Source organism: Chloracidobacterium sp., from assembly GCA_016711345.1.
Lineage (GTDB): Bacteria > Acidobacteriota > Blastocatellia > Pyrinomonadales > Pyrinomonadaceae > OLB17.
The window spans coordinates 1,326,443-1,384,113 of the sequence record JADJTD010000001.1 but is presented as its reverse complement, the minus strand read 5'-3'; the positions used below and the strand labels follow the sequence as shown (position 1 = coordinate 1,384,113).

The window sequence follows — 57,671 nt, the reverse complement described above, 5'->3', positions numbered from 1 at the left end:
CTCTGGACACGCAAAATCCAACGCTTGGCGAATACCAGCAAGTCTTTTTGTTTGCCTCGGTTCCAGTCGTGCTTGGCCTGTTAGTCATAGTTTTTTTCGTAAAGGAAAAGGCGATACCCGCCGCTATTGATTCAAGTCCACCCAGTCTGTCACTTGCCGGTTTTGGCGGGAATTTTAAACGATTTCTGTTCGTGATCGCTTTGTTTACGCTGTCGAATTCGACCGACGCATTTCTGTTGCTTCGCGCTGCGGATGCAGGTGTCTCACCGGTAATGCTGCCGCTCTTGTGGATGACGCTGCATGTGAGCAAAGTTATCAGTTCGCTGATCGGCGGAGATCTCTCCGACAAGTTGGGCCGCAAGACCATAATAGGCGCTGGTTGGCTGATCTATGCGGTCGTTTATGCCGGTTTTGCTTTTGTCGATTCGGCATGGCAGGTGTGGGTTTTGTTCATTATCTATGGTGCGCATTTCGGATTAACCGAAGGCGTTGAAAAGGCGTTTGTCGCCGACATGGTGCCCGAAAGTAAACGCGGAACGGCTTACGGCCTTTATAATTTTGCATTCGGAATCACGGTTTTTCCGGCATCGCTTTTGTTTGGATTGATTTGGACTCAATTTGGAGCGTCGGTAGCATTTCTTGCAAGTGCGTGTGTATCGGTAGCAGCGATATTAATGCTACTTTCTGTGCGTAGGCCCGCACATCAGTAAGGGCGGAACACTCAGCTTGAATGTAACGCCCTTTCTAAAATGCGGGCTTGTGCATCAATCATTCAACTGTATCGAGCTGAGCACATTTCTAAATGCCGAATTATAACGATAGGTTTCGTTATCGGGCACTACCGTAATGAAATAGAACAGTTCGCCATTTCTGAGTTGGGCAGTATAGATATCAACCATTTCGGTTCGCCCTGTTATTGGTGAACGGCCGGAAAGCGGTGTCAGATTTCCCGCACGGCCATCAATAGACACCCGTGAATATCCGCCGCGGCGCTGCAGATACGAATTGTCCTGCAGAACGCTATTTACATAATCCTGCGAATCACGTGCGAGTTCTCTGTATTTGCCAGGGTATGTGCCGATCATTACGCCGCGTGTGATGCCTTGTTGGCCGTATGCTCCTTCGGGCGCGAATGTCACAGAGTTTTGCCCCGCTAGATCGACCCAATTCGAAGGCAGATTGATCTGAAGCCAATTCAGATTGTTGTAGGACCGAACTCGAGTTGAGGGCACCGGCACAGTGTTCGAATATCGTCCGTTTGCCATCGGCCCCGAAGTGGTCTGACCTTGAGACTCCTTTTCGATCTGGGCCATCGACTTTGCCGGCGGCATCGAACGGAAACGTTCTTTCGTACGCGAGAAATCGCGTGTGATCTTGATAGGTTCCCGCGATACATTCAGGTATTGTGCCTCGCGGTTGATCTTTTCATAACGATTGCCCGGATCGGGATGGCTGCTGAGCCATTCTGGGCCGCCGCCTTTTGACTGCTGCTGGATCGTTCTGAACACATTTGCCAGATCGAGCGGGTCGTAACCTGCATCGGCCATAATACGTGATCCTAAGATGTCGGACTGCGTTTCGTATTCTCGGCTGTATTTGGTCATCCAAGCCTGCGCTCCGAGCATTCCAAGTTGTGCTCCTGTTTGGCCGCCGAGTATCGCTCCGCCGAGGATTAACCCGATCGTTCCAAGTGTATTTTTTGCGCTGCCCTGTTTTGTTGCCTGCGCAGTTGCGTGGCGAAGCGCGACGTGGCTAATTTCGTGTGCCATAACGCCGGCGAGTTCGCCCTCGTTCTTTGCCGCTTCTATCATTCCTCGGTTGATATACATCGGTCCGCCGGGAAGAGCAAAGGCGTTAAGGTCGCTGGCATTTACCCATTGAAACCTGTAGTTGAATTCCGAATGGCGAAACTGCTGCGGTATCGCATCAGCCAGACGCTGGCCGACACGCTGTATGTAGGCTTCGGCATCGCGGTCGTTGATCAGCGGAAATTTTTGTTCCACTTCTCGCGAAGCTTGATCGCCGAGCTTAACGTCATCCTGAACCTTGTATTTGTTCTTCGGGGCCGTTATTTGCGTCTGGGCCATCGCGGCCATCGGCAAAACCCACATCGTCGCTGCCAAGGCAGCAACTGTAATTCGTCTGGCAAAAAGTTTATTCATAGATTCTCCGGTCGTGCTTCACGATTTTAATGCGCATTGCCTCCGTTCACAAAACGGCGGCCGTCGGGATTTAGGATGAAATGTTCGGATGAGCGGGTTTGCTGTAAAGAACACAGCCCAATCGTCGATGTTAACAAGATGTTACGAACCACCGCTAATTTTATTTCCGAGATCGACGTAAAAGGTAAAATTCAGCCATAAACTATCACTGCCCATTATTTGAAGCACGGTCACAATAGACAAGAGAGGTTCTGTTCGCATATATTCTAGATTCGCTTCAATTTAGGTTATCGGAGATCAAAGAAAATGGCTTTTAGCTTTTTACCGAAGGAAGATCACTATTTCGCCCTATTTTCGCAAATGACCGCGAAGATACAAGAGGCGGCGGCTCTTCTCGTTGAACTTTTGCAGGGGTCAGATGAGAATTTTGACGCTTTGTCAAAAAAGATCAAGAGTGTCGAGCACGAATGCGACGAGATCACTCACAGCGTCACCACCAAACTCAACAAATCGTTCATCACGCCGTTCGACCGCGAAGATATCTACACACTTTCGGTCGCCCTTGACGATGTTTGCGATTACATTGATGCGGCTGCCCGTGCGGTTGTGATGTACAACATTCATGAGTCTGACCCTTTTGCCGTGGAGCTTGCGGTCGTCCTGCAAAAACAGACGGCTGAGATACACGGGGCTGTCGCACATCTAAAAACCGCAAAAGGCATGGAGCAAAACCTGCTTGACATCCAGCGTCTTGAAAATGACGCCGATGAAGTATATTTCCGTGCCATGGCGGCCCTTTTCAAAAAGTCGGATGCCGTAGAGATCATTAAGTGGAAGGAGCTTTACGAGATCCTCGAAAACGGCACTGACCGCTGCGAAAGCGTCGGCAATATTATCGAAAGTATTGTCTTAAAGCATAACTAAAGCCAATATGGACGCTCAAACAGCTGCTTTTAGTTTGGTGGTGCTCATCATCTTTCTCGCGCTCGTTTTCGATTACGTTAACGGCTTTCACGACGCAGCGAATTCGATCGCGACTGTTGTGGCGACGCGCGTTCTGTCGCCGGGTGCAGCGGTCGCTTGGGCTGCATTTTTTAATTTCATCGCGTTTGTTGTTTTTGGAACCGCTGTAGCTAAAACCATCGGCGGCGACATGGTCAACATCGCGGTAATTCCGGGTAACGATCAGTTGTTTGTGTTACTTGCCGGTGTTGTCGGGGCGATCATTTGGAATCTGATCACGTGGTATCTCGGACTGCCGACATCGAGTTCGCACGCCCTTGTTGGCGCTTATGCCGGAGCTGCTATATCGTCATACGTTTGGCATTTTGGCTTTACCAACGTCGAAACGGTCCTAAAAGCAGCAGGCTGGATCAAGACGCTGTCGTTTATCGTCCTATCGCCGCTGATCGGAATGTCGCTGGGATTTGTTCTGATGGTCATTGTTTACTGGGTCTTTCACAAAGTTTCCGTAAATAAGGTGGATAGAGTTTTTCGCGTCGGCCAGCTTTTTTCGGCCGCTGCATTTTCGCTTGGACATGGCGGCAATGATGCGCAAAAGACTATGGGCATCATTACGATCGTTTTGGTCGCCGGCGGCTTTGCGCAGATGATGCCTGACGGAAAGCTGCCCGAACCGCCGCTTTGGGTTATTCTCTCTGCCCATGCCGCGATCGGCCTAGGCACGCTTTCAGGCGGTTGGCGCATCGTTAAAACGATGGGAACCAAGATCGTTAAATTACAGCCTGTTGGAGGATTTTGCGCCGAGACAGCCGGTGCCGCGACGCTGTTCCTCGCCACTGCGACTGGTATACCGGTCTCAACAACTCACACCATCACCGGAGCGATCGTCGGTGTTGGCTCGGCAAAACGTTTTTCTGCAGTCAAATGGGGCGTTGCCGGACGAATCGTGTGGGCATGGGTTTTGACCATCCCTGCCGCAGCGTTGATCGCCGCATTGTCTTACGGCATAATTTTAGTGATCGAAAAACTGCTTGGCGTCAAATAGGACATTACAATATCCAATTGAACAAGTAGCCGCAAAAGACAATACATACGGTGACAATGCCGAAGAATATGGCGATCAGTTTGATCGTCATCACTTTTTTGAGCAGCATCGCCTCGGGGATCGATAGCCCGACGACGGCCATCATAAAGGCAAGCGAGGTTCCGATCGGGATGCCTTTGGCGACGAACGAATACCTGAAACGGGAACGGTCGTGTCGCGTTTGCATACATTGGGACACCGATAGCAACGGCAAGCGGAACCACATACCACGTGTCTTTGCCGATCTAACCTGCAAAAGAACCTTCGGAAACGAAACCGTTCATCGCCGCTCCGATCGCGATACAGGTGAGAACGTACGGCGTCCCTCTTTTTACTATACCGAGCACTTCGCGGGCGATCTCCCGCAGACGTTAAACAAAGTTCTTAAGGTGCGAAAGCGCACATACCCCGCCTGATCAATCTGTTCTAATTATTAATTAGTGTAAGTATCCAGGGAGAAATTCCAGTAGCGAACGTGGGAGTGTTGATCGATCGTTCATTCCGCCTTTTATGAATTCCTGACCAGCGAAAAGGTATGAAAGCACTTGTATATCACGGTCCCGGCAAGATCGCTTGGGAAGAAAAAAATAAACCAACGATCCAGGAACCCGGAGACGCCGTCGTTCGGATCACGACATCGACCATCTGCGGGACTGACCTCCATATTCTGAAGGGCGACCTGCCGCTCGTAACCGAAGGCCGTATTCTCGGCCACGAGGCAATAGGCGTCGTGGAAGAAATAGGTGCCGGAGTTTCGGAGTTTAAGGTCGGCGATAAGGTCATCGTTTCCTGTGTTACTGCGTGCCTAAAATGCGATTTCTGTAAGAAAAGTATGTATTCGCATTGCCGTAACGGCGGCTGGATACTTGGATACCTGATCGATGGTACGCAGGCAGAGTATGTCCGCATTCCACACGCCGATGGCAGCCTTTATAAGTTCCCGGTTGATGGGAATGATGAAGACATGCTGATGCTAAGCGATATTTTGCCCACCGGTTTTGAGTGCGGCGTGCTAAACGGCGAGGTAAAACCGGGTGACACGATCGCGATCATCGGTGCCGGGCCGATCGGTCTGGCCGTATTGCTGACGGCTCAATTTTATTCGCCGGCAGCAATAATCATGATCGACCTGGACGACAAACGCTTAGCCGTTGCCAAGAGCTTTGGAGCAACGACTTTGATCAACAGCTCCAATGGCGACGCGGCCGGACAGGTATTGGAACTGACGAATGGTGTAGGTGTCGACGCCGCTATCGAAGCCGTCGGCGTCCCGGCAACATTCGACATATGCCAGGCGATTGTTGCGGCGGGCGGCCGAATTGCAAACGTCGGTGTCCACGGCAAACCGGTCGAGCTACATTTGGAAAAGCTCTGGGACCGCAATATGTCGCTCACGACCCGGCTAGTCGACACGGCCGCAACACCGATGCTTTTAAAAGTTGTCAGTTCGGGCAAATTACAGCCAAGTAAACTCGTGACGCATCGTTTCGCAATGCACGAGATCATGAAGGCGTACGAAACATTTGGAAACGCAGCGAAAGAGGGTGCCCTTAAGGTTGTCCTCACAAATCGGGCAGATTGATCGTTTAAAGGGAGAGCTTTATGAATAAGAAAGTTGGAGTATGGATCGACCACGAAGAGGCGGTTATTGTTTTTGTCACACGCGGCGATCATGAAAAAAAGGAGATCGAATCGAACGTCAAGCGCCCTCCGCGGCACTCGGGAGATTCAAATCGGGCGGACGACAGGCTACAGAGCCAGACAACGGAACATCTCAATAAATACTACGACGAGGTCGTCGCTTTGATCCATGAGGCCGAATTGACGTTTATCTTTGGCCCCGGCGAGGCAAAGGGCGAGCTTGAGAAACGGCTGGAGCATGCTCATTACAAAGGCCGAGTTGTCGGCGTCGAACCCGCAGAAAAAATGACCGAGCCGCAGATCGTCGCTAAGGTGCGAGATCACTATTTTGACCAATTAGAGGCGAAATACACGGCCAACGGGTAGGGCTGAGCCTTGCCTTAAAACGACCGAAATGACATCATTTTTCTTTAGAGGAAAGATATGTCAGCAGTCCTTACAGAACCCCGCGTTATCGAAGATTATCTCGTCATGCCCGATGAGGAGATACATGAACGCATCGAGTTAGCCCGCAGGGAACTTGGGCCGCGTGTTGTGATTCTCGGGCATCATTACCAGCGAGATGACGTGATTCGCCACGCCCATCTGACAGGTGACAGTTACCAGCTTTCGGTGATGGCTTCGCAGACGGAGGCGGAATTTATTGTCTTTTGCGGCGTGCATTTTATGGCGGAGTCCGCCGATATCCTTGGCAAGCCTTCACAGCGTGTGGTGTTGCCCGATCTCGGCGCCGGTTGCTCGATGGCAGATATGGCGACGATCGATCAGGTCGAGGATGCGTGGGAGCAACTTCGCGAGATCGGTGTTTTGGACAATAAAGTGGCGCCGATCACGTATATGAACTCGAGCGCCGCGATCAAAGCCTTTTGCGGACGTCACGAAGGCGTCGTCTGCACATCGTCGAATGCGGTGCCGCTGTTTGATATCTATCTGAAAGAATTCGACAAGATGTTCTTCTTCCCCGACCAGCATTTGGGAAGAAACACCGGTGCAAAATTCGGCATACCGCTCGATAAGATGGCTTTGTGGAATCCGCATGAAGAGCTTGGCGGAAATACTGAGGAAGAACTGCACGCAGCAAAATTGATTCTATGGCGTGGGCATTGCTCTGTTCACGGGCGATTTAAGCCTTGGCATGTTGATAAAATACGCGAGGAAATTCCCGGCGTTCAGGTGCTAGTTCATCCAGAATGCACACGCGAGGTCGTTGAAATGAGCGATCTGAACGGCTCAACCTCATACATCATCAAAACCGTCGAAAACGCTCCCAGCGGCTCAAAATGGGCCATCGGAACTGAAGTCAACCTGGTCAAACGCCTACAGGACCGTTTTCCAGACAAGGAAATTCGCCTGCTCGCTCCCGATCTCTGCATGTGCGCCACGATGTATCGCATCGGTCCGCAAAACCTCGCGTGGGCATTGGAAAATCTCATGGACGGCAATGTCGTCAATGAGATCATCGTCGATGATGAGACCAAACACTTTGCGGGTATCGCTCTCCAACGAATGATCTCAATGACTGAAGCAAAAAATTAGCCACGAATTACACGAATAGCACGAATGAAGACTCTTATTCGTGCTATTCGTGTAATTCGTGGCGAAAATCTTCTCTTGCTTTATTTCTGCACGTCGAACAAAATAAAAGTATGACCGAATCGGAAAGTTCTGCCATCTCGAGGAAGAGGTGTCGAGAAATAATGACCAAAACTGTTCGCACGGCGACGAGTGAAATGTCTGTGCGCGAGGTCGCGGCGATAATGCGTGATGGCGATATGGGTGCGGTTCCGGTTGTCGATGAAGGCAAACTGATCGGCATCGTCACCGACCGTGACATAGTTGTTCGCGTGGTCGCTGAGGGAAAAGGAACGGAAGCTTTGATAAGCGACGCGATGACGACCGAGCTTTTTACCGTTGGGCCGGACGATTTTGTTTTTGAGGCAATCCGTCTGATGGGCGACAAACAGGTGCGCCGCGTTCCGGTTATAAATGACAATGGCGAACTCGCCGGAATCATTGCAATGGCTGATGTTGCTCTCGAAACCGAAGACGAACGCGAGATCGCGGAAACCCTCGAAGAAATTTCGAGTGGAGCGAGTTTTTGGGGAAAGAATTGAAATTGTTTTTTCGTTTAGTTTTGATTCTATGTATAGCAGCGGCATTGTGTGCCGTGGCTGTTGGTCAAAAACTGCCATCGGCAGATGCGATAGCCGCAAGCGGTAGTTTTAGCGGACAGCTTTACACGAATACCGCGTTGGGATTCACGATGCTGGCGCCGGGAGGTTGGAATTTTTACACCGCGGATCAAAACAGTGCATTGGTTGCGAGAAATCGTGAGAATGCCATGATGAGCGGCGACGAAACGTTGAAAACTGCGGCAGCAAATACGCAGGTGCTGTTTCAGGCAATGCCGCCGCCTGTTGCTGGGCGTGATTTGAACGCATTGTTCTCTTGCGGAGTAGAGCGGCTCACTAAACCGGCGACCGGCGAAAAATATATTGAGGCAAATAAAAATCTCGTCTTACGAAGGTCAGGGGTTAAGGTCACAAAAGATATTCATTCGATAAAATTGGGCGGCGTCAATTTTTCCGCTTTTGATGTCGAAGGCTCAACAAACAAAGGAACGTACAGACAACGATACATAGCAACCGTGCGAAAAAGTGCTGCATTATTTTTTGTTATAACGCTTTACGACGATAAACAGGACGTGATCGTCGAGCATAGCCTAAAATCGATCAGTTTTAGATAAAAATGGCCAAATCATTAAACCGGAGTTTTGAATTTGTTGGTTCATCAAAGAATGTCCGTTCGGGGCAGCTTTGGTATCCGGCTGCGGACGTCTATCAAACGCCGGATGGTTGGGTCGTAAAGGTCGAATTGGCGGGCGTGTCGGCTGAGGAGATCGAGATCGACATTCAAGGCAACACTCTATCCATAGCAGGCTGCCGCAAGGACCGTTCGTGCGCGGCGGGCGTTTCGTATCAGCAGATGGAGATCACCTACAGCAATTTTGAAAAGACGCTGCGGTTTCCTTCGCCGATCGAAGGTGCGTCGATCGAACATATGTTTGAGAACGGACTTTTGATAATTACTTTGCGGAAAGCATGATCTTAGAACAAGGGGGCAAGAATTTTTATGGCCGATAAGGAAATCATAGATCCATTTGAAACCGCACGAATGAAACTGCCGCAGCAGTTTGAGATCGGAGTTTTGCCAGTGCAGAATACTACGCTGTTTCCTGAAACGGTGATTCCGCTGGCTGTCGGACGCGAGCGCTCGACGCGCGCCGTAGAATCGGCCCTCGCAACCGAGGAAAAACTCCTTGCGTGTTTAACCACCAAAAATGAAAACGTTACAGGTGATGATGCAACGCCCGCCGATCTCTACAAGATCGGCACCATCGTTAACATCAAGCGAATGATGCGTAACGAAGGTGTGATGCAGTTGATCGTGCAGGGAATGGACCGCTTTGAGATCTTGGAATGGACGGGCGAGCAGCCTTACATGAAGGCAAAAGTGATGATCCTGCCTCCACTGCATCGCGTCGATGAAGAAGAGATCGAGGCACTGAAACGGAATATCAACGGCATGATCCAGGAAGCCCTAACGCTGATGCCTCAGGTGCCGATGGAGGTGCGGCTTGCGGTCACCACGCAGGAGAATCCAATTCAGCTTGCGTATTTTCTTGCATCCGTTCTTGATCTCGGCGTTGAGACCGAGCAGAAAATGCTCGAATCAAACACTGTTGACGGCCTATTGGGCCTGACGCACGCTGCTTTGGCACGTGAACTCGAGATCATGCAGATCCGCTCAAAGATCTCGAGCGAGGCTCAGCACGAGATGGACAAATCGCAGCGCGATTATATCCTTCGCCAGCAGATGAAGGCGATCCAGAAGGAACTTGGCGATGACGAAACAGGCGAAAAGGCTGAGGGCGAGCAGCTTCGAGAGCGTCTTGAAAAAGCCGACCTGCCCGACGACGTTCGCAAGGAAGCGACACGCGAACTCAAGCGGATGGAGCAGCTTCCGCAGGCCGCTCCCGATTATCACGTAATTCGCACTTATCTTGAGTACATTCTGGAACTGCCGTGGCGAAAATCGAGCGAGGAAAAACTTGATCTCAACGAAGCCCGCAAAATACTCGACGAGGATCATTACGGCCTCGAAGACATCAAGGAACGTATTTTGGAATCGCTCGCCGTGGTTAAACTGCGTCCCGATTCGAAAAGCCCGATACTTTTGTTCGTCGGCCCGCCGGGAGTTGGTAAGACTTCGCTTGGACGTTCAATTGCTCGGGCTTTAGGGCGCGAGTTTGACCGTTTATCCTTAGGAGGAATGCGCGATGAGGCAGAACTCCGCGGTCATCGCCGAACATATGTCGGAGCGATGCCGGGACGAATAATCCAATCGCTGCGGCGTGTTGGTGTCAATAATCCGGTGATGATGCTTGATGAGATCGATAAGCTCGGCAATGATTTTCGCGGCGATCCGGCTTCAGCGCTGCTCGAGATACTTGATCCGGCGCAAAATAATACCTTTCGCGACAATTACATCGACTTGCCGTTCGATCTTTCGAACGTTTTCTTTATCGCAACTGCAAATCAGCTTGCGCCGATCCCGATGCCGCTTCGCGACCGCATGGAGATCATCGGGCTTGCTGGTTACAGCGACCGCGAGAAACTAAATATCGCAAAGCAATACCTTATCCCGCGACAGATCAAAGAAAACGGGCTCACTGATAAACAGCTCGAGATAACGGACACCACTGTGAATCTTTTAACGGCTAGATACACGCGCGAGGCCGGTGTGCGTCAACTCGAACGGTCCGTCGGCAACTTGGCGCGCAAAGTTGCGCTCAAGGTCGCCGAGGGTTTGAAAGAAAAAGTGACGATCACTGCTGAAGAGGTCAAGGGATATCTTGGCGCACCGCGATTTTATCCGGAAGAAGCCAGGAAAGAGCTTCCCGCCGGTGTCGCGACTGGAATGGCTTGGACCGAGATGGGCGGCGAAGTTTTGTTTATCGAAGCGACTTTATTGCCCGGCAGCAGCGGCCTCAACCTTACCGGTCAGCTTGGCGAGGTGATGAAAGAGTCGGCACAGGCCGCTCGCAGCTATCTGTGGTCGCACGCCGCTGAGATGGGCATTGATCCGCAGATGATCAAGGATAACGGTGTCCATATTCACGTGCCCGCCGGAGCGATACCAAAAGACGGCCCAAGCGCAGGCGTTACGATGGCGTCGGCAATGGCGTCGGTTTACACTGGCCGTAAAGTTCGTTCGGACACGGCGATGACCGGCGAGATAACTCTTTCGGGGCTTGTATTTCCTGTTGGCGGAATAAAAGAAAAAGTGCTCGCTGCTCATCGTGCCGGCATTCGCAGAATCATCCTTCCCGACCGAAACGAGTCTGACATTGAGGAAATACCGGAAGATGTCCGCAAAGAACTCGAGATCGTTCCCGCCGCTCGAATAAGTGACGTTCTTCGGGCCGCACTCGAAATTGAGGTGTCGCAGCAGCCGATCATTCCGTATGATTTTGAATCCACACCGACAAGTTTGGAGAACATTAAATTACAGGGATCAGAAAACCGGGAATAAAAGCTGTCGCCGTCAGCATCTAATTAAGTTAAGGGTTGCTCTAATTTCTTTTCTGCTCCGAAGATGATGACTATTTCTGGGCGTGTATATTCGATTTTCTTGTCTTTAGCGTTTCTTTTTGCGGCGAATGTTGCTGCATGGGCCGGAGAAACTTTCACTTCATCGCTTGACGGATCACAGGTAGTTCCTTCTAACACATCAACCGCCGTTGGCACCGGTTCAGTTCTCCTGAACACAGCCGAAAATCAGGTAACGGTCACACTATTTTTCACGCCTTTGACTGGACAACAGACAACAGCGGCGATCCAAGATTCGGCCGGAGCGGTGATTTTCGATCTTCCTTCCGGGAATTTTACTCAGAGTTTTGCGGTAACCAGCCAGCAAGCGGCTGATCTGAAAGCGGGCCAGTGGTATTTCCATGTCAGGTCAACAACGTTTCCATCTGGAGAGATTCGAGGGCCGATCACAGGCGTTTCAGGCACTCAGATTCCGTTTCCATCTTCGGGCGGGACGCTCGACGCGACTTTTGGTACAAATGGAGTTTTGAGTACCGCTGTCGGTTCGGGAAACGCCACGGCGCAGGCCGTCGCGATCCAGGCGGACGGAAAGATCGTTGCCGCAGGTTATACGTTTAATGGCGTGGACAATGATTTCGCTGTCGTACGGTACAACGCTAACGGCACGCTAGACGGCAGTTTTGTTGGTAATTCAGGAAACTCTAATGGAATTGTCACCACTGCGGTTGGAACAGGCAATGACGAAACTTTTGGCATGGCGATCCAGAGCGATGGCAAAATAATCGTCGCGGGACAGAGTTCTAACGGTAACGATACAGACATCGCGTTTGTCCGCTACAACACGGATGGTACGCTTGATAACACATTTAGCGGCGATGGACGGACGATACTTGCTGCCGGAATCGGCAACGATATGGTGCGGTCTGTTGCAATTCAACCCGACGGAAAGATCGTTGCTGTCGGAACCGCGTCAAACGGCGCAGATACTGATATTGCTGTCGTTCGTTTGAATGCCGCCGGTACGCTCGACAGGTCATTCAATGGTGTGGGAATCGTGGTGACGCCTGTCGGAACTGGCAATGACGTCGGGAATAATACGGCCATCCAACCGGACGGCAAGATCATCGCTTCGGGATATTATCGTTCAGCGGCCAGCACTGATACGGCGATTTTGCGTTACAACGCCGACGGTACTCTTGATAATACGTTTGACAGTGACGGCATAGCCGCATTTTCGTTCAGTCCTGACACTGATGAGGCCCTTGCATTGGCATTGCAGCCAGATGGCAAAATAGTTATCGCCGGATGCATTCGCAGCGGAGGAACGCCAAATGATTTTTTGCACGCACGTCTAAATCAAAATGGATCGCTCGATTCATCGTTTGGAACGAACGGCTCCATTACCGTTCCATTCAGCCCGTTGATCGACATTGCACTTGGGGTAGCGATCCAACCGGACGGGAAGATAGTCGCGGTTGGAATTGGCAACAATGGGTCAAATAATGATTTTTCCGTTACCCGCCTAAATGCAGACGGTACACCGGACTTAAGTTTTGATGGCGACGGTAAACTACAAACGCCTATCGGCACGAGCGGTGACAATGCAAATGCAATAGCAGTCCAGGCCGACGGCAAGATCGTTGTAGTCGGACGCACTGTAAACGGATCGACTTCCAATTTTGGCGTCGTCCGATATGGTTATGGGCTAAATTCGCAAGGAAATGACTCTTTCATAGGATTGAACGCAACCACGGCGATACGATTTGACAATGCTTACCAGAGCGGCAATTCGTATGTGTCAATTCTAAATTCCGCCTCAATGCCGCCGCTCCCATCAGGCTGGTCGTTTATCGGTTCGCCGCGTGTAATCAACACAGCGGCTCAGTTTTCGGGCAATATTCTGGTAAAACTTACATTGCCCGCTAGTATTGATCAACCGAATTTTGATGCGGTGCGGGTGTTCCAATTTGAAAACGGTACATGGAACGACAAAACGGCCGTCGCTCCTCAGCGAAATTTTGCGACAAAGACAGTGTATGCACTCATTACCTCGCTCTCTCCAATCGCCGCCTCGTCGTCGAACGGACCCGTATTTGGGTTGTCAGCGGTTTCCGGCCGACTTCTGCGGTTGCGGAGCGATGGTCGCGGCGTTCCCAGTTCGTTCGCTATCTTGACATCAGCCGCTGGCGAGCGTCTTTACGCATACTCAAACCCGTTTGGCTACTTTAGATTTCCTGCCCTTACAACCAATGAAAATTATGTCATTCGTGTTTCGTCGAAACGCTATGAGTTCATCCCTCAAATACTCTCACTCAAGGACGATCTGACAGAGGTCGTGCTCATTTCCAGATAGTTGTTTTCCATTATTTAATCTTTTGGGTTGACCGCGAGACTCTAATTTTGGTATTTAATAATTAGATTCTTGTACATTTCTACCGTTTTGTTGGATCTAATTGTGATCTTGACAATTAGATTCGACATCGGCTGTGTGAAACCGACTGATGCTGCCTAGGGGTGAGGTTTATCCTTCGTTAAGCCAACAAAAATATTATGAATATGAAAACATCGTGCAAACTTTTTCTGATCGTTGCTATGGTCTTCGGCATTTCTTTGACTGCGTCTGCCCAGGAAAATATCTGGTCCGCCAACTATGAAAGCCCGGATAGTTTTGTCAAAGACAAGGCCGTCGCAAGGCCGTCCTTTCCCACCGAGTTCAAATTATTTAATTTGAACTTTGAGCCTTTACGTCAGCAGCTGATGTCCATAACCGACAGCAGAAATGCAGCGTCAACGGTTATTTCGCTGCCAAATGCCGACGGCCTTATGGAGCGGTTCGAGATATTTGAAGCTTCGAACTTCGAACCAAAACTGCAGGCTCAGTTTCCTGAGATTCGCGCGTTTTCCGGTCAGGGACTTACGGACAGATATGCGATGTTGAAGCTGAGCATTTCTCCACAGGGCATTCAAACGATAGTTTTCAGAGCTGAGAGCGAAGCTGAAGTCATCGAGGCGTTTTCGCAGGATCGAGCAGTTTATGCGGTCTTCCGGTCTAAACGAGACAAGGGCAAATTGCCCTGGTCATGCTCGACTGAAGAACAGAACATGTTTGCCGAAATGGGTTCACAAATTCCTCAAAACCACGTTCCGGAAAGTGACGCCGGACAGGTAAAAACGATGCGTCTGGCGCAGTCATGCAACGGCGAATATTCGAACTTCTTTGGTGCATTCAATTCTTCGCAGGTAGCTTTGGTTTTAGCTGCTTTTAACGGCACGCTAACGCGAGCAAACGGTGTCTATGAAAAAGACCTTGCGATACACCTCAATCTCATCGCAAATACAACAGCGGTAATTTATTACGATCCGGCAACTGACCCATACACAACATTAGGTTCATGGAATGGGCAGCTGCAGTCAACGTTAACTTCGGTTATCGGTGAGGCAAATTACGATATCGGCCACATGTTCGGAGCCTCGGGCGGCGGCGGAAATGCCGGTTGTATCGGTTGCGTCTGTGTTGATGGAACGAAAGGACGTGGAATTACCTCTCCTGCAGACGGGATACCGCAGGGCGATAATTTCGATATCGACTATGTTGTTCACGAAGTCGGACACCAGATGGGTGCAAATCACACGTTTTCAATGTCGAGTGAAGGCACCGGTCGTAATAAGGAAGTAGGTTCCGGCATCACGATCATGGGCTATGCCGGTATTACAGCTCAGGATGTGGCCCCGCATTCCATCGACATATTCCACGAAACGTCGATCGAGCAGATTCAGGCTAATATGGCACCGAAAACATGTCCGGTCACAACGGTCATGACGGTCAACGCCCCTCCTGTCATTACACCGATCGGGCCGTTTACGATTCCGATCAGTACGGCGTTTGCTCTAACGGGTGTTGCAACCGACCCGCAAAATGATCCTATTACTTATAACTGGGAACAGACTGATAATTCGACAACCACCGGAGCAGCCAGCGTTGCGTCTCCAACAAAATTGACCGGCCCGAATTGGTTGTCATTCCCTTCGACAGTCTCTCCGACGAGGAGTTTCCCGAGATTGTCCACCATCCTTGCAGGCCTTTTTGTTACTCCTCCATTTCCCGGCGGCGACACGGGCGCTAATATCGAGGCATTGAGTTCGGTTGCAAGAACCTTGAATTTCAGGCTAACTGTTCGCGATAACAACCCTTATGTTCCCGGCGTGAAGATCGGCCAAACGAAGTTTTCAAATACGCTTGTTACGGTTACCAACACTTCTGGTCCGTTTAAAGTGACTGCCCCTAATACGGCTGGAACTACATATCCGTCCGGCTCGACCCAAACTGTCACATGGGATGTCGCCAATACTACTTTGGCTCCGGTCAGCACTTCGAACGTCAATATTTTAATATCATATGACGGCGGCCAGACCTTCCCAGTCGTCTTGGCGGCAAACACTGCTAACGACGGATCCGAATCCGTAACGATGCCCAATGTAGGAACTACCACTGGACGAATAAAAGTCGAAGCAGTAGGCAATATTTTCTTTGATATTGGCGACGCCAACTTTGCCCTTACCGGCGGACCGACGCCGACATCGACGCCGTCATCGACATCTACGACGACGCCGACGGCAACCGCAACGAATACCGGAACGCCGAGTCCGTCGCCGACGAACACAGCAACAAATACACCGTCAAATACCCCAACTGCAGGGCCGACACCGTGCGGTGTTACGACATTTAGCTACACAGGCCCAGCGGTCGCGATCACGGACAACATACCAGCGGGAACCAACTTTACAATTCCGGTTAGCGGAATGGGAACTATTTCAGACCTGAACTTCCGGTTTGATGGAACACAGAGTGCAGACCCTGCATCAACGACACCGGGACTGAACCATTCATGGGTTGGAGACATCGTGGTGAGGATAACGTCACCGGGCGGAACGACAGTAGCGGCGTATGACCGGCCTGGAGTACCAGCAACAACATTCGGATGTGCGAGCAACAATCTTGCACAGTTGTCACTGGATGACGATGGCGGGCTGCCGTCGATCGAGACACAGTGCGGAACGGACACGAATGCAGCATTCCCGACGGGAACGTTTGCACCGAACAATCCGCTGAGTGCGTTTGACGGGCAGAATGCGAACGGCAACTGGGTGATCAACATCAGTGACAACGCAGGCGGCGACACCGGTTCGGCGAGAGCATTCTCACTGGTTATCGGTAATACCTCATGCGGAACTCCGACGGCAACCTCGACGGGATCACCTGCAGCGACAGCAACGTCAACGTCAACAGCAACAGCAACGGCAACGCCGACGGGATCACCTAGCGGTGAGTTGTTGGTGATCGATGCTACGACAACTAACCGGATCACGATCACAGCGACGAGCGGCGTGTCTGCGGCGACGATCAGCGGCAGCACAACGACGGGCTTCTACTTCCAGAATATGTTCGCTAACGCAGGCACCTTCGTGTTCGGCACTACGACCCTGGTGAGCGGCAATCTGACGGCAGCCTCGGTGCCGACGGACAACACGCCGGCGCTGTTCCGTCTCAACAATACAGACCCGGGACTAAACGTATTTAGCTACTCGGCAACAGCAACAACAACCTTCACTGCCGGCCAGTTGGCATTCACGGGTGCGGGGACCTGGACGATCACCCCGGCAGCGTATGCGGCCCTGTTGACCGCCCCGGCTAGCGGCAACATATACTTCCCGGCAGATGATCTCGCTGACTTGCCCACCGCGGTGGTGCTCGGAACTTATCGAGTGATCCTGCCTGGCGGAGCGACACCTACTGCAACTTCGACAGGAACCCCTCCTCCAACATCGACAAATACGGCAACACCGACGGCGAGCCCATCGTGTACTCCTTCGGAGAGGGTCGCAGACGGCACATTCGAAGCTGGAACACCGTGGCCATTATGGACGGTGCAGACGTCGACGAATTTCGACACACCGATGTGCAACACAGCATTATGCGGAACAGGCGGCGGAGCAGCTCCACCGTTTGCGGGCGACAACTGGGCATGGTTCGGAGGAGTTCCGGCAGCAGAGACAGCGACGATGGGTCAGACTGTAACGATCCCTGCGGGTACAGCAACGCTGAGCTTCCAGATGAGGATCGGAACAGTGGTAGCACCGTTCACAGATACACTTGTCGTGACGATAGACGGAACCCAGATCGCAAGCTTTACGGAGCCTGCTACAGCGGAGGCGGCGTACACACTTAGGACATTCGACGTAAGTGCATTCGCCAATGGAGGCTCACACGCCCTGTTGTTCACATATACAGGCCCGACGACGGGAACGGCGAGCTTTACAGTGGATAACGTATCGATCACATCAGGCTGCGGACCGGTGGGAACACCGACGGCAACCGCGACGGGAAGTCCACAAGCTACAGCCACAGCAACGGCGACAGCGACCTCGACAGGAACACCGAGTTGCGGAACAACGGCCAGCTACACTGGCCCTGCGGTTGCGATAACAGACAACGTACCTGCTGGAACAAACTTCACGATACCAGTGAGCGGAGTAGGAACGGTGTCAGACCTGAACTTCCGGTTTGACGGAACACAGAGTGCAGACCCTGCATCTACGACACCGGGACTGAACCATTCATGGGTTGGAGATATCGTGGTGAGGATAACGTCACCAGGAGGAACGACAGTAGCAGCGTACGACCGTCCGGGAGTGCCTGCAACGACATTCGGATGTGCGAGCAACAACCTTGCACAACTGACGCTGGATGACGATGGAGGCTTCCCGTCGATCGAGACACAGTGCGGAGCGGACACGAATGCAGCATTCCCGACGGGAACGTTTGCACCGAACAATCCGCTGAGTGCATTTGACGGCCAGAATGCTGACGGCAACTGGGTGATCAACATCAGCGACAATGCAGGCGGCGACACCGGTTCGGCGAGAGCATTCTCACTGGTCTTCGGCGGAGCCTGCGGATCGCCTACTGCAACCTCGACGAGCACACCAACGTCAACCGCGACACCGGCCGGAACGCCCGCCGGAACATCCGTTCAGTTCAGTTCGGCAACATATACCGAAGATGAATCGCAGGTGGCGGCAATCACGATAAATCGCACTGGCGATCTTTCGGGAACGACAACGGTGAACTTTGCAACCTCGAACGGAACGGCAACGGGCGGAGCATCGTGCACATCGGGAGTCGATTACATCAGCGTTGCTCAGGCAGTAACGTTCAACCCGACTGTGGCGACACAAACGGTTAATGTGACTATCTGTAGCGACACGCTTGTTGAACCTGCTCAGACTGTCAATTTGACATTGACAGGAGCGGCAGTTGGTTCGCCGGCAACGGCTGTTCTGAACATCAACGACGTGGCAAGTGCTTACCGTGCGTCGGGAGCGATCTGCACGACGTTCTCACAGCCAGGTGCACCGTATCCGTCAACGATCACGGTTGCAGGCGGTCCGTCATCTGTCGGATCGGTCCGAGTAACTCTGTTCGATCTGGCCGCTACGATACCTGACAGCATGGACTTTCTGCTTGTCGGGCCGACGGGACAGAAGTTCATTCTGATGGCGGATGCCGGAGGTGTTCTAGATCTGACGACGCCTGTGACTTTGACCTTTGCGGATATTGCCGGCCAAGTGGTGCCGAATTCGGGACCTCTGACAACGGGAGTATTCGAGCCAACGACATGGGAGCCAGGACAGACGAGTTTCCCTGCACCGGCACCTGCTGCACCGTATAACGAACCGGGCAGCACGGTCGGCGGTACCGGATTGCAGACACTGCTTGGCAATTTCGGAACCACTAACGGCAACGGCGTATGGAGCCTCTATGTGCGTGACGATGGCGGAAACCTGTTCGCACCTTCGGCGATCACAGGATGTGTGAACGGCGGATGGGGACTTGAATTGTTTGCATCAACGGCAGCCAATGCGTCGGTTTCAGGACGTGTGATGACGGCTGACGGACTCGGCATTCGCAATGCGAAGGTCGTAGTCACGGGCAATTCGCTCGTCGAGCCGATCATTGCTACGACGGGTTCGTTTGGTTACTTTACTTTCGACGGCCTTGCTACGGGAGAGACGTATGTCGTAACGGTCAATTCACAGCGTTATACGTTCAGCACGCCGAGCCAGGTGGTCAGTTTGGTCGATAACATTGTCAATATGGACTTTGTTGCCGATCCGGCAGAGTAGCAGTAATTGGATTTTGATCCTTTGAAGGGCGGCTTTTGGGCCGCCCTTTTTTTCTATCCTCACAAGACCAACAGCAAATGTTAACAGACAATTAAGATTTGAATTGCTGGCTTGATTGACGGGGCTTCGTAAAACTGTTATAAAACACTTAGATTACTGTCATTTCAAACAGCCTTTTTTGAATTATCGTTGAACTCCTGAGCCAACGTGTTAATGGGAAGAGTATTGGCACAAACGGCTGCGGTTTGGCGATGGTTTGGGATTTGGCTGTTTTTAATTTTGACGGCAACTCAATGAATTTGGACTTTTAATCAGTGAAAATGTCTGGGAGGGATTTATAAGAATGTTAGGACGATCTAAAGCGGAAGCTCGCCGGAGTCTTCTATTGTGTTTATTTATATTAGGACTCATAACAGCAATCATCTTGGTGCCATATCAATATGGGACCAAGGCAGCGGGCGGCAAAGGGCAAGGTCTGATACAAAAGACCGTAAGTCACGAAGAAGGGTTGCCCAATTACGACATTCGCGAAGATGACAACCTCGGCGATCTATTGATCGGCTATCGGCAGGCATCGGGAAAAGATGCTTCGTCGGTGGCTAACATTCGTGATGAATTCGTCCGCGGAGAGGCCTATCTAAAAACGCGCGTTCCAAAGCTAAAGGTCGAATACAACACGGACATCCGCATACCCGAGGTTATCGGAACGGACGTCGAGCAGGGACGTGCGTTTTTAACCCGCGCGACACGCCCTGCCGGAAACAAACATGCTGACGTTCTGATCAACTTCCTTAAAGATAGTAACTCGCTTGTCGGCACGACAGACCGACAGATAGACGATCTAAATGTTTTCGCAGATTATACAAATCCTGACGGCAATCTTTCGTGGGCTGAGCTCGAACAGTTCATTCACGGAGTGCCGGTATTTCGCGGCGGCGTAAAGGCGGGTTTTACAAAACAGGGTGAATTGATCCGCGTCATTAATAACCTGGCTCCCGGCTTGGATTACGAACGCGTCTCTACCGATTTTGGCGACGCGAGTGCTGCGGTTCGTTATGCGGCACCTCTCGCCAACTACGAATTGAAGACGAACGACACGGTACCCAATGCAGATGCATCCTCGAATCTTAAAGTTAGATTCGGAGCAGGCGGCGATTGGGACGTTGCAGCTGAGAAAATGTATTTCCCTACCGAGCCTGGTGTTGTTGTTCCTGCATGGAGAGTGCTCATCTGGAAGCCAGTAAATGCATATTACGTGATCGTCGATGCACACAGCGGCACCATGTTGTGGAGAAAAAACCTCACTGAAGACCAGACACAGCCTGCCACATATAACGTGTATGCAAACACCACAAGTCTGGTAAGTTCCCTCGACAGCCCTCAACCGATAACACCGGGCCCACTGAGTCCGAGCCTTGGCACACAAGGTGTGTTCCAAACTCGCACAAATGTCACGCTCATCGGCAACGAAGCTCCAAATCCGGGACAGAATAATCTTGGATGGATTACCGATGGAGCAAACGGCGGAAACGGCTGGACGGACGGCAATAATGTTGGGGCCGGCCTCGATATTGATGGAACAGACGGCGTCGATTCTGCTCAAGCCGGTAGTGGCCGAGTCTTTAATTTCGATTACAATCCGCCTCCGGGAAATCCAGGACCTGGCGATGCTCCGACGAGCCCGACTCTGCGGAGCGGCGGAGTAACGCATCTTTTCTATTTCACCAACCGGTATCACGATGTCCTCTACTCACTTGGATTCACCGAGGCCGCTCGAAACTTCCAAAATGATAATTTTGGACGCGGCGGGAACGCAGCCGACAGGGTTTCTGCCGAGGCGCAGGATTCGAGCGGAACAAATAACGCAAATTTTTCGACGCCGAGCGACGGTACCCGCGGAAGAATGCAGATGTATGTCTTCCTGAATACACCGGTTAACCGCGACGGCGATTTCGATGGGGATGTCGTTCTTCACGAATTCACTCACGGCCTTTCTAATCGGCTGATCGGCAATTCGGGAGGCCTTACCACCCAACGTGCGCGAAACATGGGTGAAGGCTGGTCAGATTTCGTCGGAAGCTGCCTGCTTTCCGAGCCGACCGATCCGGTCAATGGAATTTACACGACCGGTGCTTACGATACGTTTAATGTATTCGGTATCGGTACCGGTAACGGATATTACGGCATACGGCGTCTGCCCTATGCTCCGATCGGTTTTAAAGGCGGCCCTCAGAACCGTCCTTTCAATCCACTGACAGCCGGCGACATAAATACCGGCTGTAATGTTTCGGACGGAGCGTTTCCTCCGCAAGGCGGCACCGGAACCTGTGATCAATTTCACAACGGCGGCGAGATTTGGTCTTCAATGCTTTTTGAGATTCGGGCACAGCTTATCAACAGGCTCGGACAGGCTCCCGGAAATCTTAAGATGCTTCAGTTAGTCGTTAACGGAATGAAACTATCGCCGGTCAATCCCACGTTCCAACAGGAACGCGATGCCATCATCGCCGCTGCTCAGGCCAGCTCGGCAGCTCCGGAAGCCGCCGTTGACGTCGCCGACGCGTGGACGGGATTTGCTCTTCGCGGAATGGGTGTTGGGGCGACGGATAACGGAACGACCGTTGTCGAGTCCTTTCTCGCTCCGGGTGCGGTCTCGACAGACCCTTTCTCTGTGAGCGATTCGTCTGGCGACAACGACGGATTTCCAGAACCGGGCGAGGCTCTGCTTTTGAGCGTTGCGGTCACCAATACAACCGGAGCGACTGTCGACAACGTTCAGGTGAATGTGAGTGGCGGCACCTCCGTTAATTACGGAAGCATAGCAAGCGGCCAGACAGTGACGAATAACATTTCCTACACCGTGCCGTCAAATGCAGTTTGCGGCAGTGTTCACGTTGTTTCGGTTAATGTTGTAAACCCCACCGGCACCAATACCACTAACAGGAGCTTCCGTCTTGGAGCACCGAATGTGCCGGCGTCTACATTTACCAATTCGGCGGCTATAACAATTCCTAACGGTGCTCCGGCAACAACAAACGGCCCATCAACGCCGTATCCGAGCACGATCGCAGTTTCGGGATTGTCAGGAAACAAGATTGTGAAGGTTAAGTTCAATCAACTGTCGCACACTTCACCGAACAATATCGACATTCTTCTGGTAGGCCCGGGCGGACAGAAAATGGAGATCGTATCAGATCAGGGGGGAGCGACTGCTGTATCTAATATAGACCTCACTCTGTCGGATGGTTCTTTGAACGGAATTCCGGGTGCAATGGTCACGGGTGAGTTCAAGCCGACTGCGGATGCAGGTCAGGATGCCTTTCAGGCTCCTGCTCCCGGCCCAGTATATTTATTGCCTGCTCCGGGTGGATCAGCGACTCTTGCGTCGGCATACGGTTCGGACGGCGCGGCAATGAACGGAAATTGGAATTTATTTATCGTCGACGATACTGCGACCAATGTTGGTTCGGTTTCCGGCGGCTGGTCGTTGATATTCGAGTCTGCGGACTTTACCTGCTCGATCGTTGGCGGGCCAACGCCAACCCCGACCGCAACGGCAACTAACACACCGGCCAACACGCCGACGTTTGCACCGTCTGCAACCGCAACGGCAACCGGCACCCCACCTGTAACAGTGGCTCTGCCGAATGTGAGTGCTTCACCAGGAGCTTTGATAACAGTCCCGATCACGGTGGGCGACACAACAGGCCGCAGCATCATTTCATACGACCTGAACATTGATTATAATCCGGCAGTTCTACAGCCGGCGGGCGGCACTGCCTGCACGGGTAATGCTTGTTTCGATGCTGCCGGAACATTGAGTAGTTCAATGTCGATCACCCCGAACGCCAATTTCGCTGGACACTTTATTATCTCGGCATTTCAGGCCGCGAATCTGGCAGGAGCGGGCACGCTGATCAATCTGAAATTCAACGTTGTAGGCTCGGCAGGGCAATCAACGGCGCTTACTTTTGCCGACTACACGGATCCGGCCCAGATCTTCCATCCGGGATTCGTATGGAACGAAGGCGATCCGCCGGTATTCATCACGAATGGAGGCTTCACGGTCGCCGGCGGTGCGACTGCGACGAACACGGCGACAGGCACAGCGACAAATACTGCTACACCTACGCCTACTTCGACGATCATCGGCTCGCCGACAGGCACATCTACGTCGACCGCAACGCCGAGCTGTACACCTGCCGCCTGGCAGGCAGGCCCCGCACAAGCTCCGGCCCGTTATGCCATACAGGGAGTGCTGGGATCAGACAACCAACTCTATATTGCAGGTGGCCAAAGTGCCGACGCAACACCGGTTGTGTCTGCTCAGGTATCTCGATATAACTCAGCGACAAATACTTGGAGCAATGTTGCACCTCTGCCCGTTCCGGTCAGTCAGGCTGCCACAGGCGCGGCTAATGGCAAGATATTTGTCGCCGGCGGCTTCACAGGAGGCACAAGTGTGACCAATGCCTTGCAGATTTACGACATCGCTACTAATGCTTGGTCCACCGGTGCGGTCATGCCCGCTGCCAAGGAAGCAGCAGCAGCAGCAGTCGTTAATGGCAAGTTCTACGTTATGGGTGGTGACGACTTTAACAATGGAGTTAACACCAACTTTATCTACGACATCGCAACCAACACCTGGTCTTCGGGAACGGTTGTGCCGGACGCTCGTACGAATACCTATGGTACGGCGGTTAACGGACTGATCTATGTTTACGGTGGCGTGAACATCGTCTCAGGCAATTTTGTGACTACCGACACCCTTCTGCGTTACGATCCTGTGGCAAACAGTTGGACCAATCTCGGTTCGGCAGGAACTGTGGGATTACGCGGCAACTACGGAGCCGTCTCGCAATATGGTTCGGGTCAACTCCTGATCACGGACGGTGCAAACGCGGCGGGTGTTTCGACCACGGCGACTCACATCTTTACCATCAGCAGCGGCACGTTCAGTGCAGGCCCGCCGATGCTTGGCTCTCGAGCTGGGCATGCACAGGGAACGCTGCCCGATGGTCGAGTGTTGGTAGCCGCCGGTTTCAACACGGCGAGCACTACCACTAGCGCGGTAGAATTGCTCGGCACCCCGTGTCCGACCGGTACGCCGACAAACACCCCGACGGCAACATCGACAAACACGCCGGTAGCAAATACGCCGACGGCGACATCGACAACTACACCGACAAATACGGCGACAAGTACGCCGACGTTCGCTGTCTCAGCGACTCCGACAGCGACCGGAACGCCGCCTGTGACGGTGGCCTTGCCGAATGTTAGTGCTTCACCGGGCTCGACGATCACGATTCCGATCACGGTCGGTGACACTACGGGTCGCGGGATCATATCGTATGACCTAAACATCGATTACAACCCTGCAGTACTACAGCCGGCTGGCGGCCTAGCGTGTACGGGAAATGCATGTTTCGATGTGACGGGCACACTTAGCAGTGCGATGTCGATCACGCCTAATGCAACCTTCAACGGACACTTCATAATCTCAGCATTCCAGGCCGCGAATTTGGCAGGAGCTGGAACTCTGATAAATCTGAGGTTCACGGTTGTAGGTGCTAACGGAACGTCATCACCGCTGACCTTTGCGGACTACACGGATCCGAATCAGATCTTCCATACCGGATTTACGTGGAACGAAGGCGATCCTCCGGCATTTACGACAAACGGAAGCGTTACGGTCGGAGCAGCAGGATCACCGACAAATACGGCAACGGCAACACCGACCGGAACGCCGGTAGGACAGGTATTTGCCAACAGTGCTGCTATGTGTACCACACTCGGCACTCAGGCTGATCTCTATCCTTCGACGATCACCGTCACGGGTGGACCGACTCAGATCCAGACTGTACGAGTTACGTTGTTTGGTGTACAACATCAGTTCCCGGACAACATGGACTTCCTTCTGGTAGGCCCGGCAGGACAGAAATTTGTTCTTATGGCTGATGCAGGCGGAGCTCTTCCGCAGGCTTCGCCTGGAGTGAATCTAACCTTCGACGATGCAGCAGGACAGGTATTGCCTGATTCGGGACCATTGACGACAGGGTCATTTGAGCCAACCACATGGGAACCGGGACAAGGAGTCTTCCCTGCACCGGCACCTCCGGCACCTTATAACGAACCGGGAAGCACCGTCGGCGGCATTGGAACCCAGACTTTGTTCGGCAACTTTGGCAACACGAACTCCAACGGTACATGGAGCTTGTACATGCGTGATGACGCAGGTTTACTCTCACGAGTGAACGCCATCACCGGCTGTGTAAACGGCGGCTGGCAGCTGCAGTTCATCCAGGCTACGGCTGCCGGTGCGTCGATTTCGGGACGCGTTATTACTGCAGACGGGGCAGGTATTCGCAACGCTAAGGTTGTCGTGACGGGCAATTCGCTCACTGAGCCGATTGTCGTGACGACCGGAACGTTCGGTTACTTCACTTTCGACGGCCTTAGGACCGGTGAAACTTATGTGGTAACGGTGAATTCACAGCGTTACACCTTCAGCGCACCGAGCCGCGTGATCAGCCTTGTTGACAATGTCTCCGATGCTGACTTCGTAGCGAATCCTCAGGAATAGCTGATATTTGATCTTTGATCTTTTTAAGGGCGGCCTTCGGGTCGCCTTTTTTTTTCGATCGTTCGATCATTTACGGTTGGGAGAGGTTTTTAATGTTGAAAGCCAACAACTGCTTTTGATTCAGTACGTTAAGGGTAATAAGCGAATAAGCGCCGCTTTGCGACCCCCAAAAAGCCATCGCAGACCCTCAAAAAGCCATCGCTTACCCCCAAAAAGCCACCTTGAAAATGCTCTTTTTTCGTCAAATATCTGTTTCGCGCTCGCAAACGCCCATTGCGATCAATGTCATTCTAAAAGTCGTCTAACAATACGTTTATCAATGCTGCGAGTAATCGCTCAACGACGCCTTTTCCTGCCGCGAAATGAGAACGATGAAAATAAATGATGCCGATGAATTATGAATACGTTGATAGGAACGATACTGACTCGAATTTTCTTTGCGGGAAAAATCCTCCCGCAAAGTCGCAAAGTGGCAAAAAGAGACCGAGCGAAAAAAAAACAGAGATCAAGTTAAGACGCGACACCGATCCTTGATATTGTGGACAATTATGGGTATCGATGGCTATACTAGACTTTTCCGCCCCGCTAGGTCATCTCCCTCAGATGAATATAGGAGACCATCGTATGCTGACTTTTTCTTTTTCAAAATCACTAACGAAATTCCACATTTTTGCATTGTTGATAGCTTTCATAGTGATATGTATGCCTTTGCAAAGCATGGCAGCGACCTTGCCGCCGGGTTTTACGGAGACCTCAATTAGCGGTCTTTCGACGCCGACGGCGTTTGCTATTCATCAGGACGGGCGGATTTTTGTCACGCAGCAGGGCGGGGCATTGCGAGTCATAAAAAACGGAGTACTGCTGCCCACGCCATTTACGTCGGTGAGCACCACGTCGAGCGGCGAACGGGGTATGCTCGGCATTGCCATTGATCCAGACTATGCAGCCAATCGTTATATCTATGTTTACTACACCGCGACGACGCCAGCGACCCATAATCGCGTCAGCCGGTTCACTGCCGATCCTGCAAACGAGGACGTAGCTCTTGCCGGCAGCGAGCTTGTGATCCTCGACCTCGATAATCTCAGCGGCGCGACAAATCACAATGGCGGAGCGATACATTTCGGCCTCGACGGAAAACTCTACGTCGCGGTCGGCGATAATGCTTCTTCGGCAAACGCACAGTCGCTAAATAACCGCCTTGGCAAAATACTCCGCATCAATTCCGACGGAACGATTCCCGGTGATAATCCGACTACTTTTCCGGGCATCGCCGGTTCGACAACGGGTTTAAATCAGGCTATCTGGGCGGTTGGCTTACGAAATCCGTATACGTTCGGCGTGCAGCCCGGCACGGGCCGCATGTACATCAATGATGTCGGCCAAAACACTTGGGAAGAGATCGACGACGCCGGAGGCGGAATCAATTTTGGCTGGCCGACATGCGAAGGCGGGTTTCTGCAAGGCACAAATACTCCATGCACTAATCCAAATTTTACAAACCCCGTTTACACTTACTCTTCGTCGTCCGGCAGCGAATGCACGATCATCGGCGGCTCTTTTTACAATCCGACAAACACAACATTTCCTGCTCCTTATGTCGGCAAATATTTTTTTGCGGACTACTGCGCCGGCTGGATAAAATATGTCGATCCTGCAAACCCGTCGGCGACGGGCGCGGCTCCGACCTTTGCGAGCGGTATCGGTTTTGGCGCGGTGGACATACACGTTTCAAACGACGGCAGCCTTCATTATCTTAACCGCTCAAGCGGAACGATCTTTCGCGTTGTATATACAGGCAATCCGACACCGACAAATACGCCGACCAGTACAGCGACCGCAACGCTGACGCCAACATTTACTCCGACAGCAACAAGTACGCCGACAAATACGCCAACCGTTGTGCCCTCGCCTTTTCCTGAATACGATCTAACGGTCAGTCAAACCGATTCTCCCGATCCGGTCGTTGTCGGCCAACAGCTGACATATACTTTGACCGTAACTAATGCTCCAAGTGCTTTGGGCGGTTTTGCATGTCCGAATGTGCGGTTTGGCTATCCGAGCGGTGTTTCATTTTCTTTTAATAGCGCATCAGGAACAGGTGGTTTTAATGCGATACCGGATGTAGGCGGCATTACCTATTCCGGAGGCTGTTTGTCATCTACGGGCGGCCAGCCGCAATCGGCCACGTTGACGCTCGTGATAACACCTACGTCAGCAGGTACGCTCACCAGCCTCGGCACAAGTGTCGTTGTTGACCCCGAAAACACCTGGCACGAAGACAACGAAAACAACAACACGGCGGCAACTATTATAACGACAGTCACAACAGCAACGCCGACAAATACACCAACGAGCACACTGACTGCAACAGCGACAGCAACAGCAACATTCACACCTACGCCCACGCTGACTCCAACCGCAACGCATTCGCCGACAAGTCCGCCGCAGTCCACCAATACCAATACTGCGACCCCAACTGCGACGGCAACGAACACGTTCACCCCTACAGTTACACCTTCGCCTATTTTGTCGTTCTATGATCTCCGGATCAGTCAGTCTGATTCTCCTGATCCCGTCCGCGTCAATCAGGATCTAACCTACACTTTGCTCGTGTTCAATTACCCTCGGCCCCAACCTCCCTTTGGCGACGTTGCGTGTCCCAAAGTGAGATTTGGCTATCCGACCGGAGTTCCGTTTGCATTTGTCTCCACTACCGGAACAAATGGCTATACTTCGATGGCCGATATGGACGGCGTCACTTTCACTGGCGGGTGTATTTCTTCTGAGGGAGGAGTTGTGGGATCGGCTACGCTGACCGTAGTTTTACGCCCCCTGTCTTTAGGCGCGTTATTAAGTGCGGGAGCTAATGTCGTCGTGGATCCTGAAAACCTCTGTTTGGAATACGACGAAACTAACAATGCTGCTCAGACGATCTCAACAACGGTCGTAACCACTCCGGTGTCACGTATGGCGTTTGATTACGACGGTGATCGCAAGTCGGATATTTCAGTTTTCCGTCCGTCGACTGGTGCTTGGTATCTGCAGCAGTCGCAGGCAGGGCTTTACGGAACTTTGTTTGGATTTGGGTCCGACAAAATAGCTCCTGCGGATTACGACGGCGACGGAAAGACTGACATCGCTGTTTATCGGCCATCGACAGGCATTTGGTATGTCTTTAACAGTTCGAATGGCAATGTTACGTATCATGTGTTCGGGTTAGCAGAAGATCTTCCGACGCCTGCGGATTATGACGGAGATGGTAAGGCGGACATTTCTGTTTTCCGTCCATCGACAGGAACTTGGTACAGGCAGAACAGCTCGGATGGTACGTTCTTTGGCATTCAATTCGGATCAAGCGAAGACAAACCTGTGTTTGCCAATTTTGATGGTGATGGGAAATCGGACATCGCGGTGTTTAGGCCATCGACCGGAGCTTGGTATTGGATAAACAGCTCGAATGGTTCGATCCAAGGCGAGTTGTTTGGAAATGGCAGCGACATTCTAACACCCGCAGATTACGATGGCGATGGAAAGACCGACCTTTCCGTCTATCGGCCATCGACCGGTATCTGGTATTCAAAGACAAGTTTCAACTCGCTCTACACATATTTCATCTTCGGCCTCGCCAGTGACATTCCGGCACCCGCCGATTACGACGGAGACGGTCATGCCGACATCTGCGTGTTCCGTCCGTCGGATGGCACATGGTATCGCCACAACAGCTCGAACACACAATTTGTCGCGTTCCAATTTGGCACTAACGGCGACAAACCGACGCAGACGGCGTTTAGATATTGATAGCGTCTTTTGACGCGGATTGCACGGATAGGGCGGGTCAAGACGGATAAAGTAGATATCCGCTTGATCGGCCCTTTACGCGTTAAGATCCGGGTAATACCGCAAATTTCGTTCTGAAAATTTTGAAACTCTCTCAAATCGTTATAAAATCGCCCAATAATCAAAATCACCCTATTTCTTAAGGAGAAAGATCATGGCGATGAATGAACCTTTTGACTGGCGGCGTTCCGATAGGAGGATCTACGCGGCTGCTGCGATCCTGTTTCCTATCGCGGTACTGATAGGCTTTGGACCAACATATTATCTCAAGTTCGCATTCGATTCTCCGCCTATACCGTCGATGCTTGTTCACCTTCACGGCTTGCTGATGACAATGTGGATCATCCTGTTTATCACACAGGTTTATCTCATTTCTTCTAAGAAAATAAAGTTACACCAGAAGCTCGGTATTTTTGGAACGGCACTCGCACCGTTGCTTGTCATCACCGGTGCGATGACCGGTATCGCTTCCGCTGCTCGAGGCGGCGGCGTTCCCGGAATTCCACCGTTGTCATTCCTGATCGTGCCGTTAGGCGATGTGATTGTGTTTGCCATCCTTTTTGCCGGGGCGGTGTATTATAGACGAACTCCTGCTAACCATAAGCGGCTCATCCTTTTGACGGTGCTCAATTTTCTGCCGCCGGCGCTTGGCCGGTTTCCATTCGCGTTTGCTTCAACGCCGCCGTTTTTCTATGGCATCCCTGATCTGATCGCGATCTCGCTCCTGATCTATGACACTTGGAGAAACGGCAAACTGAACAGGGCATTTCTCGCGGGAACAATTCTTCTCATAGCGTCGCACATCATTCGCCTCACGATGGCGGGGACCGATACTTGGATCCGTATTGCCACATGGCTGACAAGTTTGGTGTGATCGATGACCAATTCGACGGCCTGCGTTTACCTATGAGGTTGTCAACCATTACCATATAGGCAGTGCGGCTCCTTATAGTAAAACTTGGCAGCATCGGCGACATTGTTCACACTTTGCCGTCGTTGGCTGCCATTCGCAGAGAATTTCCGGATGCGGAAATTTCGTGGGTCGTCGAGGAACGCTCGTCTGAAATATTAAAAGGCAATCCGCTCATAGACAACCTGATCGAGGTCGATACGCGAAGGCTGCGCCGTCGCCGCGACATAGATAAGATCGTTCACGAAGCAAGCCGTCAGCTTCGAGGGTTGCGAAGGTTTGGGTTTGATATTGCGATAGATTTTCAGGGACTTTTGAAATCGGCAACGATAGCAAAGCTGTCCGGAGCAAAGCGGCGCTGGGGGTTTTCGCGTTCTGGCCTGCGCGAACCTATGAGCCGCCTGTTGCTCACAAATACCGTACAAACGCAGCCGCAAATTAATGTTATCCAAAAAAATCTTGCTCTTGCCGCCGGAGCTTTGGGTTTTACGATCCCGAACACCGCTCTCGAATTTCCGATCGCATCAACCGCCGAAAATGTCACAGCGGCAGAGGCTATTATCAAAAAAATAGGCGGTGAATTTGCGATACTAAATCCCGGCGGCGGCTGGGTGACAAAACTCTGGCACGCCGAAAAGTTTGGACAGCTTGCGGACCGGCTTTGGGAAGACAAAGGGATCAGGTCTGTCGTTACGACAGGCCCGAATGAAGATGAATTGGCCGAAAAAATTGCTGTGAACAGCCGCTCAGGTAGAGTACTATTTACGCAGCCGAGCCTGAAAGGTTTTTATGAATTAGCAAAACGTGCCCGTGTTTACATCGGCGGAGACACTGGTCCGACGCACATCGCGGTGGCGGCCAGAACGCCGATCGTCGGACTTTTCGGTCCAACCGAATGGTGGCGAAACGGCAGCCCAAACCCCAACGACATCTGCGTCGAACGCAACGAAATTGATTGCCGCGTTGATTGCCATCGCCGCACGTGTTCAAAATGGATCTGTATGGATTCCGATGTGGATGCGGTTTTTAAGGCAGTAAATAATAGATTGAACAGTGAATAGATGGACAAGCGAACATTACAACGAATCCGCATACCGCTCGGCTTTCTGTTTGCCGTCGTATTTTTGATATTTGCAAAACCGTCGATGCTGAGCATTGCGATTGGCAGCGGCGTCGCTCTCATTGGACTTGCGATCAGAGCTTGGGCGAGCGGGCATATCAGAAAGGCTCGTGTGCTGGCAGTGACTGGACCTTATGCATATACGCGAAATCCACTGTATTTCGGCACATTTTTTCTTGGCCTTGGGTTTACGGTGGCGTCGGGCGTTTGGTGGTTGGCAATTTTGTTTGCTGGCCTGTTCATCGGCATCTATTTGCCCGTAATGCGCGTCGAAGTAGAAGATATTCGCCGTATTTTTGGCGACGATTATGACGAATATGCTCGAAACGTTCCGATGTTTTTACCTCGATTTTCACCATGGAAAAAATCGGACGAAAAATTTGATTTCGGGCTATACTTGCAATACAGAGAATATCGAGCGGCGGTCGGTGCGCTGGCAGCAATTGGAGTTCTTGCCGCAAAGACATATTTTCTCGGTTAGTAATATGAAATCATCGTGTTACAAAGTATTAATGATCGCGGCCATTTCTCTGGCCGCATTTGGTTTGGGTTTTGCACAGCCTTCTGCCACGCCTGCGGCTAGGATGTTTGACGGCGAGACGCTCAAGTATGAAGGAAAGGGCAGCAAATATAAGCTCAGCATGGCCGTCGCCGACCTGACGTTTTCTGCCGTAGCGACGCCAAATTCCAACGAACTCGTGATCAAGTCAGAGGCGGTTTCAAAAGGTTCGCTGCTAAAGCTTTTTCGTTACAGCTTTCTTCAACAGTATCAATCGACCGTCGATCTCGACACTTTCCGAATATTAAAAACGACAAAGCACGACGTGCAAAAAGAGCGTGTTCGTGACAGCGAGGCAAAATTTGATTACGCTGCAAAGCGTGTGAGCTTCGTCGAAACTGATCCAAAAGATGCAATGCGTCCGCCGCGTCGGATCGCGTCCGAAATCGGCGATCAGTTATATGACATGATATCGGCGATCTATGGCGTTAGAATGCTGCCGCTTGCCGTCGGAAAAAAATTCTCATTTTCGGTTAGCGATTCCGGCCTTGTTTACAAAGTTCCGTTTGCGGTGACCGCTCGCGAAAAACAGGATACGGTGTTTGGAAAGGTCTGGTGTTTTCGCGTCGAACCTGAAATATTCGGAACGGACCGCCTGATCGAAAGGCAAGGGAAAATGGTGATCTGGATGACCGACGACGCCCGTCACACGCCCGTCCGCGCGCAGATCAAAACCGAATGGGGCAGGTTCGACATCAAGCTAAAATCTTCGTCGGTTATAGACTAGATTTCATTGCTCTTGCCAGCAGCTAGTGGTTAACACGGCATTCCGGCTATAATGTCTCACCTTGTAAGTTTTGTAGAAAGACCGCATACTCTTAGTTTGCGGTTTTTGTGTTATGGAAAAGAAAGCAGCTAAAAAATCAGCGGCTAAAAAGAAAATTGTCGAGTCAAAAGAGGTCTTACCGCGTTCGCCGTGGACAGAGCATGCTACTTCGCCCGTTAAAAAACCTGTATCGAAGAAGCCGGTACTGTCAGAACCGGTTGCGGTAGCGACTGAGCCTACAAAAGCAAAGAAAGTATCAAAGAAGGCAGTGGTCGCAAAGCCTGTGTCAGAACCTAAAGCGGTAGCGGCTGATCCGGTTAAAGCGAAGAAGGTAGTGTCAAAACCGACGGCAACACCTCCTGTGTTGGCTAAAACAAAGAAATCATTGAAGAAAGTGTCAAAACCGGCAGAGGTAGCGACCGAGGTGTTAGTAGCGAAGAAAGCATCGAAAAAAACACCAAAGAAACCAACTCTCGACGTGACCGAAGAGATCGCGGCTGCCGAGCCGAAAGTCGAGCTTTCGCCTGCGTTCAAGGCACTTGCCGAGCCAAAACTGCCCGATCCGCAACGCGAAAATCGCGCTCGCCTAATGATGCAGACGCCGACGAAGCTCTATTTCTACTGGTCGGTTCGCGAGAATCCATACCATTTGCTCCGCCGTGCTTTTGGGGACGATCAGGGCAGCTACACGCTCGTCCTAAAACTCACTGAGTTTAACAGCGGCGTCGAGGTGATCCAACGTGCCGAGGCCGAAGGGAATTGGTGGTTCGATGTCGAGCCGAATGGCAAGTACGAGGCCGAGATTGGATTTTACGCTCCGAATCGCCCGTATTTTCGCATCATCTATTCAAACACGATCGAAACGCCCCGCCGAAGTCCAAGCACTCGTGTTGCGAGTGAGATGGACTGGCGCGTGTCTGCCAGCAAGTTTGCCGAAGTCTTGGATGTTGCGGGATTTTCGCAGGACGCTTTTGATGTAGCGATGGCCGGCGACGACCACGAAGCATCAGAGAATGTAACGCACACTGCTTTTTCGCATTTTATTGGTAATGGCGATCACGATCTGCGCGGCATTGCGGCGGAGGACATTCGATACGCGATGATGGCGTTGGCTTCAGGATTGAAGATCGAGGAACTGCGTTTAAGGGTCAACGCAACGCTTTTCGCGATATTGCAGGCAAACGCATCGAACATCGCAGCAGTCAATGCTATGAACGTTTTGAGCGAATATTTCGACATCGACGAAGCTGATTTTGTCGAGCATCAAGTCGGCTCGGCGGTTTACGGAGCGAGCCTCGTGCATTTTCCGCGAACATTAAAAACGCGCCACATCATGCCGAAATACGCGCCGCTTAGCTCATTTTCACTTCGCAGCCAGTAGCTATCAGCCAGCAGCAATAGCTATACTAATCGCAGCTTATGCCTGTCGGTTACTTCAGCCTCATTCTCCACGCTCACCTGCCGTTCGTGCGGCATCCCGAATATCCGAAATTTCTCGAAGAAGACTGGCTCTACGAAGCGATCACCGAAGTCTATCTTCCGTTAATTTTTATTTTTCAAAGCCTGCACGAGGCCGGTGTGAAGCCGCGACTTGCGATGAACGTCTCGCCGCCGCTGTGCGAAATGCTCGCCGACGAACTGCTGCAAACGCGCTACACCGAGCACCTCGAAAACCTGCTCGAGCTTGCAAACAAAGAGCTGCATCGAACGAAAACAGAATCGATGGATTTTCAATCCGTCGCAAAGATGTACGTTGATAATTTGTCGGCGTCGCTCGATCTCTGGAACAATCGCTACAAACGAAATCTCATCAACGCATTCCGAGAGCTTCAGGACGAAGGGGTTATCGAGATAATTACGTGCTGCGCGACGCACGGTTTTATGCCGCTTATTTCGACGATCGAATCGAGACGTGCGCAGGTACAGATCGCGGTCGAGAATTACAAAAAGCATTTTCACCGGCAACCGCGCGGCATCTGGCTGGCAGAATGTGCGTACGAGCCGGGCATCGAAGATCTGTTGAAAGACGCGGGTATAGAGTATTTCATCTCGGATACACACGCGATACTTTACGGCGATCCGCGTCCGCGTTACGGTGTTCACGCACCGGTTGTTTGCCCGAATGGTGTCGCTGTTTTCGCACGCGATGTCGAAACAAGTCAACAGGTCTGGAGCGCCGAGATCGGCTATCCGGGCAACGATGTCTATCGAGAATTTTATCGCGACATCGGTTGGGACGCGCCGATCGATTATCTGCGGCCTTACCTAGACGAACACGCAAACCGCAAACACCTCGGCCTAAAATATCACCGCATCACCGGCCGAGATGTGCCGCAGCAGTTGAAGGAACCTTACATTCCCGCTCTCGCACGCGACAAGGCCGCCGAAAACGCATCGCACTTCATCAGTGAACGCATCAAGCAGGCGTACAAACTGCGCGAAACTTTCGAGGGTCATCCACCGCTTGTCGTCTCGCCATACGACGCAGAACTCTACGGCCACTGGTGGTACGAAGGGCCGCAGTTCATCGACTTTTTCTTTAAGAAGCTGCACTTCGATCAGACCGAGATTCAAGCGATCACGCCGGGAGATTTTCTCGATTCCGGCCTGCCGATCCAGATCCAAAAACCAACCGCCTCAAGCTGGGGCGAAGCCGGCTACTACAAAGTCTGGCTTAACGAAGGCAACTCCTGGATGTACCCATACCAACACGACGCCGAACGGAAAATGACCGAATACGCCAACAAGTTTGGAGTCTTAAGTCTGGAGTCTGAGGCAAGCGGTTCTACTCAAGACTCAAGACTCAAGACTCAAGACTCAGTCCGCATTTTGAACCAAATGGCTCGCGAACTCCTCCTCGCTCAATCCTCCGACTGGGCATTCCAGATCTACCAAGGCACAACCGTCGAATACTCCAGCCGCCGCTTCCAATCGCACATCTCCCGTTTCGACCTCCTCGCCAAAATGCTCGACACCGGTGACATCGACCAAGATCTTTTAGCCGAGATCGAAAACCGCGACAATATCTTTCCTGAGATCGATTTTCGCGTTTATCTTCCTAAAGATTGAATCGCTTTCAATTTAAATCCACTTACGGCGTTCGAGCGAAATTTGAATTGTAACTAATTTCTAAAAACCATACCCATTGTTTATGAAAAGACTTTTTGTTTCGGCTGTCCTTGTTGTCTTCTGTGCATGCACTTTCGTATTTGGCCAAGCCTCAGCGGCGGGTCAAATGATCTCTTCGGCTGATCTCAAGTCTGACCTTGCAATATTGCGGCGGGCCTACGAGCAGCTTCATCCCGGCCTGTACCGCTACAATACAAAAGCACAAATGGATGCTAGTTTCGCCGATCTTGAACGCCAGTTTAGCCGCGATATGAGTTTGCGTGAAGCTTATGTGAAAATTTCCGTTTTTCTCGCGAAGGTAAAATGCGGCCACACATACACAAATTTTTATAACCAACCAAAATCAATTGTCGAGGCGCTTTTTAAAGGCAAAAATCGCGTCCCTTTCTATTTTCGCTGGCTCGACGGACAGATGATCGTTACTCGCAGTTTTGACGCCGATACAAATATAAAGCCGGGAACCGAAATAGTGTCTATCAACGGAACACAGGCGAAGGAGATACTTGAAAAACTAATGACTATTGCACGCGCGGACGGCTCGAACGACGCAAAGCGTGTTTCGTATCTAGAAGTCGGCGGCAATGATCGCTGGGAAGCATTCGACATTTATTTTCCGATGTTCTTTCCGCCTAAAGCTTTACAAATGGAACTCGTGATGAGGCCGATCGGCTCATCCAAAACAGTTAAGGCACTCGTCATGCCGCTGACCGACGAGGAGCGAAAGGCTGCAAGGCTGTCCGATCCTGAAGACCCCAAAAATGACAAACCCGCATTTACGCTCGAAAGGCCTGACAGTTCTACTGCGATTCTTCGAATGCCGACATGGGCCCTTTACAACAGCAAGTGGGATTGGAAAAAGTTTGTTGACGAGACATTCGATAGGCTGATCGATGAAAAAGTGGCGAATCTCGTTATCGACATCAGAGCGAACGAGGGCGGACAAGATGTTGGCGACGCCGTGATAAGCCGTATCGCCGACCATGAGATCGTGCTTAGCAAGACGCGACGGCTGGTTCGCTATCAGAAAGTTCCGACCGATCTAATTCCGTATCTGGAAACGTGGGACCGTTCGTTTGACGATTGGGGAAAGTCGGCAAGCGAAAAGGCAGGTGATTTTTACATCTTGCGGCGCTATGACGACGATGAGCGTGGTTCGGTGATCAAGCCGTCGGGACGGCGCTACATGGGCCGCGTTTTTGTTCTTGTCGGGGCAGTGAACAGCTCTGCGACCTTTCAGTTCGCGCAAACCGTAAAATTAAATAAGCTCGCAACACTCGTCGGCCAACCAACCGGCGGCAACCAACGCGGTATAAACGGCGGCGCTTTTTACTTTCTCAATCTGCCTAAATCAAAAATCGAAGTTGACCTCCCGCTCATCGGCCAATTCCCAATCATCGAGGCTCCGGACACCGGCATCGAACCCGACATCCATGTCCGCCCAACCGCCACAGACATCGCTGCCGGCCGAGACACGGAATTAGCAACGGTAAAGAGCATGACTCAAAAATAACTGCGTTTCGGTACTAAAATGCAAAAATTCACGAACAGGCACGAAAGATATTCTGTTTTCGTGTTTGTTTTTGTTTATCGTGGTTAATCCATGGGTTTCTAGCTGGAAAGTTACGGCAAATCTAGAAAGTTGCGTCATATCTGGAAAGTTGGTATTCCAATTTTATTTAAAGTGCGCTAGCTTACTGTGGGATCGTCGAAATTTCGATGATCATTGCTCATTGATAATCCGTTAGACGGCAGAGAAAGCTGTAACGATCTGTCTCACAAACCGCGCAATTTGTCATAACCTGTAAGACAAACGGCGCCTCTGCAAAATTGTCGAAACACTACAAAAACAGTCTTGTAAGAGCAATGTTTGCAGAGTTTAAAATGTCGGGCACGTTGCGGGCCACCACAATTTTGACCGATATTGTTTTTTTTCAAAAATCGTGGAACACGGCCTAAATACAACGGCAACTATATTGTTTTCAATGTTTACACCGTTCCACACGTATGTGGAACGCCGTGGAACGATCGGAACGCTCAGAAACGAAGCATAATTTGGTGTCGTAGGGTCTATTCTTTATTTTCGCTGTATTTGCCTTGAGCGGCTTGAAAACGTTATTCTTGATGATTGTTTTTGGAGGAAATTAATGACATCTAAGGGCGTGGAAATTGCTCCCGCAGAAGGGAAACTTGGTATTTTGTTGGTCGGGCTGGGTGCGGTGAGCACGACGTTGGTCGCTGGCGTGGAGGCCATCAAACGCGGCATTTCGGAGCCGGTCGGAAGCTTGACGCAAATGGGCACGATCCGTTTGGGCAAACGCACCGATAACAGATCGCCAAAGATCAAGGATTTTGTGCCGCTCGCCGATATTAACGACATCGTTTTTGGCGCGTGGGATATTTTTCACGACAGCGCCTATGACGCGGCGATGAATGCGGGCGTTCTGGACAAAGACCTGCTCAATCAGGTCTCCGAACCGCTTGCCTCGCTCAAGCCGATGGCCGCCGTTTTCGAACAGAATTACGTAAAACGCATAACCGGCGAAAACGTCAAGACCGGCAAGAATAAGATGGACTTGGCCGAGCAGTTGATCGCTGACATCGCCAAGTTTAAGTCGGACAACAATTGCTCGCGGCTCGTAATGGTCTGGTGCGCATCGACCGAGATCTACATCGAGGAATCGGCGATACACGCGACGCTTGAATCATTTGAAAAAGCGATGTATGACAACGACCCATTCATCGCGCCGTCAATGATCTATGCTTACGCCGCTCTCAAATCGGGTGTGCCTTTTGCGAACGGAGCTCCAAATCTGACGGTCGATATTCCGGCGTTGACAGAACTTGCCGACAAGACAAAAATGCCGATCTGCGGCAAGGATTTCAAGACCGGCCAGACGCTGATGAAGACGATCCTTGCTCCCGGTTTCAAATCACGAATGCTCGGCCTCGACGGCTGGTACTCGACAAACATTCTGGGCAACCGCGACGGCGAAGTTCTTGACGACCCCGAGAATTTCAAGTCGAAAGAAGTTTCCAAACTCTCGGTGCTCGAACATATTTTCCAGCCCGAAGTTTACCCTGAACTCTACGGAGATTTTTCGCACGTCGTTCGCATCAACTACTATCCGCCGCGCGGCGACAACAAAGAGGGTTGGGACAACATCGATATCTTTGGCTGGCTCGGCTACAAGATGCAGATCAAGATCGACTTCCTCTGCCGCGATTCGATCCTGGCCGCACCGCTGGCGCTCGACCTCGCGTTATTTATGGATCTCGCTGCGCGTGCGGGTATGAAGGGCATTCAGGAATGGCTTTCGTTCTATTTCAAAGCTCCGCAAACTGCTCCTGGCCTTTACCCAGAGCACGATCTGTTTATTCAGTTGATGAAACTAAAGAACACCTTGCGGCATATGAAAGGCGAGGAATTGATCACGCATCTCGGCCTCGAATATTACGATTAAGTCACTCGCAATACAATTAATTCAGCGGACGTTCCAGAAATATTTTTGTTATTTGACAATTTTCTGTTGCGTCCGCTGTGTTTAATATGTTAATCATAGATTAGAGGCGGGCTTTCATACTCGCCTTGTCCTCTGGGCTTACCCTTCCAGACAACAAAGTCCAGCCAACTCACAATCTTTTGAAATCATCATTGTTGACGACAGCATGCCGTTAAGATAAACGGCAAGTTTGAACTCATATAAACGTTCTACAGCAGAAGGGGGCAAGTGGCTCCGACGAGGCAAGAAGATGAAACAGGAAGCGGCTAAGAAAAAAGAAAACACAGATAAGGGAATACTTCTCGATCCGGAACGAAAGAGTCCGCGGGCGGCGGAGTTTGAAGATAAGCTTACAAGCTGGATCGTCGGCCAGGAACGCGCGGTTCGCCGTATGAGCGGGCTTTTCCAGATTTATCTGGCCGGGATGAACAATCCTTCACGTCCTATAGGCACGATGCTCTTCCTCGGCCCGACAGGTTCAGGTAAGACGCGCGTAGTCGAAGCTGCGTCTGAGGTCCTTTTCAATGAACCTCACACTGTCGTTAAGATCGACTGTGCCGAGTTTCAGCATTCGCATGAGATCGCCAAACTGATCGGTTCGCCTCCAGGATACCTCGGCCATCGCGAAACATCGCCGATGTTGACGCAGGAAAATCTCGATAAATCGCACACTGATGACACAAAGCTGACGTTCGTGCTTTTTGACGAGATCGAAAAGGCATCAGATTCGCTGTGGCAGCTTCTGCTAGGCATTTTAGACAAAGCGACGCTTACGCTTGGCGACAATCGCCGCGTTGATTTCTCAAGGACGATCGTTATCATGACATCCAATTTGGGTGCTCGCGAGATGTCCGAAATGATCTCAGGCGGCATAGGCTTTGCTCCGACAAAGACCGATCAGGCAAAAGAAGATAACGAGATCGACACCAAGATCTATCGTACCGCTCTCGAAGCTGCGAAACGTAAATTCTCACCCGAATTTATGAACCGCATTGACAAGGTCGTCGTTTTCCGCAGCCTTAAGGAACACCATCTCCGCCAAATACTCGAGATCGAGCTGCGTTCGGTGCAGGATCGAATTACAGAGTCGGCAGGAACGAAATTTGTATTTGAATGTACTACAGAAGCAAAAGAATTTTTGCTTAGCGAAGGTATCGATCTAAAATACGGAGCACGTCATTTAAAACGAGCGGTCGAGCGTTTTCTGGTTTACCCGCTATCGAACCTTGTCGCTACGGAACAAGTGGAAACCGGCGATTTTGTTTTGGTAGATTTTGATTCCGAAAAAGAGCAGCTTATGTTTACCAAACAGTCCGGCAAGATGATAATTGCCGACGTTCACGATCGCGATGTTGAACAGGAACCGCTTAAGAGTGCTGACGCCATCGGATTGCCGCTGCCGCAAGCTGTAGCAGCGTCCGAACGCAGCAAATCAAAAGGCGAGAATAACGACGCATAATGTGAAAGGTTTTTATTGCGAAAAAGGGAAGCCTGATCGGCTTCCTTTTTTTGTTTTCGATCAAGTTTTATCGAGTGCCTGAGTCAGATCCTTGATCAGGTCGTCAACGTCTTCGACGCCGACCGAAAGACGTATCAGTCCATCAGTAATGCCGGCCTTCAATCTGTCTTCACGCGGTATCGTAGCGTGGGTCATTGAAGCGGAATGTTGAAGAATAGTTTCCACACCACCTAGGGATGTGGCGAGCGTGCAAAGCCGGACACCATTTGCAAAGACTTTCCCCGCTTCGATCGTTCCAAGATCAAGCCCGATCATGCCGCCGTAACCGCCTGGCATTTGCCGTCCTGCGATCTCATGATTAGGGTGCGATTCGAGGCCGGGATAATAAACGGCTTTTACTTTCGGATGTTCGCCAAGCATATTTGCAATGGCAAAGGCATTTGAATTGTGCTTCTCCATTCGCAAGGCAAGCGTTTTGATGCCGCGAACGACTAGCCATGCAACCTGCGGCGCAATGTTTCCACCGTAGAATTTATTAGCGCAATGCCTTGCGGCCTCGACAACCTCACGGCTGCCTACCAGAACACCTGCCGTAAGGTCGCTGTGGCCGCCTAGGTACTTAGTTGCACTATGGATCACAGCGTCAACACCCAGTTCAAGTGGACGCTGATTAAATGGCGTCGCAAAAGTGTTGTCAGCAACGGTCGTGATGCCATGTGTGCGGGCTATCGAGGTGACAGCTTCGATATCGGTAATGAGAACAAGCGGGTTGGTCGGGGTTTCGATCCAAAAGAGCTTTGTTTCGGGCCTGATGGCTGCACGATAGTTCTCGGCATCGGTTGCATCGACAAATGTATTATCGATGCCGAACCGTTCTTTTATATGATGTAGAAAGTTGGTCGTTGTAGCGTACATCGACTGCGGGGCTACGATGTGCTCGCCTGATCTTACAAGCGTCAAGATCGCCGCCGAGATCGCCGCCATTCCTGATGCTAAGGCCAGGGCAGATTCGCCGTTTTCGAGGTCGACCATTACAGCCTCCAACGCTCGTTGAGTCGGATTGCCTAGTCGTCCGTAATAGTAGCCATCCTTTTCTTCATTATGGATAGCGGCACCCTCATCAGCATCTGAGAATGCAAAAACGGAAGCCGGATAGATAGGCACCGAAAGAGCACCGTAATGTGCAGCGCGGTCATCGCCCGCATGAACGGCTTTTGTGTAGAAAGAGTTTTTGCTCATATACTAATCGTAATAACAATTCATTGCCAACGCAATCACGGCTGAGTTTCCGTAGGGAGAGGTGTTTGACATACATATATGTGTTTGCAAATATGTATTGAATGTCAGCAAATACTGTCGAATCCGATTTCTACGCACTTGAAAAGCTATTTCTTGCTCTTGGAGACAAAACGCGACTGCGGCTTTTGGCTTTAATGGCTGACGGTGAAGTGCCGGTCGGCTTTCTCGCTGACAAACTGCACGAAAGCCAGCCAAAGGTTTCGCGGCATTTGGCGTATCTTCGCGGTGCAGGGGTCGTAGAGACTCGTCGGGATGGAAAATGGATCTACTATGCCATTAGTTACCCTCAGGAAGCGGTACGGAGGCAAATACTTGATTCGGTTATAAAGTCGATAGCCGCTGTCGGTATAGACCAGGAAACTCTTTCATTTGCCGAAGACCAGGTAACTCCCGAAACTCAGCCAAGCTGGGAAAGCCCCAGATATGTAGAGGACGATGAGTATGAGCTGGCAGACAATTATGAAGAAGAGGAGGAGAATATGCCGGAATCGGAGGAGATGGATATTTTCCTATTATGACTCGATATCTGCCGAAGTCTCGTAAGGACAATGCCGGCATCGGTTTTCGCAACAGTATCCGCGTTTAAGCAAATAGTGCCTGGTAAGTACCATCAGGCCATCTTCAAAGTAGAAATCCACTTCCTCTACCAAGGGTCTGGCATTTTCTATGGGTTCGGCTTTGTTTTTATTGCTGTTGCTCATATAGGGCAAGAAATTCTACATTCCCTTCCGCTCCTTGTATAGGCGACTCGATAAGACCTTTATTGAACAGGCCGATGCCCGCCGCGAAATCATTTACTTCGTCAACGACACGCAGGTGCTTTTCTGTTTCGCGAACAATGCCTCCTTTTCCTACTTCACCGCGGCCAACTTCAAACTGCGGTTTTATTAGGACTATTATTTGTCCGGTCGGTTTTAGAAGTGGTTTTATCGCCGGCAATATCTTGGTTACGGAAATGAAGGAGACGTCCATAACCGCCAGATCAAATTGAGTGTCAAAATCCTTAGGGTTCAAACTGCGGGCATTGGTATTTTCGCGAACATCGATGCGCGGATCGGTGCGCAATTGCCAGACAAGCTGATTTGTGCCGACGTCGATGGCTATGATGCGTGCAGCACCATATTTTAGAAGACAATCTGTAAATCCGCCTGTTGACGCTCCGATGTCAATACAGGTAAAGCCGGACGGGTCGATAGCGAATGAAGCTAAAGCTCCTTCAAGTTTAAGACCAGCCCGGCTTACATATTTGTTTTCCGGCGAGTCTCCCTTGATGCGTATGGCAGCGTCGGTCGCAAACAGCTCAGATGGTTTCTCGACACGTTTTTCATCAATAAGGACCACTCCGGCCATTACCATGGCCTGAGCTTTAGTGCGGGATTCTGCAAATCTGCCCTGAACCAGCAATTTATCGATACGTTCCTTCATTCGTCGATCGCCATAGCCTCAAAATCAGTCGGATATTCGCCGTCAGATGCGTATTTCACCTCGATCGGGCGACAGCATACCTCGCAATCCTCGACATACGATTGCTCGCCTGCGGAAAGGTCGAGCACAAAAGATATTTCCTGCCAGCAATACGGACAAGTAAAAAAATGCTCGATCTCCATAAAGTCTTTCTAATCATCAATCGGCTTCTGTGCAGCAACGTCCAATGATATTCTACTTGTTTGAGCGGGCAAAAGCCGGAAGCTGAGATTCGCAAAAGATGCAAAAAGCAGCAAAACTATCGCGGTTGGCAAAATACGCATGGTTCGTCCTAGGATTCAACATTCTCGTGATTCTATGGGGTGTTTTTCTGCGCGCATCGAAATCGGGCGACGGCTGCGGCCAGCACTGGATCACTTGTCATGGTGAAGTAATTCCTTCCGCTCCCGAGTTAAAAACGGTCATCGAATTCACTCATCGGATCACAAGTTCACTCGCCGGGATCTTGATCATTGTATTGCTAGTCTGGGCATTTCGTCGCTGGAAATCGAACAAGAGTGACCAAAATCGGCTTACGCTGGGAGTCGCCGTAGGATCTTTCATATTCGTAGTCATCGAAGGACTGCTCGGAGCCGGTCTGGTTCTCACTGGCAACACCGCAGAAAACCTCACGCCAGAGCGTCCCTTGTGGATGGCGGCACATCTAATAAATACGTTTATTTTGCTGGCGTTTTTGACGCTTACGGCGCGTTATGCCAGCGGCGGAAAGCGTCTCGTGTTTCGGGCCCAGCCTAAATATCTGCTTGCCATCGTGATCGGTGTTATCGCGATCTTTTTGGTTGGAACAAGCGGCTCAATTGCCGCGCTTTCACATATGATCTTTCCAGCGGGAACAATTGCGGAAGGCGTGGCTCAAGATTTTTCGCAGACGTCTCATTTCCTTTTGCGTTTACGTTTGCTGCATCCGATCACAGCCATTTTGACCAGTGTTTTTCTTATATTTCTGACGGGCTGGCTCGCAAAAGAAGGTGGAAACGGCAAGACTGTCTCGCGATGGTCAAATATACTATCGATCCTAATATTAGCCCAGATTGCGTTTGGGGCGACTACGCTTTTGATGCTCGCTCCGATGGTTATGCAGTTGGGACACCTTTTACTTGCTGATCTTATCTGTATAAGCTACATCCTGTTTTCTGCTGAATTCCTTTCGTCGATTGATGGGACCGAAGGGAACACTATCACCGCTCAGGAACTCTGATGACGCCAGTCCTTACCGCTCTCGACGAGGCTGTCGAGTGATTTCTGCAATTCGAGAAGTTTCGATTCGACCTCGGCGTCATTGGCGTTAGAATCGACGGAAATGGGCTCGCCGATGATCGTAATGGCGCGTGTAAACGGCTTTGGAATTTGCATTTTATCCCAGCTATTCACAGTCCAGAATTTCTGCGGCTCAATGACAAAGGGCACGATAGGATTGCCCGTTTTTTTTGCAAGGATTATGGGGCCGAGTTTTGCCTCGTATCTTGGACCTCGTGGTCCATCGACCGTAAAGGCCATCGGCATGCCGGTTCGCATTGCCTTTATCATTTCGACAAGCGCCTTTGCTCCGCCCCGTGATGATGAACCGCGTATCGCCCCGCATCCAAATCGCTGAAGAGTACGAGCTATATATTCGCCATCGAAACTCTGCGAAGTCATTATCACAATGCCGCGGTTCCGAAAGAAATATGTGCTTAGAAAAATGCGGTTATGCCAAAGTGCATAGATAGGGACCTTGCCTGCCGTCCTGACTCTTTCAAGATTTTCTTTTCCGCGAATTTCAAAACGCGCCAGCGAGCCTAAGAACTTAATAGACAAAAAGAAAACAACGTCCGCCAGCCGGATAGTTATTCGCTGTGTTATCGAATATTTCGACAGCGACGCAAATTTAAGTAGTTTGTCTTTTTGTTCCGGCATTGTTAGAAATAACTATCAAGTTAAGGTATTATTTGCAACAACGGCAATCGTTAAGGCGTATTTCCGGTTGGCTTCTCCTTACCGTCTATGCAGCGACGAATTCTTATTATCGACGACCACGATGATCTTGCCACGGCACTCGAAGAAGTGTTTTCGCACGTCGGACATGAAGTGAAAGTGCTTGAAAAGCGTCCGAACGCTTCAGAGGTCAAGGATATTGGAACTTTCGATCTCGTAATATCTGATCTTGATGTTAGTGATCCGGTTCAACAGGCCGATATCAAAACCAACGGAAATATCACTCCCCGAGATATGTCACCAGTTAAGGCTGGTGAGCACGTTAAGGCCTTCAAACTGAGCGCTGCTAATTTTCGCCGCGATAACTTTGAAGAGGATCTGCTAAAAGACTTGGTCGCGACAGTGCTCGACTATAAGATCAGGTTTGTGGACAAAGAGGAAGTCGTACAGGGTTTGCGTGAGAGTATTGAGTTTGAGCTGCCCAGCGTCATCTCGCTGATGCATATTGTTCTTGAATATCTAATGAAACGCGTCGAAAAACTCGGCGTCTGTAAACCTGAACAGTCCAACCTTTTTGTGGCTCTCGACGAAGCGTTTGTTAATGCGGTCAAGCATGGTAACAAGTTCGACGTAGGAAAAATGATCCGTGTGGCCGCCGAAGTGTCTCCGGCTGAAGCGCGATTTACCATAGAAGATCAAGGTGACGGTTTTGATGTAAATAACATTCCGGACCCGCTGGATCCTGAAAATCTTTTTAAGACCTCGGGCCGCGGAGTACTTTTTATTTACAACATAATGGACGAGGTCAAATACAATGATCGCGGCAACCGGTTAACAATGGTAAAAAAGGCTCCTGTGGACAAAAAACAAGAGGCTTGAATGCGGTAGAATAGTGGCAGATGAAAGTAACCATTGCCCAGATCAACACCACCAACGGCGACCTCAAAGGCAACACTCAAAAAATAATTCAGGCGATAGAAAAAGCGCGTGTTGACGGTTCGGATCTGGTCGTCTTTCCCGAAGTTTCGACACACGGCTATACTTCGCAGGACTGGTTTCAGGATGCGGACATAATAGAACATTCGCCCGATCCGTTGCGTGAGATCGTTCCGGCAACGCTGGGTATAACGGCGATCGTTGGAACTGTCAGGCCCAATGAAAGTGCTGACGGCAGAAGGCTCTTTAATTGTGCGGCCGTGATGCATAATGGCGAGCTGTTAGGATTTGCTGACAAATCGCTGCTTCCTGAATACGACGTTTTTGATGATCCACGTTACTTTGAACCGGGCGATGCGCGGCGGATATTTGACGTTAACGGAACAAAACTCGGCGTTGTCGTATGCGAAGATTTTTGGAACGACAAGACTTTTTGGCGCGAGCGGCTTTACGAGCACGATCCGACTGATGAGGTTGTTGCTTTGGGTGCCGACGTTATCATTTCGATCAACGCATCGCCCTATAACAAGGGCAAGATAAAGCTTCGCTGCGACATGGTCGCTCATCGGGCAAAGCTGCAGAAGAAGCCTATAGTTTTCGTCAACCTTGTCGGAGGAAACGACGGCATCATCTTTGACGGAGCAAGCCTGATAGCCGATGAGGAAGGCGATATTATTCTGCAGGCGACGGCGTTTGAGGAATTTGTCGAGACCGTCGAGCTCGACGTTCGAAAGCCTGATGCCCGCGGCATTACCGGAAACGAGATCGAGTCTATTCGCGAAGCACTCGTTCTCGGCATCCGCGACTATGCTCAGAAGAATGGATTTAAGAAAGCCGTTCTCGGCCTTTCCGGTGGAATAGATTCCGCATTGGTGACTGCTCTTGCGGCTGAGGCCCTGGGAGCGGAAAATCTTCTGTGCGTGATGATGCCGTCGCCTTTCTCATCAGAGGGAAGCGTGAAAGATAGCGTGGACTTGGTCGCTAATCTTGGCTGCGAGAGCCGCATTGAACCGATCTCTGATACTTTTGATGTCCTGCTGCAACAAATGGAGATGCACAAGCCTTCAAAGGGCGGCGAGAGCCTTGCAGCCGAGAATATGCAGTCGCGCATTCGCGGCGTTATTCTGATGGCGATCTCAAATGCCGAAGGCAGCCTTGTGCTATCGACCGGCAACAAGAGCGAGCTCGCAGTCGGATATTGCACGCTCTACGGCGATACAAATGGCGGACTTGCCGTGCTCGGGGACGTCCTGAAAACCGAAGTCTGGCAGATCGCACGCCACATCAACGAAAAGGCTGGACGAGAGATCATTCCGAACAAGATCATCGATAAAAAACCTTCGGCAGAACTCGCCCCAAATCAATTTGATCAGGACAGCCTGCCGCCTTACGAAGCGATGGACCCTGTTCTGAAAATGTATTTCGAGCAAAAGGCCTCACCAGCCGAAATCATCGCCGCAGGGAATGATGCTGATCTCGTTTACGGCATTCTCAACAAAGTCGAGCATCCGGCAAATGAATTCAAAAGGCAGCAACTGCCGCCGACTTTGATAATCTCAAAGAACGCTATTGGCGTTGGTCGTCGCAGGCCGATCACGCATAAATATCGCCGAACAAATCGTGCTACTATGTTTTCACAAGGAGACTAACTATGAAAGCGATCATTGCTGCTACATTTCTTATAGTAGTTTTGACTTTAACCTTGTTTGGGCAAGATATCGTTGATGCTATTCGTGGTATAGAAGTTACCGGAACCGCCGAACGTATGGTTATTCCAGATGAACTTACTTTCCGAATCGCGTTGGCAGAACGGATGGGTACCCGCGGCAAGATCACCATCGAACAACAAGAGACCCAGCTTCGCCTTGAGCTTGAAAAGATAGGAGTGGATCTTGCAAAAGATCTTTCAATCTACGATATCTCCGCGAGATATGTCCGTCAGCGAAGACTCAAGGATGTGCTTGCCAGTCAGGACTATCGACTCATAGTCAGGGATCTAAACAAGGTTGCTCCTCTACAGGAAATAGCGGATCGGATCAACGTTAGCCGCCTCGACTTGGTCGTTGCCACGAATTCTCGCATTGACGAGATACGACGAGAGTTGCGGATCGAGGCTATTAAAGGGGCTAAGACTAAGGCCGAATATCTGATGTCCGCGATTGGTGGAAAGGTCGGCAGTGCTATCTTTGTTAAAGAAATCGACAATGAGTCGCTGAATATCTTTGAAAAGCGGAACCAATATTCTTATTATTCTGCAAATGCGATGTCTAACGCTGCCGTGAGATCAATTTACGGCGAACCACTCTCGTTTGCTCCTGAAAAGGTTCGTTGTGTCATCCTCGCTAGATTTGAAATCCAATAGTTTTTTGTGCAAGAACCTCTTTAGAACTCCGTTCATAAGACAACAGCATACGCTGAGTAATAATTGAACGGAGTTTACCTATGTCTAAATTTGAGAGTCCTTTAAACAATATTAGTATAGCCAGTCCGTGCAGTGCGGATTGGAATGAGATGTATGGCGACGACCGCAAGCGCTTTTGCGGTGAGTGCAAGCTCAATGTTTACAACCTTTCGGGAATGAGTCGCGACGAAGCGGAATCTTTGATGATGAATTCGGAAGGCCGACTTTGCGTTCGTTTTTACAAACGAGCGGACGGCAGCGTCATCACGCAGGATTGCCCTATTGGTTGGGCTAAGGTGAAGCAGCGAACAAAGATCTTTGCGACCGCTTTGGCATCTTTGATCATGGCTTTATTTACAGGCATTTTGTTTGTATCTGCTTTTTCTAAGGGCCGAACGATAATGGGAGAGATAGCCCGCCCGTTAGTAATTCCTTCGCCGACACCGATACCGCTAATGGGAGCGATCGCCGCCCCGCCTAAAAATGCCAACGCCGAGATCAAGGGAGACGTGGTTCAAGGCAAGGTTGCTGCTCCGCAGAAAAAACAATCGAATGAAAAGTTTGAGATGGGAAAGATGAAAGTAATTTCAAGCGAGAGCATCGTAAGCAAAAATAGCTAGTTCTTGACGTAGTAGCCTTGTCTCGCACGCACTCGTGGGGTACCGTGGTTATCGACGTCAACGTTTAGTTTTACATATTTACTAACAGGGAAATCGGCTTCGGAATAATATTGAACTAGATATTGTGCCCGCAGTTCGCCGGCAAGCTGGCGAAAGATAAGATCGAGAGTCGTTTTGTTTTTGCGAGTGTTGCCCGAATTCTGCAAAGCGTCCTTTGTGTCAATTGGCTGAAACTTCGGTAGATATGCCGAGCCGCCAGTCGCGTCTGCAAAGGTCTGCATATTTTCCTGGCCAAAAACGCTGATCTGATTCAACTGATAAGAACTGCCGGCAGGATTTATCGAGTAAAAAACCGAGTCGGCGTCCTGAAGTTGTTTCAAAACTTTTGAGCGCTCGGCCTTTTTCGTTTTCTCTTGAGCCAAAGCCAAGATTTTTCCGACTTTTTTTAATTCAGGATCAGGGTTTCCTGATGAGATATTTGATTCCGCAACACGCTGCGTCATCCGCAGGCCTTCGCTAAAATTGTCTTCGCCATCAGAGATAACAACGATCACCCTTCGAGTGCCGAGCGGCGATTTTGTTCTCAGTTCCTTTGCGGCGGCAGAGACAGTATCGAAAAATGCGGTTGCTCCTTTTGTTGCGGAAATCGTCAGGACGCTTTCTATCGATCTCTCTGAAACATCTCGACCCTGCACTAAGACCGGTTTTTGGCCGATCGTATAAATAGTAGCTCTGTCTTCCGGCCTTAACACTTCCCTCAGGAATTTAGCGGCTGTTTCCTGCTGAAATTTGAACATCGCATCGGTGCTGGCGGACACATCAAAAAGCAATGCGATCTCAAGCGGCACCTTATCTGCTGATCCGACATTTTCAATGTTTTGAGCTTTGCCCTCTTCTAATACACGGAAATCTCTTGCAGTGAGTCCTTCAACAGGATTGCCGTTAGCATCAGTTACTGAAACCGGCACTACAACTAGTCTAGATGAAACCTTGATGACCTCGTCGTCATTTTTTGGTTTTGTATTGGGTGTTTGAGCGATCAGGCAGCTGACTGAGGCAATTAAGATTGCAGTAATTACCAACTTATTTTTGATTCCAAACATTATGATTTGCCCCTATCAAACTTTAGATACCAAAAAGGATATCCGTGTCAGCACAACGCTCGACATCGGATATCCCTTTCAAAATAACCAAATTACTGGCCGGTGGTATCGGCAGGTTGTGATTTGACCTCGACATTTTGGTTAAGGCCGCGGCTGACCAAGAGTTTGATCTCTACGCGCCGATTCTGTTCACGGCCCTCGCGGGTTGCGTTATCGGCAACTGCCTGCAGCTCTCCAAAACCATAAGATGGCGTAAATCGGCGAAGCGAGATGTTGTGGTTATCGATCAAATACTCTCGGACAGCTTTTTCACGACGCTCGCTAAGGGCTTTATTGGCCTTTGCACTGCCATCGGCTGACGCAAAGCCTGTGATCTCGATCATATAGCCTTTAAGGCCGGTTGCTGTTGTCGCAACTTCGTCGAGTTGGGTTTTTGCTTCAGACGTAAGAGCCGCACTTCCGACTTTGAAATTGACGGTCGCCGTGGTCTGTGTGACGTAGTCGTCAAGATCGGAGATACGTTTGTTGGTGGCATTTACACCCGCAACTGCGGCATCTGCTGTATCCTGAGCAGCCTTAGCACCGCCTTTCGCAGCGTTTGAGATCGCCATCAATTCGTCGATCTGGCCGGAAATGCGTTGAGCATTCTGTTCGGTGGCTGTTAGGCGTTCTTCAGCTGGAGCAACTCTTGAGTTGATCGCGGTCGCCATTTTGAGATCGTCCTTGCCGGAACGTACTTTGTTGACAGCAACAGCACCGGTGCTGTCGCCGATACCTTCTACTTCCACGTTCAGGCCTCGAACGATCGAATTAGCCGGAAACTTGTCGCCGCCTCCAAAAAAGCCGCCTTTTGTTTTAATGCTGGCATTTGGGGTGACGACTATCTTGGTGTCAACACCGACCGCATCACGAACTACAAATGTATTAGCATCATCTTGGGCGACCACAACACCTTTGATCTTATATTTTTGTCCGGCAACCGCAGAACGAAGCTGTGCATCCTGAGCAAAAGCGCTGACCGCACCGATAGTGAGGGCTAATATTAATACTGATATTTTCTTAAACATTCCTGATCCTCCTAAAAGAAAAAATGGCAAATTAATTTAAAAGTCTTGTGGACTACAAAGTTCTATGACGCCATTGAAAGCCTTCGGGTTGTGTGTGAAATAACCTGTCTAATATCTGAACACTTGTAAATGACGTCAAGATCTGTCGAAGAACGTGATAAAAGGAAGTCCAAAGACTCTAATTGTGAAGCAATGCCGAAAGGCCTAATACAATCAAGAATACACAAAATAATTACAAATGCAAACAATATTTTACACGTTGTTTGCGGTCAAATACTAAACGGAGCATTTTCGAGGTAGCCCTTTAGATACGCCAAGAACTTTTCGGCATCGGCTCCGTCCACGATGCGGTGGTCGTAAGTCAATGCAAAATAGGCCATTTGGCGGATCGCAATGTAATCGTCGCCATCAGACGAGGTTAGAACTTTTGCACGTTTTTCAATAGTTCCGACGCAGAGAATGGCGACCTGCGGCTGATTTATGATCGGTGTGCCGAAAAGCCCGCCGAAAACACCGGGATTTGTGATCGTGAAGGTGCCACCCTGAACTTCGTCGGGTTTGAGCCGTTTAGTTCGGGCACGATCGGCAAGGTCATTGGCGGCTGTTGCCAATTGCGGGAGCGAGAGCGTGTCGGCGTTCTTAATAACCGGTACGATAAGGCCCCAATCGAGTGCGACTGCCATACCGAGATTGATGTCGCCTTTGTAAATGATCTGATCGCCGTTAACTTGAGAATTGACGATGCGAAATTCTCGGATCGCCGCCGTCACCGCTTGGAAAATAAACGGCATAAACGTCAGTTTTGTGCCAAAACGTGCCTGAAAGTCAGGCTGATGAGCAGTTCTAAACTTCGCGACGTTCGTCATATCGATCTCGTAAACGCTAGTGACGTGTGCCGAGGTCTGTTTGGAAAACGTCATGTGTTCGGCGATCTTTTTACGCATCACGGACATTTTTTCGACGCGGTCTTCCATCGAAGCGACCGTTTGCGGCACTGTGTATGCAGCTTTTGGCTTCGAAGCAGATGAGACAGGCATCGACGGTGCGCCTTTGACCAAAAGATCCTGAGGCCTCAACGCCGCTCCGGTTTCGATGAAAGAGAGAATGTCATTCTTTGTAACACGGCCGCTAATGCCGCTGCCGGGAATTCGAGTGATGTCGATGCCGTGTTCTTTTGCTATGTTGCGAACAAGCGGGCTCGATTTTTGACGACGCAATTCATCGATTGTTGAATTGCCATTCGAACCGCCATTTGAGTGTTGAGTGCTGAGTGCTGAGTGCTGAGATGCGGAAGAAGCAGTTGCAGCCTGAGCAACCGGCGGCTCATCAACCAGACTCTGGGCTTCGGGCTTTGGACTTTGAACGGTGGCTCCGCTAACTCCAACTAAGGCTAACACCGCTCCAACCTCAACTGTTTCGCCTTCCTGAACGTTGATCGAAAGTAAAGTTCCGCGCGCAGGAGAAGGCACTTCGGCATCGACCTTATCAGTTGATATCTCAAGCAGCGGCTCGTCTTTCTCGATCTTGTCACCGACCGCCTTGAGCCATTTGGAAACTGTACCTTCAGTTATCGATTCGCCCATTTGGGGCATTATGATCTCGGTCGCGTCGGACGATTGCGGATTGTGGATTGTGGATTGCGGAGTTGCAGGTGTCGCAGCGTTCACGGGTTCTGTAGGCGCCACAGTCGCTAACGCAACCGGGTCTGACGCAACCGTTCCAGTCTCTTGTCTCACAGCTCCAGACTCGGTTTCCTCGCCGACAACAGCGACCACAGTGCCAACTTCGACTGTTTCGCCCTCCTGCGTATTTATTGCCAGCAAAATGCCTGCGCCGGGGCTTGGCACCTCGGCATCGACCTTGTCGGTCGAGATCTCAAGTATGGCCTCGTCCTTTTCGACGCGCTCGCCGATCTTTTTCAGCCACTTTGAAACAGTTCCTTCGGTTATCGACTCGCCCATCTGAGGCATTACGACTTCAACGCTCATAAATTCTCCGTACGAATATCAACATATAGGATACAAAAATTCCTCGGATATGAGAATTTCGCTAATCAAAGCACCTTTTTATTTTCATTTGCGGCGAAGCCGGACGATCGAGATCATCGTGACAAAATAAACGATCAGAAAAGCCGTTGCAAGTAGGAAATACAGCATCGACTGCCGAATATAATAGGCGAACATCATCGCCAGAAAGAACAGGAACGACAGCACTGCGACAAACGCGGCTCGCTGTGCTTGTGCCGGAGGCATAGGGGTGTTGGTTGGAGTTTTGCTTTGCTGGTCGGTCACTATCCTTCTGCAGTTGTCGGGTCGATGACGTTTTTGACCTCAGCGATACTGTTCGCCGGGAATCCGCCGCGTGTGGCGTGTTCGCGGACCATTTCTTCATTGGGAGCAATGTAGATGCAATATATTTTATCGCCCGTTACAAAGCTCTGAACCCACTGTATCTGCGGGCCAAGTTCGCTCAGCACGCCGCAAGACGTTTGCGAGATGCCTTGCAACTGGTCAGCGGTAAGATCGCCCGCTCCGGGAATCTCTCTTTCGATCACATATTTTGGCATATGAATTTTCTTTTCCTGTAAGTGTGTCAAACTCCTCAAGCGACAATGCCTCTGCGACCTTGGCGTTCCTTGCTTAAATTAGTTTCTTAACGCAGAGATCGCAAAGCACGCAGAGAAACTAATTTAATTTTCTTGTTTCATCCTCACTCTCGTCAAACAGAACGCTCACGGGTGTATGCGTTGGCGGCAGGGCAGCGGCATAAGCTGACATATCCTTTTGAATTTTATCAACGGCTTCCTGGCCGCGTTCGAGATCCTCGGCTTTTATTTTGAGGATGAGTTTGCCGCTGTCATTTGGCAGACCGATCATTGCGGCAAGGGATTTTGTACGGATCTCGATCTTGGCACTGCGTTTGAAAACGCCTTTTTTGAACTTTATGTCTAGAATATCCTGAATCGAGATGCGACCTTCTTCTACGCCGGTCGAGACGAGGCCGAGCATCTTTGTCTCAAATTCGAGCACGATACCCGCACTCGAAAACTTTGCAAAGCCATTGACCTCAGCCAGCCCTTGGTACTTATCCGTCTTAAATGGAATGCTCGTAAAATTTTGCATATCACTAACAAATCCAAAAACCACCTGTGGCTATAAAGCCAATTATTGCAGGAATATCCAAAGCAAAAGACCAAACGATGCCCAACACAATGTTTGTTACCAATGAGTCCTTATAGTTGGAACTCTTTCGGTAGAAAATCCACAGTGTTAAGTACCACTCAAAAATTCTGAATGGTATAAGTCCGAACAGAAAGACAATAAGAGCTAGATTGAGGGTTATCAAACCAGCAAATCCTACGGCTGCTCCAAGCAACATTCCAAGAACAGTACGCGCGGCTCCGAACAAGAAAGGATTTGCATTACTTTCATCAAATCGAGCGTTGAAAAAATAGGCCGAACAGGTATAACCAACAAATTTAACGGCCGCCAACGCAATATAGCTTTGAGGCTCGTCAAATACCGGTCCTCCTGGCATCTAGCTTTTCCTCCCCATCAAGTATTTCCCGATCCCAAACAAACTGATAATAAGCCAGAAAAATTCTACTACAAAGGAAGGGAAGTTAAAGTCGTAATAAAGCGAGATCAGTATCAGCGCCGCACCAACGGCGTTCATCACAGAATACGCCAATTGATCGCTCCGCAAACGCCCGACCTGCAGCAGAATATAAGCGAGAACAATTACGCCAACGCCAAGCGTTCCGAGAATGTCGTACCAGGCGTATGTCATTTTTTCATTTTAACGACCATGCCTTTTGGACCGACTGCCCAAACTGCTCGTTTACCGTTCGCGGCGACTGCGTTCAAGTTTTCATCTCCGATCTTCTTCCACGTCTTGCCTCCGTCGCGAGTCATGTCCGTGCCATTCGTGCCGACTGCGATGATCGTTTTCTTATCAACGTAGGTGACCGCCGATCTATAGCCGCTCAAACCGGTTCCAAGTTTCCATGTTTCGCCACTGTTGTGTGTGAAAGCTAAATTATCTATAGCCTCGTTCGGCTTCTCATAATCGCCTCCGACAATAACTCCATTCTGTATATCGAACATGGCTATTGAGAAAATACCGCTGCCGGAAGAGCCGTGGACAAAAGGAGTAGAAAAAGCCTCCCAGTCCGATGCTCCGGTGTTAGGGGACCAAAACGCGCGAAAAACCCGGGCACCGCTTCCGCCTGTAACAAAGAACCTGTAAAGAAAGTTATGTGTCAAACATGTGCCACTCGCCGCAAACGCAGCCTCGTCTGATCGTGCTTTGGGGCTGACCATAGTAAACTCCGACGCAAATGTTGAATCCCAATACTCTCCGCCGTCCCTAGTTTCGGTCAAAAGAAAATGGTTTTCGACAGGATCGCTTAGAGCATAACAGTGCTCTCGGGAACTACAGTCAATTGCATCAAAGAACGCCTTTTCACTTTTATTGCGAAACTGTTCCTTCCAAGTCTTGCCGCCGTCGATCGTTTTGTAGATCCGTGAAGATTCGCCGTTGCCGATGCTGAGAATATAAGCCGTGTTTGCATCAAAAGCCTCGATGTCGCGGAAGTCGAGTTTCTCGGCGCCGGGAACTGTCATTACCTTCCACGTCTTGCCGCCGTCGATAGTGCGAATGACTGTTCCTTCAGTGCCGCTTGCCCAGATGACTTTTTCGTTCACGACCGACAGGCCGCGAAACGATGCGGTCGTGTTGACGGTTTGTCTAACCCATTGGGCGTTAATAAATTGAAAAGAAAATAGGACAGTGACGAGGCAGAGTAAAAACTTCATAAGAGAATTTAACCACAGATGAACACAGATAAGCACAGATATAAGAAAATTTCTTATCTGTTTCTATCTGTGTTCATCTGTGGTTAAAATTCCTAATAAACCATTCTCGCGCGGATAGTTCCTTTGATGCCTTTTAGTATCTCGAACGCATCTTTTGATATTCGCGAATCGACGTCGAGGATGACGTAGCCGATCTCGGGATTGGTGTTGAGGAATTGGCCGGTGATGTTGAGGCCGCGTTTTGAGAGGCGTGAGTTTATCTGGCCTAGCACGCCCGGGATGTTTCGGTGAATGTGCAGGATGCGGTGCGTTCCGCTCTGCGGCGGCAAGGAAACGGGCGGAACGGTGTGTGAGCCTTCACTTGTGCCGAGTTCGAGATATTTTATGAGCTTTGCTGTTACGTCGAGGCCGATGTTCGCCTGCGCTTCCTCGGTCGAACCGCCGATGTGCGGCGTGAGTATGACGTTTGGCAGATTTTGTAGAACCGATGAAAAAGCGTCACCGTTCTTTTCCGGCT

Annotated in this window: 45 protein-coding genes and 1 pseudogene (2 of these 46 running past the window's edge); 29 read left to right on the top strand and 17 right to left on the bottom strand. The window is 50.6% G+C overall.

Annotated elements, in window-relative coordinates; all coding sequences use genetic code 11:
• Window positions 1–710, top strand: the 3' portion of a protein-coding gene (locus IPL32_05635) for an MFS transporter (GenBank protein ID MBK8465294.1). Its footprint begins 517 nt before the window's first position; 710 of the gene's 1,227 nt are visible here — the last part of the coding sequence; the start codon falls outside the window, past its left edge; its stop codon occupies window positions 708–710.
• 54 nt (window positions 711–764) lie between these two features.
• On the opposite strand, the gene IPL32_05630 is transcribed toward IPL32_05635, so the two are convergent.
• Entirely contained in the window at window positions 765–2,162 is a 1,398-nt protein-coding gene (locus tag IPL32_05630; protein MBK8465293.1) for a M48 family metalloprotease, read from the bottom strand.
• 306 nt (window positions 2,163–2,468) lie between these two features.
• Here IPL32_05630 and IPL32_05625 point away from each other — a divergent pair, with 306 nt between their 5' ends.
• Together IPL32_05625 and IPL32_05620 are read left to right on the top strand one after the other, a co-directional pair.
• A complete protein-coding gene (locus IPL32_05625; protein ID MBK8465292.1) occupies window positions 2,469–3,086 on the top strand; it encodes a DUF47 domain-containing protein in 618 nt (205 codons plus the stop codon).
• A gap of 7 nt (window positions 3,087–3,093) precedes the next feature.
• Complete coding sequence (locus IPL32_05620) at window positions 3,094–4,170, top strand: inorganic phosphate transporter (protein ID MBK8465291.1); 1,077 nt, start codon at window positions 3,094–3,096, stop codon at window positions 4,168–4,170.
• A 4-nt stretch (window positions 4,171–4,174) separates the two neighbouring features.
• Here the strand turns inward: IPL32_05620 and IPL32_05615 are convergent.
• Window positions 4,175–4,493 (bottom strand): annotated as a pseudogene (locus IPL32_05615) (permease).
• Between the two features lie 251 nt (window positions 4,494–4,744).
• On the opposite strand from IPL32_05615, the gene IPL32_05610 reads away from it, so the two are divergent.
• The 20 genes from IPL32_05610 (at window position 4,745) to IPL32_05515 (ending at window position 41,512) form a co-directional block, all read left to right on the top strand.
• A complete protein-coding gene (locus IPL32_05610) occupies window positions 4,745–5,791 on the top strand; it encodes a zinc-dependent alcohol dehydrogenase family protein (GenBank protein ID MBK8465290.1) in 1,047 nt (348 codons plus the stop codon).
• 20 nt (window positions 5,792–5,811) lie between these two features.
• On the top strand, window positions 5,812–6,216 hold the full coding sequence (locus IPL32_05605) for a hypothetical protein (GenBank protein MBK8465289.1): 405 nt from the start codon (window positions 5,812–5,814) through the stop codon (window positions 6,214–6,216).
• Window positions 6,217–6,273: 57 nt separating this feature from the next.
• Window positions 6,274–7,386, top strand: coding sequence for a quinolinate synthase NadA (nadA, locus tag IPL32_05600; protein MBK8465288.1), 1,113 nt, complete (start codon window positions 6,274–6,276; stop codon window positions 7,384–7,386).
• Between the two features lie 161 nt (window positions 7,387–7,547).
• Window positions 7,548–7,964, top strand: coding sequence for a CBS domain-containing protein (locus tag IPL32_05595; GenBank protein MBK8465287.1), 417 nt, complete (start codon window positions 7,548–7,550; stop codon window positions 7,962–7,964).
• A 20-nt stretch (window positions 7,965–7,984) separates the two neighbouring features.
• Window positions 7,985–8,596, top strand: a complete 612-nt coding sequence (locus tag IPL32_05590) for a hypothetical protein (GenBank protein MBK8465286.1) — start codon at window positions 7,985–7,987, stop codon at window positions 8,594–8,596.
• A gap of 2 nt (window positions 8,597–8,598) precedes the next feature.
• Entirely contained in the window at window positions 8,599–8,955 is a 357-nt protein-coding gene (locus IPL32_05585; GenBank protein ID MBK8465285.1) for an Hsp20/alpha crystallin family protein, read from the top strand.
• Window positions 8,956–9,024: 69 nt separating this feature from the next.
• On the top strand, window positions 9,025–11,445 hold the full coding sequence (gene lon / locus IPL32_05580) for an endopeptidase La (GenBank protein ID MBK8465284.1): 2,421 nt from the start codon (window positions 9,025–9,027) through the stop codon (window positions 11,443–11,445).
• Window positions 11,446–11,508: 63 nt separating this feature from the next.
• Window positions 11,509–13,815: a CHRD domain-containing protein gene (locus IPL32_05575; GenBank protein ID MBK8465283.1), complete on the top strand. Its 2,307-nt coding sequence runs from the start codon at window positions 11,509–11,511 to the stop codon at window positions 13,813–13,815.
• Window positions 13,816–14,012: 197 nt separating this feature from the next.
• Window positions 14,013–19,646: a proprotein convertase P-domain-containing protein gene (locus tag IPL32_05570; protein ID MBK8465282.1), complete on the top strand. Its 5,634-nt coding sequence runs from the start codon at window positions 14,013–14,015 to the stop codon at window positions 19,644–19,646.
• Between the two features lie 427 nt (window positions 19,647–20,073).
• The gene (locus IPL32_05565; protein ID MBK8465281.1) at window positions 20,074–26,229 is read left to right on the top strand and encodes a M36 family metallopeptidase; all 6,156 of its coding nucleotides are present in this window, start codon (window positions 20,074–20,076) and stop codon (window positions 26,227–26,229) included.
• 702 nt (window positions 26,230–26,931) lie between these two features.
• Complete coding sequence (locus IPL32_05560) at window positions 26,932–30,030, top strand: PQQ-dependent sugar dehydrogenase (protein ID MBK8465280.1); 3,099 nt, start codon at window positions 26,932–26,934, stop codon at window positions 30,028–30,030.
• A gap of 199 nt (window positions 30,031–30,229) precedes the next feature.
• Window positions 30,230–30,943: a hypothetical protein gene (locus IPL32_05555; GenBank protein ID MBK8465279.1), complete on the top strand. Its 714-nt coding sequence runs from the start codon at window positions 30,230–30,232 to the stop codon at window positions 30,941–30,943.
• A 62-nt stretch (window positions 30,944–31,005) separates the two neighbouring features.
• Entirely contained in the window at window positions 31,006–32,040 is a 1,035-nt protein-coding gene (gene waaC, locus IPL32_05550) for a lipopolysaccharide heptosyltransferase I (GenBank protein MBK8465278.1), read from the top strand.
• On the top strand, window positions 32,041–32,580 hold the full coding sequence (locus tag IPL32_05545; GenBank protein MBK8465277.1) for an isoprenylcysteine carboxylmethyltransferase family protein: 540 nt from the start codon (window positions 32,041–32,043) through the stop codon (window positions 32,578–32,580).
• 31 nt (window positions 32,581–32,611) lie between these two features.
• Window positions 32,612–33,385, top strand: a complete 774-nt coding sequence (locus IPL32_05540; GenBank protein MBK8465276.1) for a DUF3108 domain-containing protein — start codon at window positions 32,612–32,614, stop codon at window positions 33,383–33,385.
• A gap of 112 nt (window positions 33,386–33,497) precedes the next feature.
• On the top strand, window positions 33,498–34,805 hold the full coding sequence (locus IPL32_05535; GenBank protein MBK8465275.1) for a DUF4912 domain-containing protein: 1,308 nt from the start codon (window positions 33,498–33,500) through the stop codon (window positions 34,803–34,805).
• Window positions 34,806–34,843: 38 nt separating this feature from the next.
• A complete protein-coding gene (locus IPL32_05530; protein ID MBK8465274.1) occupies window positions 34,844–36,493 on the top strand; it encodes a DUF1957 domain-containing protein in 1,650 nt (549 codons plus the stop codon).
• 82 nt (window positions 36,494–36,575) lie between these two features.
• The gene (locus tag IPL32_05525; protein ID MBK8465273.1) at window positions 36,576–38,063 is read left to right on the top strand and encodes a peptidase S41; all 1,488 of its coding nucleotides are present in this window, start codon (window positions 36,576–36,578) and stop codon (window positions 38,061–38,063) included.
• Window positions 38,064–38,697: 634 nt separating this feature from the next.
• Window positions 38,698–40,014, top strand: coding sequence for an inositol-3-phosphate synthase (locus IPL32_05520; GenBank protein ID MBK8465272.1), 1,317 nt, complete (start codon window positions 38,698–38,700; stop codon window positions 40,012–40,014).
• Window positions 40,015–40,303: 289 nt separating this feature from the next.
• Window positions 40,304–41,512: an ATP-dependent Clp protease ATP-binding subunit gene (locus tag IPL32_05515; protein MBK8465271.1), complete on the top strand. Its 1,209-nt coding sequence runs from the start codon at window positions 40,304–40,306 to the stop codon at window positions 41,510–41,512.
• Window positions 41,513–41,572: 60 nt separating this feature from the next.
• On the opposite strand, the gene IPL32_05510 is transcribed toward IPL32_05515, so the two are convergent.
• Window positions 41,573–42,751, bottom strand: coding sequence for a PLP-dependent transferase (locus IPL32_05510; GenBank protein MBK8465270.1), 1,179 nt, complete (start codon window positions 42,749–42,751; stop codon window positions 41,573–41,575).
• Between the two features lie 101 nt (window positions 42,752–42,852).
• Here IPL32_05510 and IPL32_05505 point away from each other — a divergent pair, with 101 nt between their 5' ends.
• Window positions 42,853–43,329: a winged helix-turn-helix transcriptional regulator gene (locus tag IPL32_05505; protein MBK8465269.1), complete on the top strand. Its 477-nt coding sequence runs from the start codon at window positions 42,853–42,855 to the stop codon at window positions 43,327–43,329.
• On the opposite strand, the gene IPL32_05500 is transcribed toward IPL32_05505, so the two are convergent.
• From IPL32_05500 to IPL32_05490, 3 genes are read right to left on the bottom strand one after another with little or no spacing between them, the layout of a single operon-like run.
• Window positions 43,324–43,512 carry a hypothetical protein gene (locus IPL32_05500; protein ID MBK8465268.1) on the bottom strand — a complete coding sequence of 63 codons (189 nt, stop codon included), beginning with the start codon at window positions 43,510–43,512 and terminating at the stop codon, window positions 43,324–43,326. The two genes, IPL32_05505 and IPL32_05500, sit on opposite strands and share 6 nt — an antisense overlap.
• Window positions 43,496–44,236, bottom strand: a complete 741-nt coding sequence (locus IPL32_05495) for a TlyA family RNA methyltransferase (GenBank protein MBK8465267.1) — start codon at window positions 44,234–44,236, stop codon at window positions 43,496–43,498. Before IPL32_05495 ends, IPL32_05500 begins: the two co-directional genes overlap by 17 nt.
• Complete coding sequence (locus IPL32_05490) at window positions 44,233–44,418, bottom strand: CPXCG motif-containing cysteine-rich protein (GenBank protein MBK8465266.1); 186 nt, start codon at window positions 44,416–44,418, stop codon at window positions 44,233–44,235. The genes IPL32_05495 and IPL32_05490 overlap by 4 nt, the downstream gene beginning before the upstream one ends.
• Window positions 44,419–44,516: 98 nt before the next feature.
• Here IPL32_05490 and IPL32_05485 point away from each other — a divergent pair, with 98 nt between their 5' ends.
• Window positions 44,517–45,494 carry a COX15/CtaA family protein gene (locus IPL32_05485; protein ID MBK8465265.1) on the top strand — a complete coding sequence of 326 codons (978 nt, stop codon included), beginning with the start codon at window positions 44,517–44,519 and terminating at the stop codon, window positions 45,492–45,494.
• On the opposite strand, the gene IPL32_05480 is transcribed toward IPL32_05485, so the two are convergent.
• Complete coding sequence (locus IPL32_05480; protein ID MBK8465264.1) at window positions 45,482–46,192, bottom strand: lysophospholipid acyltransferase family protein; 711 nt, start codon at window positions 46,190–46,192, stop codon at window positions 45,482–45,484. The two genes, IPL32_05485 and IPL32_05480, sit on opposite strands and share 13 nt — an antisense overlap.
• 87 nt (window positions 46,193–46,279) lie before the next feature.
• Between IPL32_05480 and IPL32_05475 the strand changes: the two genes are divergently transcribed.
• The 4 genes from IPL32_05475 to IPL32_05460 all read left to right on the top strand — a co-directional run bounded on the left by IPL32_05475 (window position 46,280) and on the right by IPL32_05460 (window position 50,167).
• On the top strand, window positions 46,280–47,089 hold the full coding sequence (locus IPL32_05475; GenBank protein MBK8465263.1) for an ATP-binding protein: 810 nt from the start codon (window positions 46,280–46,282) through the stop codon (window positions 47,087–47,089).
• Between the two features lie 20 nt (window positions 47,090–47,109).
• Window positions 47,110–48,795 carry an NAD+ synthase gene (locus IPL32_05470; GenBank protein ID MBK8465262.1) on the top strand — a complete coding sequence of 562 codons (1,686 nt, stop codon included), beginning with the start codon at window positions 47,110–47,112 and terminating at the stop codon, window positions 48,793–48,795.
• Window positions 48,796–48,797: 2 nt separating this feature from the next.
• Window positions 48,798–49,508 carry an SIMPL domain-containing protein gene (locus IPL32_05465; GenBank protein ID MBK8465261.1) on the top strand — a complete coding sequence of 237 codons (711 nt, stop codon included), beginning with the start codon at window positions 48,798–48,800 and terminating at the stop codon, window positions 49,506–49,508.
• A gap of 80 nt (window positions 49,509–49,588) precedes the next feature.
• Entirely contained in the window at window positions 49,589–50,167 is a 579-nt protein-coding gene (locus tag IPL32_05460) for a hypothetical protein (protein MBK8465260.1), read from the top strand.
• Here the strand turns inward: IPL32_05460 and IPL32_05455 are convergent.
• The 10 genes from IPL32_05455 to serA all read right to left on the bottom strand — a co-directional run.
• The gene (locus IPL32_05455; GenBank protein ID MBK8465259.1) at window positions 50,164–51,270 is read right to left on the bottom strand and encodes a VWA domain-containing protein; all 1,107 of its coding nucleotides are present in this window, start codon (window positions 51,268–51,270) and stop codon (window positions 50,164–50,166) included. The two genes, IPL32_05460 and IPL32_05455, sit on opposite strands and share 4 nt — an antisense overlap.
• 92 nt (window positions 51,271–51,362) lie before the next feature.
• Window positions 51,363–52,337, bottom strand: coding sequence for an OmpA family protein (locus tag IPL32_05450; protein ID MBK8465258.1), 975 nt, complete (start codon window positions 52,335–52,337; stop codon window positions 51,363–51,365).
• A gap of 269 nt (window positions 52,338–52,606) precedes the next feature.
• On the bottom strand, window positions 52,607–54,325 hold the full coding sequence (gene sucB / locus IPL32_05445; GenBank protein ID MBK8465257.1) for a 2-oxoglutarate dehydrogenase, E2 component, dihydrolipoamide succinyltransferase: 1,719 nt from the start codon (window positions 54,323–54,325) through the stop codon (window positions 52,607–52,609).
• 84 nt (window positions 54,326–54,409) lie between these two features.
• Window positions 54,410–54,628 carry a hypothetical protein gene (locus IPL32_05440; protein MBK8465256.1) on the bottom strand — a complete coding sequence of 73 codons (219 nt, stop codon included), beginning with the start codon at window positions 54,626–54,628 and terminating at the stop codon, window positions 54,410–54,412.
• Complete coding sequence (locus IPL32_05435) at window positions 54,628–54,903, bottom strand: DUF4242 domain-containing protein (protein MBK8465255.1); 276 nt, start codon at window positions 54,901–54,903, stop codon at window positions 54,628–54,630. Before IPL32_05435 ends, IPL32_05440 begins: the two co-directional genes overlap by 1 nt.
• Window positions 54,904–55,021: 118 nt before the next feature.
• Complete coding sequence (locus IPL32_05430) at window positions 55,022–55,459, bottom strand: hypothetical protein (protein MBK8465254.1); 438 nt, start codon at window positions 55,457–55,459, stop codon at window positions 55,022–55,024.
• A 4-nt stretch (window positions 55,460–55,463) separates the two neighbouring features.
• Window positions 55,464–55,874 carry a hypothetical protein gene (locus IPL32_05425; GenBank protein ID MBK8465253.1) on the bottom strand — a complete coding sequence of 137 codons (411 nt, stop codon included), beginning with the start codon at window positions 55,872–55,874 and terminating at the stop codon, window positions 55,464–55,466.
• Window positions 55,875–56,126 (bottom strand): hypothetical protein, encoded by a 252-nt coding sequence (locus IPL32_05420; GenBank protein MBK8465252.1) that lies wholly within the window; start codon window positions 56,124–56,126, stop codon window positions 55,875–55,877. It abuts the gene before it with no gap.
• Complete coding sequence (locus tag IPL32_05415) at window positions 56,123–57,154, bottom strand: glycosyl hydrolase (GenBank protein ID MBK8465251.1); 1,032 nt, start codon at window positions 57,152–57,154, stop codon at window positions 56,123–56,125. The genes IPL32_05420 and IPL32_05415 overlap by 4 nt, the downstream gene beginning before the upstream one ends.
• 92 nt (window positions 57,155–57,246) lie before the next feature.
• Window positions 57,247–57,671 carry the final stretch of a phosphoglycerate dehydrogenase gene (gene serA / locus IPL32_05410; GenBank protein MBK8465250.1) on the bottom strand. The gene runs 805 nt beyond the window's last position, so the window shows 425 of its 1,230 coding nt (coding positions 806–1,230); its start codon lies off the right edge, out of view — the gene reads right to left on this strand; its stop codon occupies window positions 57,247–57,249.

What these genes read in the sequence shown, in the direction of transcription:
- IPL32_05630 (MBK8465293.1), bottom strand. Translation starts at nt 2,162, where the DNA reads ATGAATAAACTTTTTGCCAGACGAATTACAGTTGCTGCCTTGGCAGCG.
- IPL32_05625 (MBK8465292.1), top strand. Translation starts at nt 2,469, where the DNA reads ATGGCTTTTAGCTTTTTACCGAAGGAAGATCACTATTTCGCCCTATTT.
- IPL32_05620 (MBK8465291.1), top strand. Translation starts at nt 3,094, where the DNA reads ATGGACGCTCAAACAGCTGCTTTTAGTTTGGTGGTGCTCATCATCTTT.
- IPL32_05610 (MBK8465290.1), top strand. Translation starts at nt 4,745, where the DNA reads ATGAAAGCACTTGTATATCACGGTCCCGGCAAGATCGCTTGGGAAGAA.
- IPL32_05605 (MBK8465289.1), top strand. Translation starts at nt 5,812, where the DNA reads ATGAATAAGAAAGTTGGAGTATGGATCGACCACGAAGAGGCGGTTATT.
- nadA (MBK8465288.1), top strand. Translation starts at nt 6,274, where the DNA reads ATGTCAGCAGTCCTTACAGAACCCCGCGTTATCGAAGATTATCTCGTC.
- IPL32_05595 (MBK8465287.1), top strand. Translation starts at nt 7,548, where the DNA reads ATGACCAAAACTGTTCGCACGGCGACGAGTGAAATGTCTGTGCGCGAG.
- IPL32_05585 (MBK8465285.1), top strand. Translation starts at nt 8,599, where the DNA reads ATGGCCAAATCATTAAACCGGAGTTTTGAATTTGTTGGTTCATCAAAG.
- lon (MBK8465284.1), top strand. Translation starts at nt 9,025, where the DNA reads ATGAAACTGCCGCAGCAGTTTGAGATCGGAGTTTTGCCAGTGCAGAAT.
- IPL32_05575 (MBK8465283.1), top strand. Translation starts at nt 11,509, where the DNA reads ATGATGACTATTTCTGGGCGTGTATATTCGATTTTCTTGTCTTTAGCG.
- IPL32_05570 (MBK8465282.1), top strand. Translation starts at nt 14,013, where the DNA reads ATGAATATGAAAACATCGTGCAAACTTTTTCTGATCGTTGCTATGGTC.
- IPL32_05560 (MBK8465280.1), top strand. Translation starts at nt 26,932, where the DNA reads ATGCCTTTGCAAAGCATGGCAGCGACCTTGCCGCCGGGTTTTACGGAG.
- IPL32_05555 (MBK8465279.1), top strand. Translation starts at nt 30,230, where the DNA reads ATGAATGAACCTTTTGACTGGCGGCGTTCCGATAGGAGGATCTACGCG.
- IPL32_05545 (MBK8465277.1), top strand. Translation starts at nt 32,041, where the DNA reads ATGGACAAGCGAACATTACAACGAATCCGCATACCGCTCGGCTTTCTG.
- IPL32_05540 (MBK8465276.1), top strand. Translation starts at nt 32,612, where the DNA reads ATGATCGCGGCCATTTCTCTGGCCGCATTTGGTTTGGGTTTTGCACAG.
- IPL32_05535 (MBK8465275.1), top strand. Translation starts at nt 33,498, where the DNA reads ATGGAAAAGAAAGCAGCTAAAAAATCAGCGGCTAAAAAGAAAATTGTC.
- IPL32_05530 (MBK8465274.1), top strand. Translation starts at nt 34,844, where the DNA reads ATGCCTGTCGGTTACTTCAGCCTCATTCTCCACGCTCACCTGCCGTTC.
- IPL32_05525 (MBK8465273.1), top strand. Translation starts at nt 36,576, where the DNA reads ATGAAAAGACTTTTTGTTTCGGCTGTCCTTGTTGTCTTCTGTGCATGC.
- IPL32_05520 (MBK8465272.1), top strand. Translation starts at nt 38,698, where the DNA reads ATGACATCTAAGGGCGTGGAAATTGCTCCCGCAGAAGGGAAACTTGGT.
- IPL32_05515 (MBK8465271.1), top strand. Translation starts at nt 40,304, where the DNA reads ATGAAACAGGAAGCGGCTAAGAAAAAAGAAAACACAGATAAGGGAATA.
- IPL32_05510 (MBK8465270.1), bottom strand. Translation starts at nt 42,751, where the DNA reads ATGAGCAAAAACTCTTTCTACACAAAAGCCGTTCATGCGGGCGATGAC.
- IPL32_05505 (MBK8465269.1), top strand. Translation starts at nt 42,853, where the DNA reads ATGTCAGCAAATACTGTCGAATCCGATTTCTACGCACTTGAAAAGCTA.
- IPL32_05500 (MBK8465268.1), bottom strand. Translation starts at nt 43,512, where the DNA reads ATGAGCAACAGCAATAAAAACAAAGCCGAACCCATAGAAAATGCCAGA.
- IPL32_05495 (MBK8465267.1), bottom strand. Translation starts at nt 44,236, where the DNA reads ATGAAGGAACGTATCGATAAATTGCTGGTTCAGGGCAGATTTGCAGAA.
- IPL32_05490 (MBK8465266.1), bottom strand. Translation starts at nt 44,418, where the DNA reads ATGGAGATCGAGCATTTTTTTACTTGTCCGTATTGCTGGCAGGAAATA.
- IPL32_05485 (MBK8465265.1), top strand. Translation starts at nt 44,517, where the DNA reads ATGCAAAAAGCAGCAAAACTATCGCGGTTGGCAAAATACGCATGGTTC.
- IPL32_05480 (MBK8465264.1), bottom strand. Translation starts at nt 46,192, where the DNA reads ATGCCGGAACAAAAAGACAAACTACTTAAATTTGCGTCGCTGTCGAAA.
- IPL32_05475 (MBK8465263.1), top strand. Translation starts at nt 46,280, where the DNA reads ATGCAGCGACGAATTCTTATTATCGACGACCACGATGATCTTGCCACG.
- IPL32_05470 (MBK8465262.1), top strand. Translation starts at nt 47,110, where the DNA reads ATGAAAGTAACCATTGCCCAGATCAACACCACCAACGGCGACCTCAAA.
- IPL32_05465 (MBK8465261.1), top strand. Translation starts at nt 48,798, where the DNA reads ATGAAAGCGATCATTGCTGCTACATTTCTTATAGTAGTTTTGACTTTA.
- IPL32_05460 (MBK8465260.1), top strand. Translation starts at nt 49,589, where the DNA reads ATGTCTAAATTTGAGAGTCCTTTAAACAATATTAGTATAGCCAGTCCG.
- IPL32_05455 (MBK8465259.1), bottom strand. Translation starts at nt 51,270, where the DNA reads ATGTTTGGAATCAAAAATAAGTTGGTAATTACTGCAATCTTAATTGCC.
- IPL32_05450 (MBK8465258.1), bottom strand. Translation starts at nt 52,337, where the DNA reads ATGTTTAAGAAAATATCAGTATTAATATTAGCCCTCACTATCGGTGCG.
- sucB (MBK8465257.1), bottom strand. Translation starts at nt 54,325, where the DNA reads ATGAGCGTTGAAGTCGTAATGCCTCAGATGGGCGAGTCGATAACCGAA.
- IPL32_05435 (MBK8465255.1), bottom strand. Translation starts at nt 54,903, where the DNA reads ATGCCAAAATATGTGATCGAAAGAGAGATTCCCGGAGCGGGCGATCTT.
- IPL32_05430 (MBK8465254.1), bottom strand. Translation starts at nt 55,459, where the DNA reads ATGCAAAATTTTACGAGCATTCCATTTAAGACGGATAAGTACCAAGGG.
- IPL32_05425 (MBK8465253.1), bottom strand. Translation starts at nt 55,874, where the DNA reads ATGCCAGGAGGACCGGTATTTGACGAGCCTCAAAGCTATATTGCGTTG.
- IPL32_05420 (MBK8465252.1), bottom strand. Translation starts at nt 56,126, where the DNA reads ATGACATACGCCTGGTACGACATTCTCGGAACGCTTGGCGTTGGCGTA.
- IPL32_05415 (MBK8465251.1), bottom strand. Translation starts at nt 57,154, where the DNA reads ATGAAGTTTTTACTCTGCCTCGTCACTGTCCTATTTTCTTTTCAATTT.